Source organism: Herbiconiux sp. FW305-C-125 (genome assembly GCF_058783455.1).
This window is the reverse complement of the sequence record NZ_JBYSYO010000001.1, coordinates 1343394-1399345: the sequence shown is the minus strand read 5'-3', so window position 1 is coordinate 1399345 and position 55952 is coordinate 1343394. Positions and strand designations below refer to the sequence as shown.

Here is a 55952-nt window from a genome sequence, read left to right as displayed (position 1 = left end):
GCAGTTACGCGCCTACGGCAGCAGGCGGGTGGGGCCGCGGAAGAGGTACACGACCTCGCGCAGGTTCGACTGGTGCAGCATCAGCATGAGCACGCGCGAGAGCCCCATGCCGAATCCGCCGTGCGGCGGCACACCGTAGCGGAAGAAATCGAGGTAGAACCCGAGTTCTTCGGGGTCGAGCCCCTTCTCGCGTGCCTGCTCGATGAGCACCTCCACGCGGTGTTCGCGCTGCGCACCGGTCGAGATCTCGACGCCGTTGTAGACGAGGTCGTAGCTGTTGGTGATGGTCTCGTCGGCCGCGTTCCGCATGTGGTAGAACGGCCGGATGCTCGACGCGTAGTCGGTGAGGAAGACGAAGTCGTGGCCGTAGGTCTCCTTGACGTAGGCCGCGATCTGGCGTTCGCCCTCCGGGTCCATGTCGTCGTCCTCGCGCGGCACGACATAGCCGCGAGACGCCACGATCTCCTTGGCCTCGGCGAGCGGGATGCGCGGGAACGGCGTCGTCGGCACCTCGATGTCGACGCCGAACAGCTCCTTGATCTCTTCGCCGTGCTTCTCCTTCACCGCGGTGAAGCCGGCGACCATGAGCTCTTCGTGCAGCTGCATGACGTCTTCGTGCGAGGAGATCCAGGAGATCTCGGCGTCGACCGAGGTGAACTCGGTGGCGTGCCGGCTCGTGAACGACGGGTCGGCGCGGAACGCGGGCCCCACCTCGAACACCTTGCCGAACCCGGCCGGCTGCGCCATCTGTTTGAAGAACTGCGGGCTCTGCGAGAGATAGGCCTTGGTGTCGAAGTACTCCACCTCGAACAGCTCGGCGCGTGATTCGCTCGCCGACGCCATGAGCTTCGGGGTGTGGATCTCGATGAAGTCGTGCTCGACCCAGTAGGTGCGCCAGGCGTGCTCGAGGGTGGTCTGCACCCGGAAGATGAGGTTCTGCTCGGGGCGGCGCAGGTCGAGGAAGCGCCAGTCCATGCGCTTGTCGATGCCGGAGTCGGCCGCGATCGGCGTCTCGGGGATGGCGGCCGTCTCGACCACGAGCGTCGCGACCTTCACCTCGATGCCGCCGAGTTTCACGCGCTCGTCGTGCTTGAGCTCGCCGGTGACGGTGATGAAGGAGCCCTGGGCGAGCGCGGAGATGCTGGCGGCGGTCTCCGCCGTCTCGTCGTTCACTGGGTTGACCAGCTGAACGGCGCCCGACTCGTCGCGCAGCACCACGAACTGCACGCGCTTCTGATCCCGCACCGTCTCGACCCAGCCGGAGACGGCGACGGGCCCATCGGACAGGGCGGCGAGGTTCTTGACGAGGGTGCGTTCGGTGCGTTCGGTCACGGGAGACGAGTCTACTCGCGGGGTGCGGTGCCGGTCAGACCGGCCCGGCCTCAGGACTTGCGGGTGGGGACGCGGCGGTAGCCGTCGACGCGCATGGCGGCGATGGTGGCGACGATTCCGGCGGTGGCGACGGCGGCGAATACGGAGAGCGTGATGATGGTCATGAGTGAGCCTTTCTGCATCCATTCCACCGCGCTCGACCGTTTAGCACAATCGAGTAGTTCTACACGATTCGTGAAGCCTGACTACCGCAACGGACGGCTCTCGGCATTCTCGCGGCAACGCCGCTCGTAGACTGGGTATCGTGCCCGCCAGCCAGATCCACCTCGTCCGTCACGGCGAGGTCTTCAACCCCGACGAAGTGCTCTACGGGCGGCTGCCGAACTTCGGGCTGTCCGATCTCGGCAAGCGCATGGCGAAGGCCGCGGCCGACGACCTGGTGGCGCGCAACCGCCCCATCACGGCGCTGTACACGTCTCCGCTCCAGCGCGCCCGGGAGTCGGGGCAGCCGATCGCGCACGCCCTCGGCCTGACGCCGGGCATCGAAGAGCGCGTCATCGAGCCCACCAACGCGTTCGAGGGGCGACGGATGCGCGGCCCCGGCGGCGCCCTTCGCGACCCCCGGATGTGGCGCTTCCTCTGGAACCCGTGGCGCCCGGCCTGGGGCGAGCCGTTCAAGGCGGTCTCCGCCCGCATGCTCGCGGCGATGACGGATGCGCAGTCCTCCGTCGACGACGGCGACGTCGTGCTGGTCAGCCACCAGCTCCCGATCTGGATGGCGCACCGCACCATCGTCGGCGAGCCGTTGCCGCACGACCCGCGCAAGCGGCGTTGCGCGCTGTCGAGCATCACGAGCTTCCAGTGGCGCGACGGCCGGTTCGTGGAGGTCGGCTACTCCGACCCCGCGGCGGCGCTCGCCGCATCCGCCACCGATGTGGGGGCGGTGTGATCGGCACCCGTCCCTTGCGCGTCGCGGTCGCGGCGGTGCTCGCCGCCACTGCCCTGGTGCTCGCGGGCTGCAGCAACGACCCGCTGGCGCAGCAGTACCTCGAGGGCAGCAACAAGAACTACATCTCGGGCGACGGCAGCATCACCGAGGTGCCCGTCGCCGACCGCGGGGACGCGGTGAAGTTCTCCAGCACCGACGAGAACGGCGATCCCGTCGATTCCAGCGACTACGCCGGCCAGGTGCTGGTGCTCAACTTCTGGTACGCCGGATGTGCGCCCTGCCGCGCCGAGGCGCCCGCACTCGCCGAGCTGAGTGAGAAGTACGCCGATCAGGGCGCATCCTTCCTCGGGGTCAACGTGCGCGATCAGGTGCCCACCGCGGTCGCGTTCGCCAAGACCTACGGCGTCGACTACCCCTCCGTCGTCGACACCGACGGCGCCATGCAGCTCGCTTTCACGGGCACGGTGGCGCCGAACGCGGTGCCGACCACACTGGTGATCGATCCGGAGGGGCGGGTGGCGGCGCGCATCCTCGGCCAGCTGACCGACCCCACCATCCTCGACACGTTGATCAAATCGAACCTGCCCGGTGGCGACAGCGGGGAGCCGGTCGCGACGCCGACTGCGACCCCGGCAGCCGCCGTCTCCGGCGGATCGAGCTGACCCCGTGGGCAACCCCTTCGCCGAGGTGGTGCTGAGCGGTCAGCTGCTCCTCGCCATTCCGATCGCGCTGCTGGCGGGTCTGGTCTCGTTCGCCTCGCCGTGCGTGCTGCCGCTCGTGCCCGGCTACCTCGCCTACGTCGGCGGCATCTCCGAGGTGGGTGCGGCCGGCACTGCGGCCCGCAAGTCGGCGCGGCGGCGGATGCTTCTCGGCATCGCTCTGTTCATCCTCGGCTTCTCCGCGGTGTTCCTCGCCTACTCGGCCGTGTTCGGTGCGCTCGGCACCTGGCTCGTGGTGTGGCAGGACTGGATCACCCGCATCATGGGCGTCGTCGTGATCGCGCTCGGGCTCGTGTTCATCGGCCAGTTCAGCTTCCTGCAGCGCACCTTCAAGCCCGCGTGGCGTCCGGCGACGGGACTTGCGGGTGCGCCCATCCTCGGCATCGTGTTCGGTCTCGGCTGGACCCCGTGCATCGGCCCGACCCTCGGCGCGATCCAGGCGCTCAGCCTCACCAGCGGCTCGGCGTGGAGCGGCGTGCTGCTCGGCCTCTTCTACTGCATCGGCCTCGGCCTGCCCTTCCTGCTGGTGGCTCTGGGGCTCAACTGGGTGACCAGTTCGGTGGCGTTCCTCAAGCGTCACATCCGCGCGATCAACATCATCGGCGGTGTGCTGCTGGTGGCCATCGGCATCCTCATGGTCTCGGGCCTCTGGACGATCTGGATCTACGAGATGCAGGCGGTGATCAACGGCTTTGTCGCGCCCATCTGATCACTACGAGTCGCCGGATGCGGGGGGCGGTTCGCCCGACGACGCCGGTTCCGACGGGGTCACCCTCCCGCGCCTCGGGCCCGTCGGCTGGCTGCGCTGGTTCTGGCGCCAGCTCACCAGCATGCGCACCGCGCTCTTCCTGCTGCTCCTGCTCGCGCTCGCCGCGGTGCCCGGATCGCTCGTGCCGCAGCGCGCCGCCGACCCCAACGGCGTCACGCAGTACTTCGTCGACAACCCCGATCTGGCGCCGTTCCTCGACAAGCTGCAGGTCTTCGACGTGTACACCTCGGTGTGGTTCTCGTCGATCTACCTGCTGCTGTTCATCTCGCTGATCGGCTGCGTGATCCCGCGCACCAAGCACCACTTCGAGGCCCTGCGCGCCAAGCCGCCGCGCACGCCGGCGCGGCTCTCGCGGCTGGCGGGCTTCACCACGCGCGACCTGGCGGCGTCGTCGGCTGACGGCGGGTCGGCATCCGTCACGCCGGCCTCGGTGATCGAGTCGGCGCGGGCGCTGCTGAAGCGGCAGCGGTATCGCACGGTCGTGTTCACGAGCGTCGACCGGCGCACCGGAGGCGACGTCGTGTCGGTGTCGGCCGAGCGCGGCTACCTGCGCGAGACCGGCAATCTGGTCTTCCACTCGGCGCTCGTCGGCATCCTCATCACCGTCGGGTTCGGCGGCGGCTTCGGCTACAACGGCAACCGCGTGGTGGTGGAGGGGCAGACCTTCGTGAACACGCTGCTCGCCTACGACACCTTCAATCCGGGCCGGTTCTTCACCGACAGCGCGCTCTCGCCCTACGCCATCACGCTCGACTCGTTCTCGGCGAGCTACGAGACGCAGTCACTCAAGGCGTTCGGCCAGCCGCTCGACTACACGGCGGCCGTGACGACGACGGATGCGTCGGGCACGACCTCGTCGGCCGACATCAAGGTGAACAGTCCGCTGAAGATCGGCGGCACCGACGTCTACCTCCTCGGCAACGGCTATGCGCCGACGATCACGATCCGCAACCCGGCGGGCGACGTGGTGTTCACCGACTCGGTGCCGTTCCTGCCGCAGGACTCCTCGCTCACCTCGCTCGGCGTCGTCAAGGTGCCCGACGGGCTGCCGGAGCAGGTGGGGTTGATCGGGTTCTTCTATCCCACGCAGGCGCAGGCGCAGTCGGGGGTGTACTACTCCTCCTTCCCGGAGCTGCAGTACCCGGTGCTCACGCTCAACGTGTACGAGGGCGACCTGGGGCTCGACGGCGGGGTGCCCGCGTCCGTCTACACCCTCGACACCGACACCATGACGCAGCTCACCGGCGGTGACACCGGGGTGGATTCGATCGAGCTGAAGCCGGGGGAGACGACCGAGTTGCCGAACGGACTCGGCACGGTGTCGCTCGACGACGTGAAGCGGTTCGCCTCGTTCGAGGTGCACCACGACCCGACCCAGGGGTGGGTGTTGCTGTTCGCGGTGCTCGTGCTCGGCGGGTTGTTGACCTCGCTGTTCGTGCCGCGCCGGCGGGTGTGGGTGAAGGCGGCCGCGCGAGCCGACGGAACCGTGCACGTGGAGTACGCGGGGCTCGCTCGCGGCGACGATCCGCGGCTGGCCGAGGCGGTGGCGGCGCTCGCGAACCGGCATGCGGACGGCTTCTCCTCCACATCCTCTTCGCCCGATTCGCCGTCCACAACTGCGCCGGCACCCGAGACCCCGACCGACCCGAAGGCTTAGGCTCTACCTGTGACAACGCAAACCCTCGACGAGATCTCCGTCATCCTCATCTACTCGGCCATGGCCGTGTATGCGCTGGCCTTCGTGGCATTCGCGCTCGACCTGGCCCGGCGGTCGTCGACCGTGCGCAAGGCGACCGAGGCCGCGGAGGGCGATGTCGCTGCGGTGCCGGCGGCGGTGGGAGCGGAGTCGGGGCGCGTGGGGATGCTCGAGGCGGCAGCTGCCGGGTCGGCAGCTTCTTCGGCGCGCTCGGGGTCCGGTTCGGAGTCGGGGGCCGCGGGCGGGTCGAGTCTCGTCTCGCTCGCCGGGGTCGATGCGGCGGGCAAGCGGTCGATGGCGTTGCGCCTCGGCGTCTCGTTCACCATCCTGGCGTGGGTCATCCAGCTCGGCGGGGTCATCCTCCGTGGCATCGCGGCGTCGCGGGTGCCGTGGGCCAACATGTACGAGTTCTCCATCACCGGGACGCTCCTCATCGTGGCGGTGTTCCTGGTGCTGCTCATCCGCGAAGACCTCCGCTTCCTCGGCACCTTCGTCACCGGTCTCGTGCTGGTACTGCTCGGCATCTCGACGGTCAACTACTACGTGAGCGTCTCGCCGCTGCCGCCGGCGCTGCAGTCGGCGTGGCTCGTCATCCACGTGCTGGTCGCCATCCTCGGCACCGCGTTCTTCGCCCTCGGCGGTGCGCTGTCGATCATCCAGCTGCTGCAGACGAAGGGCGACTCGGTGTCGCGCATCGCGACGGCGCTGCGGCTGCGCTTCCTGCAGACCCTGCCCGACTCCGACACCCTCGAGCGCCTGGCCTACCGGGTCAACATCGTGGGCTTCGTGCTCTGGACCTTCACGCTGATCGCGGGCGCCATCTGGGCCGAGCGGGCCTGGGGGCGCTACTGGGGCTGGGACACCAAAGAGGTGTGGACCTTCATCATCTGGGTCATCTACGCCGGCTACATCCACGCCCGGGCCACCCGCGGCTGGCGCGGCTCCCGCTCGGCGTGGCTCGCCATCGTCGGCTTCTCGGCCGTGCTGTTCAACTTCGGTGTGGTGAACATCTTCTTCAAGGGCCTGCACTCCTACTCGGGCCTGTAGGCCGCGCGCCCGGGGGCGGATGCCGCTGGGCGGCGGAGTGGCTACGGGCGCTGCTCGGCTGCGAGGAGGGACCAGCAGCGGGTGACCCGCTCGCGCCACCAGAGCTCACGGTCGGGCGACGCACGGTGCAGGGCGAGCAGAGACGGGTCGACCTCCGGGCGCCTCACGGGGATCAGGCCGCCGTGCGGCACGAGGCTTTCGGTGGCGGGCACGACGTCGCCCGTGAAGAGGTCGACCGTGGCGAGCCCGCAATCGTACTCGAGGGTGGGCAGCGCGGCGGCGAGGTGCGCGCCCATCGCGATGCCGACGGAGCTCTCGAGCGCCGACGACACCACGGCGGGCAGGCCGGCTTCGCGCACGATGCGGAGCGCCCGCGTCACGCCGCCGAGCGGTTGCGCCTTCACCACCAGGAGGTCCGCGGCGCCCGCGCGCGCCACCGCCAGCGGGTCGCTCGCCTTCCGCACGCTCTCGTCGGCGGCGATCGGGATGCCGAGGTAGGCCACCCGCTCGCGGATCTCGGCGAGCTCCGGCACCGTCGCGCACGGCTGCTCCACGTACTCGAGGTCGAACTCGCCGAGGCGGTGGATGGCGTGCTCGGCCTCGTCGACGTTCCAGGCGGCATTCGCATCGATCCGGATGCGTCCCTCCGGCCCGAGCACTTCTCGGGCCGCGCGCACGCGGGCCACGTCGTCGTCGAGGGTCTGGCCGCGTTCGGCGACCTTGACCTTGACGGTGCGGCAGCCGTCGTAGTGGCTCAGCACGCGGCCCACCTCGTCCGCGGGGACCGCGGGCAGGGTCGCATTCACCATGATCTCGGTGCGGTGAGCGGCGGGCAGAGCCGCCCAGCCGAAGTCGATCGCGCCGCGGAGCCAGGTGGCGGCCTCGGCGTCGTCGTACTCGGGGAAGGGGGAGAACTCCGTCCAGCCCTCCAGGCCTTCGATCACCGCCAACTCACGGAGGGTTTGCCCGCGGAAGCGGGTGTGCAGCGGGATCGCCACCACGTGCATCCGTTCGAGCAGATCGTCGAGGTCGGGAAGCGGCACCGCATCATCCATCACTCCACAAGTCTCGACCTCAGCGGAGTTCTCCACAATTTCCGGCCCACCCGAACCGCCCCGGTGGCACCGCGTAACCTTGCAGCATGACCGATCGCACCACCGTCTCCGACATCTTCGACCCCGCCGAATGGGTCGTCGCGCCCGGCTCCGAGGGCTTCACCGACATCACCTATCACCTCGACCGGGAGGGCCGGGTGGCGCGCATCGCCTTCGACCGGCCGGAGGTGCGCAACGCCTTCCGCCCCAAGACGGTCGACGAGCTCTACGCGGCGCTCGACGACGCGCGGCAGAACCCGCGGGTGGGGGTGGTGCTGCTCACCGGCAACGGTCCGAGTCCCCGCGACGGTGGCTGGGCGTTCTGCAGTGGCGGCGACCAGCGCATCCGGGGGCGCGACGGCTACAAGTACTCCACCGACCAGACAGCGAAGGGCATCGACACCGCGCGCGCCGGGCGCCTGCACATCCTCGAGGTGCAGCGGCTCATCCGCTTCATGTCGAAGGTGGTGATCGCGGTGGTGCCCGGCTGGGCGGCGGGTGGCGGGCACTCGTTGCACGTGGTGTGCGACCTCACCATCGCGAGCGAGGAGCACGGCCGGTTCAAGCAGACCGATGCCGATGTGGGATCGTTCGACGGCGGGTACGGCAGTGCCTACCTCGCGCGTCAGGTCGGGCAGAAGGTGGCGCGGGAGATCTTCTTCCTGGCCGAGGAGTACAGTGCACGGCGAGCGTACGAGATGGGCGCGGTGAACGCGGTCGTGCCGCACGAGGAGCTCGAGCGTGAGGCGCTGCGCTGGGCCAGGGTCATTCTGGGCAAGTCGCCGACGGCCATCCGCATGCTGAAGTACGCGTTCAACGCCGTCGACGACGGGCTGGTGGGGCAGCAGGTCTTCGCTGGTGAGGCGACGCGCCTGGCCTACGCGAGCGACGAAGCGGTCGAGGGTCGCGACTCCTTCCTCGAGAAGCGCGCACCCGACTGGTCCGCCTTCCCCTACCACTACTGATGGTCGCCGTCGCAGCCGATGTCGTCCGCGCGGCGCTCGTCGAGGAGTCAGGAGTGGAGTCGTGACGCGGGTGCTCGAGGTGCTCTACGGGGCGGATGCGGCGGAGCTCAGCGCCGCGCTCCGTCGCGCCCTGAGCAACGACGGTGCAGCGATCCTTCCGCGTGAGGCGGGCAGCGACCGTCGGTCGTCCGGCGGGGAAGCCCCGCTCGGCGATCCGCAAGGGGACGGGGGTGCGACCTTGCCCACCGACGTGCCGAAGGCTGTCGCATTGGTGGTCGAGACGTCGGGCTCGTCGGGAGCGCCCAAACGCGTCGCGTTGAGCACGGACGCGTTGCTCGCCTCGGCGGCGGCCGTCGAGTCCGAACTCGGCGGGCCGGGGCAGTGGCTGCTGGCGCTGCCGACGCACTACGTCGCGGGGGCACAGGTGCTGGTGCGCTCGATCGTCGCCGGAACCGAGTCCGTCGTGCATCCGCCCGGTCGCTTCTCGGCGCACACCTTCGCCGCGCTCGCCGACCAGCTCGACGCGCCGCTCCGGTTCACCTCCCTCGTACCGGCCCAGCTCGCGCGGCTCGCGACGGTCGCCGAGCGCGACCGGGGCATCCGCCGCTCCGTCTCCCGGCTCGACAGCATCCTCATCGGCGGCCAGGCGCTGCCGGCGGCGCTGTACGAGCGCGCCATCGACCTCGGGCTACGGGTCGTGCGCACCTACGGCGCCAGCGAGACCGCCGGCGGCTGCGTCTACGACGGCCGCCCGATCGGCCAGACGGTGGCCCGCATCAGCGATGGCGAGATCGAGCTCGCCGGCCCCACCCTCGCCGAGGGCTACCTCGGCGACGAGGAGCTCACCGCACGCACCTTCCGCTTCGACGAGGGCGTGCGCTGGTACCGCACCGCCGACAGTGGCAGCATCGTCGACGGTCTGCTGCGGGTCACGGGCCGGGTCGACAACGTCATCATCTCCGGCGGGGTGAAGGTGTCGCTCGACCGGGTCGAGCGGGTGGTGCAGACGCTGCCCGGCTTCGAGCAGGCGGTGGTCGTCGCCCAGACCGACGAGCGGTGGGGTCAGTCGAGCGTGGTGGTGACCGATGCGGCGGTGCCGGCGAACGCGCTCGACCAGGTGCGCGGCGCCGTCATCGACGCCGCGGGGCGCGCTGCGGCACCCGTCGCGGTGCGCCGCGTCGAGCGGCTACCACGACTGTCGTCCGGCAAACCCGACCGGGTCGCGATCGCCAGGTCGCTCCAAGGCCCCGCTGACTAGAATCGGCCCCGATGTCCAGAACCAAGAAGCGCCCCTCGGGTCATCCCGCGCGCGTCAACGCCGTCCGTAGCAGCACGCCCGCCGCCCGTCCGGCCGGCCCACGATCGGCGGCCGGCGCCTGGATCGCGGGTGCGCGACTTCGCACACTTCCCCTCGCGATCGCACCGGTCGCTCTCGGCACCGGCGCCGCGATGGTCGACACGGTCGACATCTCCAAGCTGCTCGTGCTGCTGTGTCTGCTCGTCGCCGTGTTCCTGCAGATCGGTGTCAACTACGCCAACGACTATTCCGACGGCGTTCGCGGCACCGACGACTTCCGGGTCGGGCCACCGCGACTCACCGGCTCCGGCCTCGTGCCTGCCAAGCGCGTGCTCGCCGTGGCGCTCGTGTTCTTCGGCCTTGCCGCCGTCGCGGGCCTCGCCATCACCGTCATCACCGGGCACTACTGGCTGCTCGCCATCGGCGCGGCCGCCATCGCGGCGGGCTGGTTCTACACCGGCGGCAAGCATCCGTACGGCTACTACGGCCTCGGCGAGGTGTTCGTCTTCGTGTTCTTCGGGCTGGTTGCCACAGCCGGCACCACGTTCATCCTGGCGGGCGACATCAACGACGAGGCGTGGTTGGCGGGGATCGCCGCCGGCTCGATCGCCTGCGCGGTGCTGATGGCCAACAACATCCGCGACATCGAGCAGGACAAGCTCGTGAAGAAGCGCACCTTGGCCGTGCTGATCGGCCGCACCGCCTCCCGCGTCGTCTACGTGGTGTGGCTCGTGATCGCGTATGCGATCCTCTGGTTCTTCTCGCTGCTGTTCCCGCTCGCGCCGCTGGTGTTCTTCACGCTGCTGCTCACGGGGCCCGCCGTCATCATCATGCTCACCGCCAAGAAGCCGCGCGAGTTCGTGACCGTGCTGCAGCTGACGAGCTTCGCCGGTCTGCTCTACGGCATCGGGCTGGGGCTCGCCTTCGGCTACTAGCGGCGCGCCGCAGTGGAGCGGCGCGCCTCAGAAGTTGATCATGTGGCCCGTGAGCCCGTGGAACCCTTCCTGCAGCGCCTCCGAGAGCGTCGGATGCGTGTGCACGTTGCGCGCGAGCTCGGTGGCGGTGAGGTCCCACTTCTGCGCGAGGGTCAGTTCGGGCAGCAGCTCAGAGACATCCGGCCCGATCATGTGCGCACCCAGCAACTCGCCGTACTGCGAGTCGGCCACGAGCTTCACGAAGCCCACCGGCTCGCCCAGACCGTGTGCCTTGCCGTTCGCCTGGAACGGGAACGACACCACCTTGATGTCATGGCCCTCATCGCGCGCCTGCTGCTCGGTCAGTCCGAACGACGCGACCTGCGGCTGGCAGAAGGTGGCGCGCGGCATCATCCGGTAGTCGCCCAGCGCCTGCGTCTCGGCGCCCGCGATGGTCTCGGCCGCGACCACGCCCTGCGCCTCGGCGACGTGCGCGAGCTGAAGCTTCGCGGTGACATCCCCGATGGCGTAGATGTGCGGAACGTTGGTGCGCATGAACTCGTCGATCGCGATGGCGCCGCGCTCGGTGAGGGCGACACCGGTCTTCTCCAGGCCGTAGCCCTCCACCCGCGGCGCGAAGCCGATCGACATGAGCACCTTGTCGGCCTCGATCGAGCCCTGCGAGCCGTCCTTGGCGGTGTAGGTCACCGTCACCGACGACCCGTTGTCGACCACCGTCTCCACCTTGGTGGAGGTGAGGATGTCGATGCCGAGCTTCTTGTACTGCTTCGCGATCTCCTTCGACACATCCGCGTCTTCATTGGGCAACGCGCGATCGAGGAACTCGATGATGGTCACATCGACGCCGTAGTTCTTGAGCACGTAACCGAACTCCATGCCGATGGCACCGGCGCCGACGATCACGATGGAGCGCGGCAGGTCGCGGGTCATGATCTGCGTCTCGTACGTCACGACGTTGTCCGAGAGCTGCACGCCGGGGAGCAGGCGCACGGTCGAACCGGTGGCGATGATGGCGTCGTCGAAGGTGATGGTCTCCCGGTGACCGCCGGCCAGCTCGACATCGAGGGTGTGCGCATCCGTGAACACGCCGTGGCCGTCGAACTCGGTGATCTTGTTCTTCTTCATCAGGAAGTGCACGCCCTTGACGCGGCCGTCGGCGACCTGGCGGCTGCGGTCGAACGCGGCGCCGAAGTCGAAGGCCACATCGCCCGAGATGCCGAACTGCGCGGCCTGGTGCGTGAAGATGTGGGCGAGTTCGGCGTTGCGCAGCAGCGCCTTCGACGGGATGCAGCCCACGTTCAGGCACACACCGCCCCAGTACTGCCGCTCGACGACCGCCACCGACTTGCCGAGCTGCGCTGCGCGGATGGCGGCGACGTAGCCGCCGGGGCCGGCTCCGAGCACGACGACGTCGAAGTGTGCGGGCATGATCTCTCCTTGTGTCACGGGAACGGGTGGATGGAAAGCCTTCAGGGGCGCGGCTCGTCGGCGGCGCCGTCGGCGCCCGTCTGGCGCTGTCCGGCGTGGTCGACGGCATCGTCTTCGACACTCTCGTCCTCGCTGGCGACGCTGGGCCGGCCGGCCGAACGCCCACGATTGGCGCGCGCTTCGTACAGTGTTCGCGACGCCTCGTCGCGGGGCTTCCGGAGGAAGATGATCGAGATGCACAACGAGATCAGCGCCGCGATGACGGCAGCCAGCCACGGCGTGATCTGCAGCAGCAGCAACACCACCAGGACGACCGCGAACAGCCCCAATCGGATGAGGGTGTACACGAGCCAGGTGCGTCCGGGATTCACGTCTTCGAGTCTACGGCGCGCAGCCTGACCGCCTCCCGCCAAGGCGTTCGCCGCGGGCGGATCCGAGCCGCGGAACGGGTCAGGATGCGGTGGGGAAACACGCAGTGCACTCCCGGATCCCGGGGGTACAGTTACTCCATGGCTCGCCTGCTCCTTGCTCTCGTCATCATCGTGGTGGCGTTCACGGTGTATGCGCTCGTCGACTGTCTCATGTTGCCGAAGTCGCGGGTGCGAGCTCTTCCCCGCGTGGCCTGGTTCTTCATCATCCTGCTCTTCACGCCCATCGGCGGAATCCTGTGGCTGCTCATCGGTCGCGGCCGGCGCGTCACCTCGCCGCCGGTGCGGGCGATCGGTCCCGACGACGACCCCGACTTCCTCGGCACGATGCGGCCCATCCGCGACCCGAACGAAGACGAGCGCATCCGCGAACTGGAGAAGCGCCTCGCCGAGACCGACGACGAGCAGGACAACGGCAGATCCGAGCGGTGAGGGCAGCACCGTGACGGCCAGCGCGGCCGCGACGTTCGCCACCCGCCTCGTGCGAACGTTCGCCGACCTCGGGGTGGAGCACGCCGTGCTGTCGCCGGGTTCGAGATCGCAGGCGCTCGCGCTCGCGCTCGCCGAGCTCGAGCAGCAGGGCCGCATGATGCTGCACGTGCGCATCGACGAGCGGGACGCCGCGTTCACCGCCTTGGGCATCGCCCGCGAGAGCGGCCGGCCGGCGCTGGTCGTGACCACCTCGGGCACCGCCGCCGCCAACCTCCTGCCGGCCGTCGTCGAGGCCTCCCACTCGGGCGTGCCGATGATCGTGCTGACGGCCGACCGCCCGGCCGCCCTCCGCGGCACCGGCTCGAATCAGACCACGTGGCAGCCCGGACTGTTCGGGCGCTTCGTACAGGCGGAACGAGACGTTCCCGCTCCGCTGCCGGACGCGATCCCGGATGAGCGGGAGCTGGCCGTGTTCGCCGTCGCCGCCGCGGTCGGCGCACCGCGTGGCAGCATCGGGTCTCCCGGACTCCAGGCCGGCCCGGTGCACATCAACCTGCAGTTCGTCGAGCCGCTCTCGGGAGCGCTGGAGGACGACGCGCCGCAGCCGCAGGGCGAGACCTCGAGCGCGGCCGGTGCCATGGCAGAGCCCCGCGCATCCGCTGCCCTGCAGCTCGAGCGGGGTCCGCGCACCGTCGTGATCGCCGGGGCGGATGCGGGCGAGGCCGCCAACGAGTTCGCCCTGCACGCGGGGTGGCCGCTCATCGCCGAGGTCTCGAGCGGCGCCCGGTTCGGGCCGAACCTCGTCGCTGCGTACCGGGAGTTGCTCGGGCATCCGGAGTTCGGCGGGCGCGTGGAGCGGGCGGTGGTGTTCGGGCATCCGACGCTCAGCCGCCAGGTGCCGGCGCTGCTGGCGCGCGACGACGTGACCGTCGTGGTGGTGCGCGGGCCCGGCGAGCCGGTGCTGCCGCGTGCCGACGCGGTCGTGGCGGATGCGGTGACCGCCGACCCCGAAGATCGATCCGACCGCGCAGCTCGCGCCTGGACGGGCCAGTGGGTGTTCGCGAGCCGCGAGCTGCTCGAGCAGGCGGGCGCCGACGACGACGTGGCCGCGCCTCTGGTGGAGCGGGGCGCCGCGGGCGACTACGAGGGACAACGCGCGTTCGCGCGCGCCGAACTCGCGGCGTTGCGGGCGCCGATCACCCGACGGGCGCTGGCGCTCGCGGTGTGGCGGGCCAGCTGGCCGCACGATCGGCTGGTGCTCGGGGCGTCGCGGCTCATCCGCGAGCTCGACGCGGTCGCACCGGGCAAGCGGATGCGCGTGCACGCCAACCGGGGCCTCGCGGGCATCGACGGCACGGTGTCGACGGCGATCGGCATCGCTCTGGCCAGCCAGAGCGCGGTACGGTCGGCGGTCGGCGGCGCGGCGTCGGGTGCCGGCGTCTCCGGGCGGGAGCGTGCGGGCACGACCCGGGTGCTGCTCGGCGACCTCACGCTGCTGCACGATGTGGGCGGTCTGCTGCTCGGTGCGGGGGAGGTGCGGCCGCGCATCCAGCTCATCGTCGGCAACGACGGTGGTGGCACGATCTTCGATTCGCTCGAAGTGGCGGCGACGGCCCCGCCGGCCGCGTTCGATCGCGTGCTGTTCACGCCGCAGCAGACCGATCTGGCGGCGCTCGCCGCGGCGTACGGCTGGGAGCACCGTCGCGTGACCGGCCGCGGCGACCTCGACTCGGCGCTTGCTTCGCCGCCGGCCGGGCCGAGCGTGCTCGAAGTGCCGTTGGAGCGCTGAGGGCGCATCCGCTCCTGCACATTCGCCGTCCCTGGTCTGGGTGCTCACAATTCCGTCGGGAACGGCGGGATGTCGGCGGCGCGAACTAGGCTCGTCACGTGACCCAGACATCCGCCTCCATCGCACTCGACACCCTCAGCCGGGTCTTCGGGTACGACTCGTTCCGCGGAGACCAGGCGGAGGTCATCGACCACGTCATCGGCGGCGGCGATGCCGTCGTGCTGATGCCGACGGGCGCCGGCAAGTCGCTGTGCTACCAGGTGCCGTCGCTGGTGCGCTCGGGCACGGGCGTTGTCATCTCGCCGCTGATCGCGCTCATGCACGATCAGGTGGAGGCCATGAAAGCCGTGGGCGTGCGCGCGGCCTTCCTCAACTCCACCCAAGACGCGGGCGAGCGGGCACAGGTGGAGCGCGCCTACCTCGACGGCGAGCTCGACCTGCTCTACGTCGCACCCGAGCGGCTCTCCGCCGAGAGCACGAAGCGTTTTCTCGAGAACGGCGAGATCGCGCTGTTCGCGATCGACGAGGCGCACTGTGTGTCGCAGTGGGGGCATGACTTCCGGCCCGACTACCTAGCCCTGGCCGAGCTCGCCGAGCGCTGGCCGACAGTGCCGCGCATCGCGCTCACCGCCACCGCCACCGAGGCCACCCACAAAGAGATCACCGAGCGGCTCTCGCTCCGCGATGCGCGGCATTTCGTGGCGAGCTTCGACCGGCCGAACATCCAGTACCGCATCGACCCGAAGGGGGAGGTGCGCCGGCAGCTGCTGTCGTTCATCCGCTCCGAGCACGAGGGCGAGGCGGGCATCGTCTACGCGCTCTCCCGCAACACGGTGGAGAAGACCGCGCAGTTCCTCGCCGAGAACGGCGTCGACGCCATGCCGTATCACGCGGGGCTGGATGCCCGGGTGCGGGCTCGCACGCAGGCGCGGTTCCTGCGCGACGAGGGGGTGGTGATCGTGGCCACCATCGCGTTCGGCATGGGGATCGACAAGCCCGACGTGCGGTTCGTGGCCCACATCGACCTGCCAAAGTCGGTCGAGGGGTACTACCAGGAGACCGGTCGCGCGGGGCGCGACGGTTTGCCGTCGACGGCGTGGATGGCCTACGGGTTGAACGACGTGGTGCAGCAGCGGCGCATGATCGACGAGTCGCCGGGTGATCTGGCGCATCGGCGGCGTCTGTCGGCGCATCTGGATGCGATGCTCGCCCTCTGCGAGACGGTCAGTTGCCGCCGGGTGAACCTGCTGGGCTACTTCGGGCAGAAGAGCGAGCCGTGCGGCAACTGCGACACCTGCATCACCCCGCCCGAGGCGTGGGACGGCACCATCGCAGCCCAGAAACTGCTCTCGACGGTGGTGCGCCTCGACCGCGAGCGCAACCAGCGCTTCGGGGCGGGGCACCTCGTCGACATCCTGCGCGGCAAGCGCACCGACCGGGTGGCGCAGTGGCGGCACGACGAGCTCACCACCTGGGGCATCGGCACCGAGCTCAGCGAGCAGCAGTGGCGCGGGGTCGTGCGGCAGCTGCTCGCGCAGGGGCTGCTCGCGGTGAACGACGACGGGTACGGCACGCTCGTCATCACTCCTGAGAGCGGTTCGGTGCTGTCGGGGGAGCGGACGGTGCAGCTGCGGCGGGAGCCCGAGCGGGTTGCGTCGAGTCGCAGCGGGGGCGGCAGTGGCGGCAGCGGGTCCCGGGGCAGTCGTGGCTCGACCGCGAAGGCCGAGCTCTCGAGCGACGACGCGGAGCTGTTCGAGCAGCTGCGGGCGTGGCGGGCCGCCACGGCCAAGGAGCAGGGCGTGCCTGCGTACGTGGTGTTCCACGACGCGACGCTCGCGACGGTCGCGGCGCTGCGGCCGACGAGCATCGCCCAGCTCGAGGGCATCTCGGGCATCGGCGAGCGGAAGCGGGAGGCCTACGGCCCGGGACTCATCGCCACGATCGTGGCGGGGCAGTACACGCCGGGTGCTGCGCCCGACGGCGAAGCGGGTGCCGGGTCGTCATCGTCCCGAGCGTCCGGCGGCGCGACGGCCGGTTCGTTCGGCTCGCGCACCGGGGGCACCGCGTCGTCGTCTTCGGGCCGGCGGACCGGCGGCGCGTCCGCTTCGCGTTCCACGGTCCCCTCCTTCGACGGCGTCGACGCCCCCTTCCACGACGACGAGGCGCCGCCCCCCGACGACTACCCGCCGTTCGACGACTTCCCACCCGACGACCCGTACGGCCCCTGACCCGACGCCCCGCCGGGAGCCACGGCGACCCAGCCGCCCGGCCTCCCGCCGGTTACCACCGCCCTGGCGAGCGCGCTCAGGCGTGCGGCCCTCCCGGCGGGCGCCACCGCCCTGGCGGGCGTGACCAGGCGTGCGGCCCTCCCGGCGGGCGCCACCGTCCTGGCGGGCGCCACCGTGCTGGTCGGTGCCACACTCTTGGTCCGCGCCACTCCACTGGACGGCGGCACTGTCCTGCTCCGCGGCACCGCCCCGGTGGGCGCCACTGTTCCGCCGGCACCCCCTCCTGGCCGGCGCCACCCTCTTGGCCGGTGGCGCTGCGTGCCGGTCAGCCCCGTTCGCGCCGGCCGGCCGGGCAACCCGGCTGGCGGGCTCCCCGGCCACATCGTCCGACGGCAGGCTCTCCCGACGTCCGACGGCAGGCTCTCCCGACGGCACGCTCGTCCTGCGGCCTCTCCTCCGGCGGCCCTCTGCCGTAGCTGCTCCCACGGGGGCGCCCTGGCGTAGGGGGGCGCTCAGGCGGGGTCGATGTTCGCGATGAGGATGCGGATGTCGCCGATCGCGAGGCCGGCGGCGGTGAGGTGGGCGGCGACGACGTCGTAGGCGGCGCGTGCGCTGGCCGCCGCCGGAACCGAATCCGTGATGCCGAGGGTCGCCTCGACGTGCACGCGGCCATCCCGCTCCGTCACCACCACGGGCTCATCGCCCGCAGCGACCGCAGCCGCTGCCGCAGGAGTGCCCAGGGCACTCTCCGCAGGCGGTGCCGCAGCGGCGGGCCCGGCTGTCCCCACCGGCGGCCGGGTGGCTCCGAGGCTCGGGAGAGCCGCCTCGCGCAGCCCGCCGACGAGGCCGGCGACCCCACCGACCGCGGCGTCGACGACCGTCCGCAGCGCCGGCCGAGCCGGGTACACCGCGACCACCCCGGGCAGGGCCGACAGCGCCTCGCGGAGTTCCCGCGGCAGATCTTCGGCGATCATCGTTCGTCCTCCGCCCGCTCGGTGTGCACATCCGTGACGGTGATGTCGATCGCCGCGACGTCGAGATCGGTGTGTCGGGCCAGGGAATCGGCGATCGCCGCCCGCAGCCGCGCCGTCGTCTCCGGGATGCTCGCACCCCAGCCGACAGTGGCGTCGACCGTGACGGTGATCGGCGTGCCCGGGGTGGTGACGTCGCCCTCGAGGCGGCAGCGCCCGATGATGAGCCCGTCGATCGTGTCGCCCGCGGCCCGGATGAGGCCGCGAACCGACCCCTCGGTGATCCCGAGGTCGGCCGCCGCGTCCGGGTGCGCGATCGGGATGGTGCGTCCGGCCCGGGCTTCGCGGCTGATGTTGCGAACGATGCCGGCCACCCAGCTCTCCTCCGGCTCGGGCTCGCTCGTGGCCTGCGTCTCCAGCAAGGAGCCGGCGAGCCGGCGCAGCCGCTGCAGCGACGCCAGCGCCAGCTGGCAACCGGGCGACGAATCGATGCTCGGATCGGCCGGGCTACGGCCGCTGTCGAGGTAGGCGGAGAGCTCCTCGATCGTGTGGCCGTCGAGGTCTTCGGGTTCCCAGGACGTGGGTGGGGGGTCGTGGGGGATGCTCATCGCCATGCCTCCATCTCACGGATCAGGTTCTTACGTGCCCGGGCGATCAGCCCACGCACGGTGCTCGAGGGCAGGTCGAGCTCCTGCGCGATCTCGAGGTAGCTGTACTCGCCGATCTCTCGCAGCACCCAGCAGCGCCGTTGATCGTCCGGCAGCGCGGCGAGCGCCGCATTCAGCGCCTGGTCGAGCGACATCGCTTCGGCCTGAGCGAGGGGTGATTGTTCCTCCGGGGCAGGCTGGTCGTGGTCGGTGATGTCAGCGGTCTCCCGACGCCGCCGGATCTGGTCGAGCGCACGATTGGACACGATCCGCATCAGCCAGCTCTTCACCACGTCGAGGTCGGCGAGCTCCGGCAGCTTCCGCCAAGCCGTGATGAACGCCTCTTGCACGACATCGTCGACATCGCTCGACGAACCGAGGATGCGGTAGGCGTACGCGCGCATCAGCCGCCCGTACCGGCGCACCAGCACTTCGAACGCCCGGACGTCGCCGTCGGCGGCGCGCCCGGCGAGGATGCGGTCGGCGGCGTCGCTCAGATCGCGCCCGCTCCGCTCCTCGGTCATGCCCCCATCCAACACCACGCCGAAGAATGCTCCAGAAAAAAACTTCTGGGACGAGTGTGACGAATCACCCCGTGGCGACGTCCTATAGACAACGAAGCACAATCAAGCCCCGAACCCAGGGGCTCCGATCGAGGAGAGAAACCATGGCGAACACCACCACCCCCAGCACCGCGACGGCCACCGCCGCCTCGACCCCCACCAACGTGCAGACCACGCTCGGCAAGACCGTCATCAACGACGGCGTCGTCGCGAAGGTGGCGGGCATCGCCGCCCGTGAGGCGCGCGGCGTCTACGCACTCGGCGGCGGCGCAGCTCGCGCGTTCGGTGCCATCCGTGAGGCCGTGGCCGGCACCGACCAGTCCCAGGGCATCAGTGTGGAGGTCGGCGAGACGCAGGTCGCCGTCGACGTCACGATCGTGGCCGAGTACCCGCTGGCATTGCAGGACGTGGCCGACGGCGTGCGCTCGAACATCATCCGCGCCGTCGAGTCGATCGTGGGCCTGGAAGTCACCGAGGTGAACGTGACCGTCAACGACGTGCACCTGCCCTCCGACGACGCCGAGCCGGCTGAGGCTCGAGTCCAGTGACCGCCTCGGCCACCCGCACGGGCATGCTGATCGGCGCCGTGCTCGCACTGACCTGGATCGTGCTCGGCTTCTGGGCGTTCTTCTTCGTCGCGATCGCCATCGCGATCGGAGCGCTCGTCGGCCGCATCATCGAGGGCAAGCTCAGCCTCGCGGCGCTCACCGACGTGATTCGCGGAAAGCGCGTCTCATCATGACCGCCGCCGCGATGAGTTCTGTCGCGGCAGGCCCCTGCATCCGTTCCGAGCGGGGCCGCACCCGAATCAGCGCGAAGGCGCTGAACCGCGTGGTCGCCGCCGTCACCGCCGACACCTTCGGCGTGCCGGCGTCGGCCATCGGGGTCGACCTGGCCGACGAGAACGGGATGCTCGTGCTCACCGTGAGCACACCCATCCGCGTGCCGTCGCTCGACCGCATCCGCACCGACCCCGGCGCGGTCGAGCGGGCCGGCGGCACCGTGCTCGGGCGCGCAGCCCGCGCCCACGACGTCATCCGCGATCGCGTCTCCGGACTCACCGGCTCGGCGATCTCCCGGGTCGTCGTACGGCTGAAGGCCGCTGACATCCAGAAGGAGGAGAGGGTTCGATGAGTACCACAACCTCTGCGCCGGCGCCGAGCACCGCAGCGGCGGCGGACGGCATCACGCCGACGCCCGGCTCCGCTCGGCTCTACCGCCGGATCGTGCGCCGCGAGACCCATGCGTCCCGCTCCGGCCTCGCGATCACGCTCGCCCTGCTGCTCGTGATCGTGTTCGCCTGGATCGGCACCGAGATCGTGCTCGCGCTCCTGGGCGCCCCGGCGCTGCTGGCGGCACCGGCCGACATGTTCGGCTCCACCCTCCACCTCGTCGACGCACCCACGTGGATCGTGGCGACCGCGGGCATCCTCGTGGCGCTGCTCGGTCTGGTGCTGATCGTGCTCGCGCTCAGCCCGGGCCGGCGAGCCCGTCATGTGCTCGCCTCCGACCGCGCGGCCGTGGTGGTCGACAACGAGGTGGTCGCCTCGGCCTTGGCCAGGCACGCGGCCCTGGCGGCCGACGTCGATCCCGACAACACCTCGGTCGCCGTTTCGCACCGCTCCGCCGTGGTGAGTCTCGTGCCCACCTCGGGCATCCCCGTCGACCGCAGCGCGGTGCAGCAGACCGTCGACGAACGGCTGGCCGACTGGGCGCTCACCCCGGCACTCCGGGGCCGGGTGCGCGTCGCCCCGAACGGAAGGATCGGCGCATGAACAGCTCCAATCGCGCGGCCAACCGCACCCTCGTCTTCGTGCTCGGCCTGCTGCTCCTCGTCATCGGCGTGGCCGCGGCTGCCGCTGTGCTGGTGCAACCGGTGCGCGACGCCTGGCAGAACGCCATCGACCCGACCCGCAACTGGGTGAGCGGATGGCTGCAGCAGACCCCGCTCGGCGACACCGGCGTGAGCTGGCTCATGCCGGCGGTGCTCGTGCTGCTCGTTCTGGCTGTGGTCGTGCTCATCGCCTTCGCGACCCGGCACGGCCGCGGACACATCCGCATCGCGGTGACCGACGACGCCTCCGCCCACGGCACCACCGTCGTCGAGTCGGGGGTCGCCGAGCAGGCGCTCCAGGACGTGCTGAGTGCGCGCCCCGAGTTCGTCGCCTCCCATGTCTCGCTCTACCGGGTGAAGCGCACCCCCGTGCTGAAGATCTCGGTGACCTGCCGGCGCGGCTTCGCCCCGAACGACGCGGCAGCGCTGGTGGAGGGTGCTCTGCACTCCCTCGACGCGCTGCTGGGGCGGGAGCTGCCCGCCTTCATCCAGATCGGCGGCGGCTTCCGGGCCCGCCTCACCTCCACCACCCGCCTGCAGTGAGGCGAACCCACAGACCGGCATCCGCCCTGCGGATGTCTCCCCGAAAAAACACGAACACCCCAACAGAAAGGAGCTCGTCATGAGCGCAGCAGACAAGATCAAGAACGCGGCCGAGGACCTCGCCGGCAAGGCGAAGGAGGCCGTCGGCAACCTCACCGACAACGACAAGCTCGTGGCCGAGGGCAAGGCCGACCAGGCCAAGGCCGACGTGAAGAAGGCCGGCGAGAACGTGAAGGACGCCTTCAAGGAGTAGTCACGCTCTCGTGAGAGCGCGGGCCCGCCACCGATCCCGAGGGTGGCGGGCCCGCTTTCGCGTGCTCGCGCCGATTCTGGTGCGGCGCGGATGCCCGGTGCTAGGCCCCGCCGCGATCGGCGAGCAGCCCGCGCATGTAGTCGATCTCGCCGGTCTGGGCGAAGGTGATCGATTTCGCCAGGGCCACCACGAGCGGATTGCTGGTGCGCGCGATGGCCGCCTCCGCCATCTCCACCCCACCCTGATGGTGCGCGATCATGAGCTGCAGGAACAGCCGTTCGGCCTCGACCCCGGTCAGCTGCGAGAGCCGCTCGATGTCTTGGGCCGACGCCATGCCGGGCATCGGATCGCCCGGCTTCATGTCGCCGCCGTCGATCGAACCGGCGGATGCGCCACCGTGGTCGTGCTCGCCGGAACCCGCACCCGAGAGGGTGGGTTGCAGCATCCAGGTCATCGCCGGCTCGGACGACGCCTGGGGCAGGTTCCACGCGTTGAGCCAGGCGTACATCTGGCCGGATTGCTGTGCCTGCGAGGTGGCGATGTCGTAGGCCAGCTGCCGGATCTCGGGGTCGTCGGTCTGCTCACGCACGATCATGGCCATCTGCACGGCCTGATCATGGTGCTGCTGCATGTCGCGCGCGAAGCCGGCCTCGACGCTGGTGTCGGACGGGGTGGCGGTGCGCGGGGCGGCCAGCCAACCGGCCGCGAACGCGACCACTCCGAGGAGCACGGCGGCCACCACGGCCGCGACGACGACCCGCCCGCGCGGGCGGTGCGGGGTCGCAGCGGCTACCGGCCCGGAACCGCCGTCCGCGCCGGTGCCACCGACCGCTCCGCCGTCGGTCACGCGACCTTGCCGGGGCCGTCCACGCCGCCGGTGCACGGCGCGCCCGGCTCGGGGGCGTCGGCCGACTTCCAGAACTTCGTCACGAACTGCTCGAGCCGCGGGTCGTCGACCCCGTCGAGGAACACCTGGTTGCCCCACGCCGAGGCGACCACCGGTGCGCTCAACCCGTCGAAGGGCGAGAGCACCGCGTAGGTGTCGGGGAGGTGCGATCGCAGGGTCTCGACCCCGGCGGCATCGACCTGGGCCGGGTCGTAGGTGACCCAGATCGCGCCGTGCTCGAGGTCGTGCACCGCGTTCTCGTTGGGCACCGGCTCGGAATAGACGCCGCAGTTCAGCCAGACGCCGTTGTGGTCGCCGCCGGCCGGCGGGGTCTGCGGGTAGTCGACCGTGCCGGTCACGTGGTTGGCGGTGAGCCCGGGGTAGGTCTCGAGCCCCTCGATGGCGATCGTCGCCGGGTCGGCCTTCGGGGCGGAGCTCGTGACCACGAAGGTGACGAGAAGCGCCACCGCCGCCGCGGCGGCCACTCCACCGGTGATCCAGCCGATCATTCGGTTGCGGCGCTGCCGCTTCTGCTGAGCGACCATCTCGGCGACCTTGGCCGCCCGCCGGGCATCGCGTTCCTGCTTCACGGTCAGCTTCTTGGCCTGTTCTCGCGCCTTCGGCGGAACGGAGGAGGATGCGTTCGAGGGGCGCGGGGGATCGGAACGGGGAGTCACGGCTCTCATTTCGATGGCGGCGAGCAAGGGAGTTGAAGCTACAACTATCTCCACGATGCCTGGTAGATCCATGTGTGCGCAACGACCGGCTCCATAACCGGAACGGAATACATCGCGTGTGAGGATCGGTGGATGTTCAAATCGGTCGCCCGCGCGGTCGCCCGTCCCATCTCGCGGGTGGTCTACCGGCCGACGGTGAGCGGCCGCGAGAACGTGCCGCGCACCGGGTCGGTGTTGTTCGCGAGCAACCACCTGAGCTTCATCGACAGCGTGGTCATCACGATCGTCGCTCCGCGCGACGTACGGTTCCTGGCCAAGGCCGAGTACTTCACGGGCACGGGCACCAAGGGCGCGGTCTCGCGCGCGTTCTTCGAGTCGATCGGCGCGATCCCGGTCGACCGCGAGAGCAACACGGCGGCGCAGGACTCCCTCGAACGTGGCCGGGAGGTGCTCGAGGCGGATGGCGCGTTCGCCATCTACCCGGAGGGTACGCGCTCGCGGGACGGCCGGCTCTACCGCGGCCGCACCGGGGTGGCCTGGCTCAGCCTCACCACGCGGTGCCCGATCGTGCCCGTGGGCCTGGCGGGAACCCAGGACCTGTTGCCGGTGGATGCACGGCTGCCGCGCATCCGGCCCGTCACCGTGCGATTCGGTGCACCCATCGACTCGGCCGCGTACGGCGAGGCGTCATCGGCGCGCGCCCGGCGCCGGCTCACCGACGACGTGATGGCGGCCATCGGCGGCCTCTCGGGCCAGGAGCTCGCCGGTGTCTACAACGAGCCGCCCGCCGCGAACGTGGTCGAGCGGATGCGCCGCGCTCTCCACCGCAACGACCCCGTCTGACCCCCTGCCCCACACCCGGTCACCACGGCACGCGAGCGGCCGGGCCGGGCACGAAGGCGACGTCGGAGGGGGTGAGCGGGTGACCTGCGCCGTCGAGGAACGTGACCGACACCGGTTCCCGCCGGGCCGCGTCGACCACCCGGGCACTCTGCCCGCCCGAGTACGGATGGTAGGTGTCACCCCACTGCGCCAAGGCGCCGATCACGAGCGCCAGCCCCTGCCCGCTCTCGGTGAGGTGGTAGCTCGAGCGCTCGCGCGAGCCGGGCTCGCGGTAGGCGCGCTTCTCGAGCACCCCGGCGTCGACGAGCTTGGTCAGCCGGGCGGCGAGGATGTCGCTGGGCGCGCCGAGCGACTCCTTGAACTCCGAGAACCGCGTGCGCCCGCGCAGGGCGTCGCGCACGATGAGGAGCGACCACTTCTCGCCCACGATGTCGAGCGCGCGCACGATCTGGCAGCGTGCCTCGTTCTCGGCGCCGGCCTGGGCATCCTTCAGCTGTGCCATGCGCACCAGGCTACGTCGAAAGCGTCTAAATTGGAAATTCCAATTCAGTTGGAGTAGGGTCGCCCGCATGACGAAACTGCGGAGGCTCTCCCGGCGCGGCACCTTCTGGTCGGCATCGGCGGTGCTCGCGCTGTGCCTCTGGGCGAGCGGGGCGCCGAGCGTGCTCTACCCGGTGTACGCGGCCGAGTGGCACCTGCCCGCCGTCGTCACCACCTCGGTCTTCGGCACCTACCCGCTCGCGCTGCTGGTGGTGCTGCTCCTGTTCGGCGGGCTCTCCGACACCATCGGCCGGCGGCGCGCCATGCTCCTCGGTGTCGCACTCATCGCGGTGGCGGCCCTTGCCTTCGCGTTCGCGCCGAACGTGGGCTGGCTCTACCTCGGCCGCCTGCTGCAGGGCATCGGCACCGGTTTCGCGCTCGGCGCGGCGAGCGCGGCGCTGGTCGAGAACAACACCTCGGCCAACCCGCGGATCGCGAGCACGCTCACCACCGCGTCGACGGCGACGGGCCTCACGCTCGCCCTCGTCGTCTCGGGCGTGCTCGCCGAGTACGCGCCGCTGCCGCTCGTGCTGAGCTTCGCGGTGCTCTTCGCGCTCGCGGCGGTGGCGTTCGCCGCGGTCTGGTTCACCCCCGCCGACACCGCCGGGCTCGGTCGCCCCAGCTGGCGGCCGAAGCGGCTGCGGTTGCCGAGCGGCATCCTGCTCCCCTTCGTCGCGGCCACGGCGTCGGTGTCGCTCGCCTACAGTGTGGGCGCCGTCTTCCTCTCCCTCGGCGCCCAGATGGCCAGGGACTTCACCGGGACCACCAACCTCCTGGTGGTGGGGGCCCTGCTCGGCATCTCCTCGATCGCGATCGGCGTGACGGCCCTCTTCCTCGGCCGGGTCCCGGCGCACCTCAGCATCGGGCTGGGCGGGGTGATCTCCCTCGCCGGCCTCGGCCTCATGGCCGGCGCAGCGGCCGCCGGCTCGATCGGCCTCTTCCTCGCCTGGTGCGTCGTCGGCGGCGTGGGGTACTCGTTCGCCTTCACCGGTGGCCTGGGCCTCGTGAACCGCGCCGCGCCCGCGCAGCACCGGGGCGGCACGCTGTCGCTGCTCTACCTCTTCTCGTATCTGCTGCAGGCGGCCACCGCGATCGGTGCGGGCGCCCTGGCCACCGCGCTGGGGCTCGGGCCGGCGGTCGACCTGCTCGCACCGCTCCTGGCAGTGCTGGCGGCGGGGACGGTGACGCTCGCGGTGCTCGATCGGGCGGCCGGCCGCCGCCGCGCATCCGCTTTGTCGAGCTCGGCAGTGCAAAGCCGCGCCTGACTGTAGGGTCTCCACAGTCGACCTGCCGGTGCCTCCGCGCGCTGTTGTAGGCGGTTGACGGCGGATTGTCGGCGCTCGTCGCTACGGTTTTAGCGTAGTGATCGGCTCGGCACGCCCGGGGCGTGCCACGACGACGAGGACGACGATGACACACACGGTCGACAGCACGAACACCGATTCCACTCCCCGCTCGGCGCCCCAGGGCGACGAGGTGGAGGCGATCGACAGCGAGCTCGACGCCTCCGCGCGCATCACCAAGAAGCCGGGTGGCGGGGCGGATGCGCGACGCGCCACCACGAACGACGTGGTGGTCGCCCGCACCGACGTGGAGTGGCTCGGCCGCTACCTCCTCGGCACCTGGGCCGACGTGCGCATCGGCGCCCGCGCCCTCACCGCGAAGCCCGAGATGCAGCGCATCGAGGGCCAGTCGCTCGAGGAGCACCGCGAACGCGTGTTCGGGCAGCTGAAGCTGCTGGTCGAGAACGGTCAGGTGCACCGCGCCTTCCCCGAGTCGATCGGCGGGGCCGACGACCACGGCGGCAACATCGCGGGCTTCGAGGAGCTCGTGCTCGCCGATCCGTCGCTGCAGATCAAGTCGGGCGTGCAATGGGGGCTGTTCGGGGCGGCGGTGCTGCACCTCGGCACCGACTACCACCACCAGACCTTCCTCCCCGCCATCATGAGCCTCGACGTACCCGGCGCCTTCGCGATGACCGAGACGGGTCACGGGTCGGATGTCGCGGCCATCGGCACCACGGCGACCTACGACGACCAGGCGCACGAGTTCGTCATCCACACCCCGTTCCGCGGTGCGTGGAAGGACTACCTCGGCAACGCGGCGGTGCACGGCACCGCCGCCGTGCTCTTCGCGCAGCTCATCACGAAGAACGTCAACCACGGCGTGCACGCCTTCTACGTTCCGCTGCGGGACGCCGTGACCGGCGAGTTCCTGCCGGGCGTCGGCGGTGAGGACGACGGGCTCAAGGGTGGGCTGAACGGAATCGACAACGGGCGCCTGCACTTCGATCACGTGCGCATCCCGCGCGAGAACCTGCTGAACCGCTACGGCGACGTGGCCGAAGACGGCACCTACTCCAGCCCGATCGCGAGCCCCGGCCGCCGCTTCTTCACCATGCTCGGCACCCTGGTGCAGGGCCGCGTCTCGCTCGACGGCGCATCGACCGCAGCGGCGAAGGTGGCGCTCACCATCGCCATCACCTACGGCAACGAGCGCCGCCAGTTCACCGCGGGCAGCGACACCGACGAGGAGGTGCTGCTCGACTACCAGCTGCACCAGAAGCGGCTCATGCCGAAGCTCGCCACCACCTATGCGGCGAGCTTCGCGCACGAGCAGTTGCTCACGAAGTTCGATCAGGTGTTCTCGGGCGAAGCCGACAGCGACGACGACCGCCAAGACCTCGAGACCCTCGCGGCCGCGCTCAAACCGCTCAGCACCTGGCACGCCCTCGAGACCCTGCAGGAGGCGCGCGAGGCCTGCGGCGGCGCCGGATTCCTGGCCGAGAACCGGCTGGTGGGGCTGCGTGCCGACCTCGACATCTACGCCACCTTCGAGGGCGACAACCACGTGCTGCTGCAGCTCGTGGCGAAGCGCCTGCTGAGCGACTACTCCCGCCGCTTCGCCAAGGCCGACTTCGGTGTGCTCGCCCGCTACGTGGTGGAGCAGGCGGCCGACAAGACGATGAACGGGTCGGGGCTGCGCTCGCTCGCGCAGACCGTGGCCGACTTCGGCTCGACCGCGCGCTCCGTCGGGCAGCTGCGCGACGCATCCGCTCAGCGTCAGCTGCTCACCGACCGGGTGGAGACCATGGTGGGCGAGGTGGCGGCGAAGCTCCGGCCGGCGGCGAAGCTGTCGAAGAAGGGCGCCGCCGACCTGTTCAACCTGCACCAGTCCGAGATCATCGAGGCCGCTCGGGCGCACGCCGAGCTGCTGCAGTGGGAGGCGTTCACCGAGGCCGTCGACGGCCCGACCGGACAGGCGTCGGGGATGGATGACGGCACCCGCGTCGTGCTCACCTGGCTCCGCGATCTGTTCGGGCTCGGCCTGGTCGAGAAGCACCTCGCCTGGTATCTCATGAACGGGCGGCTCTCGCCGTCGCGCGCGCGAGCTGTCGGCCTCTACACCGAGCGGCTGTCGGCGCGGCTGCGGCCGCACGCCCAAGACCTCGTGAGCGCCTTCGGGTACGGGCCGGAGCACGTGCGCGCCGCCATCGCGACCGGTGCCGAGCGCGAGCGCCAGACCGAGGCCCGCGAGTACTACCGCGCGGCCCGGGCCGCCGGCACCCTCCCCGCCCCGGAGAAGAAGCCCGCCCGCACCCGGTGACCCCTCCGATCGACGGGTCGCGAAGAGGTGGGGTGGGGATGGCGCGGGAAATGAGTAGTGGGTGCTCAGGTGGAGGCGGGCCGGCGGATGGGAGGCTGGCACCACGCCACGACCGGGAGGATGCGATGACTGCGTACGAGGAGCTCGGCGGACACGCCGTGATGAGGACGGCCGTCGCGGTGTTCTACAACCGCGTGGTGGCCGACCCACTGCTCGCGCCCTACTTCGAAGGCGTCTCGCTCGCCCGGCTGCGCGGCCACCAGATCGCGTTCCTCTCCGGGGTGCTCGGGGGGCCCCACATGTTCACGGGACGAGACCTGGCGACCGCCCACGCCGGCTTCTCGATCACCGAGGAGGCGTTCGACGCGATGGCGGAACATCTCGAGTTCGCTCTCGTCGACGTGGGCGCGCCTGACGCCGTGACCGCCGACGTGCTCAGCACCGTCGCCGGACTACGGAACGCCATCGTGCAGCCTGCCGCTACCCCGTCGTCGCGGGCGGGGTGAGCGGTGACGACCCGGGCGCACCGATGAGGTCACGGCGGCCAGAGATCCCGAGCTTGCCGTAGCTGGACTGCAGGTGGTTGTCGACCGTCCGGATCGACAGGAACAGGCGCGTCGCGATCTCCTGACTGCTGAGACCGAGCCGAGCGAGGTCGACCACCTCGCGCTCCCGCCGGGTGAGCACGTCAGGAGCCGAGTCGCGGATGCCGCGGGTGTCGGCACCCGGGCAGAGAGCCGCCAGCTCCAGGGCCCGCTCCTGCAGCGCCGCCGCGTCGTGCGCCCGCCCCGCTTCCCGTGCCGCCCGGCTCGCCGCTGCGAACGCCTCGGCCGCGGACAGCGTGGCACCGAGCAGCAACCAGCGCTCGCCAGCCGCGGCGAGGGCGCTCGCCGACGGCTCGGCCACGGCGCGGGCGTGGGCCGCCCGCGCAGCGAAGAGCGGACTGTCGCTCGCCGCACCGAGTTCGTCGATCCGGTCGGCAATGAGCCGGAGGGTGGCCGTGAGCGTCGTCGCCGGGATGACGGTCGCGCCTGAACCGATGCGTGCCGCCTGGAAGAGCAGTGTGGTCGCGAGGTAGAGCGCGCCCGAATCGACGTGATGCTCGGCCTCGGCGCGCAGGCGCTCGATCGCGACCGCCGGCTGACCCTGGAGCGCGGTGAGTTGCGCCTCGGCGAGCCTCACGTGGAAGTTTCCCTCCGGGGCGTCGGTGTGCAGGGTGCGCAGGATCGCCTCCGCGGCATCCGTCTCGCGGGCTGCGATCTGGGCGAGCGCCAGGGTGCCGAGCGCCACGCGGTGCAGGTTCCTCGGCCCCTTCACGCGGGCGCCGGCGATCGCGTCGCCGAGCCAGCGGCGGGCCGACGAGACCTGCCCGATCTGCAGCAGCACATGGCCGAGGAGAAGCTCGGCGTAGCGGGTGGAGACCTCGTCGTCGAACTGCACCGACTCCGACAGGGCCTCCAGCGCCAGCGCCCGCGCCTCGTCGAACGACCCGCCGACGAGGGCGGCCGAGGCCGCGGTGAACAGCGCGAACGCCCGGTCGCGGGCCACCGGCTCGTCGCCGAGCAGCCGCTCGACCTCCGCGCGGGACTCCGACCATCGACCCACGCCGGCCAACGGCATCGCCGCTGCCATGGCCACCATCTCGCGCAGTTCGGCCGGAAGGCCAGGGGTGTTCACCAGCGGTTCGATCTCGGTCAGCGCCTCGCCGGTGCGCTCGACCGTGAACAACATCATCGAGCGGGTGATCGCGAGCAGAGCGGCGTGACCCGGGAAACGGTCCTCGGCCGCCGAGAGCAGCTCGAGCGCCGCCACGATGCCACCCGGCTGATCGTGCCGGATGAGCGCGAGGGTGCTGGCGATGCGCACCGAGAGCAGGTCGGATGCCGGAGCCGTGTGATCGAAGGCCGACCCGGCCTCCGCGGCCGCACGCGCGCCTGCCGCATCGCCGAGGCGACGGAGCGCGTCGGCGAGGATGAGGTGGGGGAGTCCGCCGGGGGCTCCGGCGTCGATCCCGGCCTGCGCGAGCTTCGCTGCGAGCGCGTGGTCGTGGGTGAGCTGAGCGAGCCGGGCGCCGGCGACGAGCACCTCGGGCGAGGTCGGCTGGCCCGCATCCAGGCGCCACACGGCCACGCGGAACGCGCCGTCGGGCGTCGTGTCCGAGTCCGCCGCGATGTCGGCCTGCTCGATCAGGATGTCCTCGACGCGCAACATCGACATGGTTGCCCGGATGACGCCCACGTAGTGCGGCTGGGCGAGCTCGACGAGCATCCGTCCGCCCGCTTCGCGCACCGACACGAGGCCGGCGCGTTCGAGCTCGGTGACGCCGGTTCGGGCGTCGGGGGCGCGGAGTTCGCGCACCGGGAGCGGCTGGCACACGGCCAGGCGCTCGATCACGTCGAGCTGAGCCGGGGTGAGCGAACGGAACCGCCGGGCGATCACGTCGCCGAGGGCAGGAGTGCCGACCGGCTCCCCGATGAGCTGCCAGACGCCCGACTCGTCGACCAGGGTGCCCGCCTGCAGCGCTCCGGCACACAGTTCGCGCAGGAAGAGCGGGTTGCCCCCGGCGGCCCGGTGCAGTTCCTCGACGGTTCGGCGGGCGACCGAACCGCCGAGCGCGTGGGTGAGCAGCGACTCGCTCGCGGTGCTGTCGAGCGGCGGCACATCGATGCGCACGGCCGCGCTCTCACTCCACAGGGCGAGCAGCGCATCCGGAATGGGTGCGCCGTCACCGATCGTGACGAGGAGTTTGATGACGCCGGAATGCACGAGCTGGGCGAGCAACGCGACCGAGAGGTCGTCGAAGGCCTGCAGGTCGTCGACGACGGCGAGGATGCGTCCGGTGCCGCCGATCGCGCGGATGCGTGCTGTCACCGCGGTCAAGAGGCTCAGCGGGTCGGCGGCCAGGGTCGTGAGGTCGATCGCGGGGGCGGCGGGGCCTGAACCGGCGGAGCCTGGACCGGCGGGACCGGACGACGCGAACAGGGGCGACAGGCCGCCGAGCGGAAGGGCCGTGACACTCGTGCGCCCCGACAGGCGCAGGACCGACCACGCGGAGGCGCTCAGACGCGCCGCGCATTCGGCTGCCAGCCGCGACTTCCCGACCCCGGTCGGGCCGAGCAGCACCGCGGCGAGGGTCGGCGTGGCCTCGATCGTGGCAGTGATCCGCTCGAGCAGTGCATCGCGGCCCTGGAACCGCCACTCGCCCTCGGTGACGGGCCCTGGTCCCGTCGTGCCGGTCGTCATTGCGATACGTCTCCCCGGGCTGGTGCGCGATCGTCATCGGCCCCCACCGGCGGATGATCTCTGAGCATAGCGAACGCGGAAGGCCGGATGAGCACTCTCGCGGAGCGAAGTAGGTAGCGACTACTCAAGACCTCACGCCGAGCGGTGGGCAGAGTATCCACGGCGCACAGGTGCGCCCATCGACTCCCTGTTGTCCTGACGAAAGAGCTGACCATGTTCCAGATTCCCCGCGCGGCGCGCCGCGCCGCACTCCGGCCGGCCGGAAGGGTGCGGCGGATGCCCGTGCTCGCCGCCGTGACCGTGACCGCCCTGGTGGCACTGAGCGCCCAGGGCGCCGCCGTCGCGTCTGCCGACGAGGTGGCAGAAGCGGCGGGTGCCACCGAGGTGACCCAGGCGACCGAGGCCACCGAAGCGACTGACCCCACGCAGGCGACGGAGGCTTCGGGGCCGGCGGATGCGGCCGGGGCGCCGGGTGCCGCTGGGGCGGCCGACCCCACGCAGGCGACGGAGGCATCCGGGCCGGCGGATGCGGCCGGGGCGCCGGGTGCCGCTGGGGCGGCCGATCCCACGCAGGCGACGGAGGCCTCCGGGCCGGCGGATGCGGCGGGGGCGCCGAGTGCCGCTGGGGCGGCCGATCCCACGCAGGCGACCGAGGCCTCCGGGCCGGCTGACGCAGCAGGCGGTCCCGGTGGGGGCCCTGCCGATCCCACTCAGGCGACGGAGGCGTCGGGGCCGGCGGATGCGGCGGGGGCACCGGGAGCCGCCGGGTCCGGCGATCCCACCCAGGCAACAGAGGCACCCGGGCCGTCGGACGCTCCCGGCACAGGTGCCCCGGCATCCGGTGCCCCGGGCGCCTCGGGAGCCCCGGCCGGCGCGACCGACCCCAGCCAGGCGACCGAGGCTCCCGGCCCCGCCGGCGGACCGGTGTCGGGCACGCCTGCTGACGGCCTGCCGGGCGAACCGGCGGCCCTCGTGAACACCCCTCCGCTCGGCGTGGCCGACCACTACATGACGACCGTCGGCACCGTGCTGAAGGTCGCCGCCCCGGGCGTGGTCGGCAACGACATCGACCCCGACGGCGACACCCTCCGCCCCGACAGCTGGGGCACCACGGGTTCGACCGGCGGCGGCCACGTCTCCGTGAGCTGGGACGGCTCGCTCGTCTACACGCCGGCCGCCGGCTTCGTCGGCACCGACACCTGGAGCTACTGGGTCTCCGACGGCACGGCGACGTCGGCGACCTCGGTGCCGGTCACGTTCACGGTCGTCGACACCACCGATGTCGCCCCGGTCGCCCAGGACGACGACTACTCCACCCCGGCCGACACCGCCCTCGTGGTGTCCGGCTCCGGTGTGCTGGCCAACGACACCGACAGCGACGGCGACCCGATCGCGATCACGTCGGCGCTGGCGTCGGCCGGCGCCATCGGCAGCGCGAAGGGGGGCTCCGTCGACTGGCTGACGACCGGTGGCTTCACCTACCTGCCGGCGCCCGGGTTCGTCGGCTACGACACGGTCACGTACCGGGTCACCGACGGCGTGCTCGAGGGCAACCTGGGCACGGTGACGATCAAGGTCGGCGACTGGGCGAACCTTCCGCCGGTCGCGGCCGACGACCACTACGCGACGCCGGTGAACCGAGTGCTCACCGTGGACGCCGCGCACGGACTGCTGGCCAACGACTCCGATGCGACCGACCCGATCGCCGTGCTGGTGCCGCTCATCCTCGACACGGGGCGCGCCTCGGTCTACCTGAACAGCGATGGCAGCTTCAGCTACGCCTCGCACGACACCAGCACCATCGGGCCGGACACCTTCACCTACCGGGTGACCGACGGCACCGTCAACCTGCCGGTGACCGCAACGGTGACGATCGATGTCGGGCCGATCGCCAACGCCGATCCGATCGCCGCGAACGACAACTACACCACGGCGAAGAACACCGGCCTGGGCGTGGGCGGTGCCGACGGGCTGCTCGCCAACGACAGCGACCCCGACGGCGACACCCTCGTCATCCAGCAGGCTCAGCCCGACGCGCCGACCTGGGCCGGCGGCATCGTGAATGTCGGAGAGGACGGCTCGTTCAGTTACACCCCGCCGGCCGGTTTCGTCGGGGCGGACGCCTTCAGCTACACGACCGTCGACGTCTTCGGCGGCACGGCAACCGGCACAGCCACCATCACGGTCACCGACCCCGACGTCGTGGCGAACACCATGCCCGTCGCCACCGACGACCACTACGCCACCACCACCGACACGGTGCTCGTCGTGACCGGGGCGAACGGGATGCTGACGAACGACTTCGACGCCGACGGTGACCCGCTCAGCGCCATCATCCCGGCCATCCCGTACGGCAGCTCGACGGTCGCGGGCGGCACCGTCACCGGCACCCCCGACGGCGGATTCACCTACACGCCCCCGGCGGGCTTCGTGGGCGACGACGAGTTCGTGTACGAGGTGATGGATCAGGGGCTCGAGAGCTACGACGTCGGCACGGTGCGCATCACGGTGACGGCCGACGACGCGTCGGTGCCCGCTCAGCCGGGAACGGGTCAGCCGGGGGCTCCGGATGCCGGTGCGGCCGACGGTTCCGACGGCGCCTCCGGCGGCTACGCTCCCGTGGTGGACCCGGCGAGCGCCGGCGCATCCGGAGGGCTCGCTCTCACCGGCGCCGCCCCTGACGCAGCCCTGGCGTTCTCGCTCCTGCTGCTGCTCGCCGGTGCCGCCGGCACCGTGGTGGCGGCGATGGCCCACCGCCGCAGCCGCCGTTCCTGAGCCCGGGCCGGCTCCCTCACCCCACCACCACCGAAAGGACACCACGATGTTCGGCAAGAAGAAGAACTGGCAGAAGGCCTCGGGCACGGTGCTCGCCCGCACCATCGAGAGCGTCGACAGCGACGGATCGATGATCACCTACGACTACGCGGTCGAGGTGCACCCGGCCGAGGGCGCGGCGTTCCGCGCGATGCTGAAAGATCCGCGGCTGCTCACCGACTTCCTGCAGCCGACCGTCGGCAAGACGGTGGGGGTGGAGTTCGAGCCCGCGTCGGGCGCCGTGCGGTTCGACAAGAGCGATCCGCAGCTGAGCTTCAAGGCGTGGGAACGAGCCCAGCAGGAGGCGGTGCGGCGTTCGCTCGGGGGGTGACGGCGGGCGGAGCACCCACGGGTGGTACTGCGGTACGAGAGAACGGGTGAACACGACGGCACCGGCGGGGGATGGGCTCGCCGGTGCCGATCCGTAGCGTGTGAGATGCGCAGAGAGCGCAGACACACGAGAGCGGGAGAACGATGATCGAGGCCACATCCTTGACCAAACGCTACGGAGCGAAGACGGCGGTCGATTCGCTCGACTTCGCCGTGCGGCCCGGTCAGGTGACCGGATTCCTCGGCCCCAACGGCGCCGGCAAGTCGACCACCATGCGCATGATCGTGGGCCTCGACCGGCCCACCGAGGGCCGCGTGACGGTGAACGGCCGCCGCTACGCCGAGCACAAGGCGCCGCTGCGCGAAGTGGGTGCGCTGCTCGACGCGAAGGCCGTGCACACCGGCCGCAGCGCGCGCAACCACCTGCGCGCGATCGCGGCGACCCACGGCATCCCGCGCCGCCGCGTCGACGAGGTGATCGACCTCACAGGCCTCCACTCGGTGGCCGGCAAGCGGGTGGGCGGGTTCTCGCTCGGCATGGGCCAGCGGCTCGGGCTCGCGGCGGCGCTTCTCGGCGACCCGGCCACGCTCATCCTGGACGAGCCGGTGAACGGTCTCGACCCGGAGGGCGTGCTCTGGGTGCGCGGCTTCGTGCGGCAATTCGCCGCGCAGGGCCGCACCGTGCTGCTCTCCAGCCACCTGATGAGCGAGATGGCGCTCACCGCCGACCACATCATCGTGATCGGCAAGGGCCGCGTGATCGCGAATGCGACCGTGGCCGAGATCGTCGGCTCCACGCAGACCTTCGTGCGGGTGCGGAGCCCCCGCATCGACGAGGTGGCCCGCCGGCTCACCCAGCCCGACGTCACCGTCACGAGCACCGACGCCGACACCATCGAGGTGCGGGGCCTCCCGGCCGACGTGATCGGCGACGCCGCCCTCTCCATCGGGGTCGCACTGCACGAGCTCACCACCGTGCAGGGCTCGCTCGAGGAGGCGTACATGAACCTCACCCGCGACGAAGTGGAGTACCGCACCACGGTCACTCCGGAAGCTGCCGCAGCGCAGGGGGTGGCCCGATGAGCGCCGCCACCGCCACCGCGCCCGCCGTGCGGGCGTCGCACCAGCCGGTTCCGGATGTGCGGCTGCGCTTCACGGGCATCCTGCGGTCGGAGTGGATCAAGCTCACGACCCTCCGCTCCACGATCTGGGTCTACGCCATCCTCGTGGTGGTGCAGATCGGCATGGGCGTGGTGCTCGTGCTCGCCACCGACAGCCTCAACGGCGGCCCCGGCGGCCCGGGTGCCGGTGCCGACCCCAACCAGGCGGCGGTGCTGCCCGCTACCCTCGGCATCATGCTCGGCCAGCTCGTGATCTCGGTGCTCGGTGTGCTCGTGATCAGCGGCGAGTACGGCACCGGTCAGATCCGGTCGAGCCTCACCGCGGTGCCCAAGCGGCTGCCGGTGCTCTGGGCCAAGGCGATCGTGTTCGCCGTCACCAGTTTCGTCGTGGGGCTCGTGGCCGTGTTCGCGGCCTACGCCGTCACCTGGCCGATGCTGGATGCGCGGGGCATCACCTCCGACATCACCGACCCCGAGCTCTGGGGCCGGCTGGTGGGCGGCGCGGGCTATCTCGCGCTGATCGGATTGCTCGCCTACTTCCTCGGCGCGGTGCTGCGGCACACGGCAGGTGGGATCGCGGCGGCGCTCGGCCTCCTCCTCGTGGTGCCGACCGTGCTCTCGTTCATCACGGCGGACTGGGTGACCGTGATCGGTCAGTGGCTGCCCGGCGTGGTGGGCCAGTCGCTCTTCTTCGGCAGCGACATCTTCGAGCCGTGGCAGGCGGTGCTCGTTATGCTCGGGTGGATCGCGGTCGTCGCCATCCCGGCAGCGATCCTCATCAAACGGAGGGACGCCTGACAGTGGCGACACCCGGCCCCGTCGGGGGATTCGGCAGCCTTTCCTCGGCGCCGGCGGCTCAGCCGTCCGGCGCCGAGGACTTGCGGCTGCCCAAACCGCCGGGGTTCATCCGCTCGTACTTCAACCGGCACCCCTGGCTCCTCGACGGCCTGATCGCGGGCGGCTACGCGGTGCCGTCGGGCATCGTGGCCGTGGTGGTGTTCATCGCCTCCCTGTTCGGCGCGACACCGTTCCCCTTCCAGGACGGCGGCTTGCGGAGCACGCCGGCGTTCGGCATCCTGCTGCTCTATGTCGCGGCGGCCGTCGCCGTGGCGCTGCTGTTCCGCCGCTACGTCCCGGTCATCACCGCGACGATCTGCGCCGCCTCGTTGCTCGTGATGGGCACCGCCTCGCAGCAGCTCGACGCCATCCCGATGATGTTCGCGCTCTACGCCCTCGCCGTCTACCGCTCGGCGCGCTCGGCCTGGATCTGGACCGCCATCGCCTCGGGCACCGGCGTGCTCGCCACCACCCTGCACGACCCGACCGACCTGGCCGGCATCATCGGGTACGGCGTGCTCTTCGCCATGACCATGGTGATCGCCACCCTCGTCGGCATCACCTTCGGCAACCGGCGCCGCTACATCCTGGCCCTGCTCGAGCGCGCGCGGCAGCTGGCACGCGAGCGTGACCAGCAGGCCCAGCTCTCGGCCGCCGCCGAGCGGGCGCGCATCGCGCGGGAGATGCACGACATCGTCGCCCACAGTCTCACCGTGATCGTGGCGCTCTCCGACGGCGCCGAGGCGAGCATCGAGCGCTCGCCCGAGACGGCGCGCGAGGCGATCCGGCAGACGGCCAGCACGGCGCGGCGCGCGCTCACCGACATGCGGCTCTCGCTCGGGGTGCTGACCGAGCCGCCCACCGGCTCCGACTCGGTCGCCGGTTCTGGTGGTGACGGCGCGTCGACAGCCCCGGCCCCGCTGTTGCCGCAGCCGGGCCTCGCCGACCTCCCGGAACTGTTCGCTTCGTATCGGGCGGCGGCCCTTCCCGTACGGGTGACCGCCAGTGGCACGGCCCCGGCCGATCCGCTCGTGCAGCTGACCGTGTACCGGGTGGTGCAGGAGGCCTTGACCAACGCCCTGCGCTACGCCGTGCAGCCCACCGCGGTCGACGTGGTGCTCGCCTACGAGGCCGGCGGCATCAGCATCGAGGTGAAGGACGACGGGCTCGACCCCACCCGCGGTGCCGCCTCGCTCGGCTCGGGCCGGGGCCTGATCGGGCTGCGCGAGCGGGTGGCCGTCTACGGCGGCACCGTGACCGCCGGCCCCGCGGGCGCGCGCGGCTGGCGTGTGCGTGCGTCGTTGCCCGTCGCGGCCGTCGCGGCCCGACCTGAAGGAGAGACATCATGACCGACCCCGCCCCGCGCATCCGGCTGCTGCTCGTCGACGACCAGCAGCTCATCCGGATGGGCATGCGCATGGTGCTCGAGGCCCAACCCGACTTCGAGGTGGTGGGCGAGGCGGGTGACGGGCGCGCGGCGATCGAGGCGGTGGAGCGGCTGCGGCCCGAGGTCGTGCTGATGGACGTACGGATGCCCGGCCTCGACGGCATCGAGGCGACCCGCGCGATCGTGGCGGCGCATCCGGCCAGCCGCATCATCATCCTCACCACCTTCGACCTCGACGAGTACGCCTTCGCCGGCCTGAACGCGGGGGCGAGCGGATTCCTGCTGAAGGATGCCCAGCCCGCCGAACTGGCCGCCGCCATCCGTGCGGTGGCGAGCGGTGACGCCGCCGTCTCGCCGCGGGTGACCCGCAAGCTGCTCGAGCTCTTCGGGCCGCAGCTGCCGGCCGCGGCACCCGGCGGCGGGCCCGCGGTGCCTGGTGCATCGGCGGCGGGAGCGGGTGGCGCATCCGCTGTTCCCGACCCGGTCGCCGAACGGCTCGCCGCCCTCACCGAGCGCGAGCACGAGGTGCTCGTGGCGATGGCCGAGGGGCTCACGAACTCCGAGATCGCGGCGCGCTTCTACCTCTCGGAGTCGACCGTGAAGACCCACGTGGGCCGCGTGCTGATGAAGCTCGAGCTGCGCGACCGCGTGCAGGCGGTGATCTTCGCCTACTCGGCCGGCCTCGTCTGAGGCTCCACCGCCACTCCCAGACGCTGTGGTCCCCTTTTGTGGTACCATTTTTCATGGGAGTCATTTGGCCGGCCAGCGCTGGCAAGCACGGGATTCCTCGCGAGGATGCGGTGTACGCCATCGCCCACGCGGTCGGTACGGAGCGGTTGTCTGGTCGGCCCGGAGAGGTACTGACTGTGTACGTCGGTCACCCTCACGGCCAGACGGATCGATACATCGAAGTGATAGTGGCACAGGTGCCGCCGCGGGATCTGATCATCTTCCACGTGATGGAGTTGAGCGATCTCTATCGGCACCTGGTTACGAATGAGGATGAGTGCGATGACTGACTACGACGAATTGGCCGCACGTGCGGAACGCGGAGACTTCACCGCTATCGCAGGGACGGCAGTGACCGGCGACGCGGCGGCAGAAGCCGGTCGTCGTCTGCTGATGGAATCGACGGGCACAGCCTCGATCGAAGAAGCGACACGTGTCGCCCTCGGCAGGCCTCGTCTGTCGTCCGAGGCCGGCCCCACCTCGATCTGGAAGGTGCGCGCCCCGGAGGCGCTCGATGCGCGAGTGTCGCGCATGGCCGACCATCGCGGCGTCACGAAGTCGCTGGTGATCCGCGAGGCGGTGGAGGAGTACCTGCGCGCTCACGGCTGACGCCGAGGCGACCGGACGACGGGGCTGCGGGCGACGGGGGCGCAACCGCCCTAGGCTCGGCTCATGCGCAGTTTCTACCCCGAGATCGAACCCTACGAGACCGGGATGCTCGAGGTCGGTGACGGCCAGAGCCTCTACTGGGAGGAATCGGGCAACCGCGAGGGTAAGCCGGTCGTGTTCCTGCACGGCGGCCCGGGCGGCGGCACCTCGCCGCAGCATCGCCGGCTGTTCGACCCCGCGAAGTATCGCATCGTGCTGTTCGACCAGCGCGGCTGCGGCAAGAGCGTGCCACACGCGAGCGCACCCGACGCCGACCTCAGCAGCAACACCACCTGGAACCTCGTCGCCGACATCGAGCGGCTCCGCGAGGCGCGCGGCATCGAGCGCTGGCAGGTGTTCGGCGGCTCGTGGGGCAGCACGCTCGCCCTCGCCTACGCCGAGACCCACCCGGAGCGGGTGACCGAACTGGTGCTGCGCGGCATCTTCATGCTGCGGCGCAGCGAACTGGACTGGTTCTACGAGGGCGGAGCCGCCGCCATCCTGCCCGACCGCTGGGAGGCCTTCCTGGCCCCCGTGCCCGAGGACGAGCGGCGCCACCTCATCGCGGCCTACCACCGGCTCCTCAACGACCCCGACCCGGCGGTGCACGGCCCGGCCGGCGTGGCGTGGTCGACCTGGGAGGCCTCGGCCATCACGCTGCTGCCGCGGGAGGACGTGATCGCCACCTTCGCCGAGCCGAGCTACGCCCTCGCCTTCGCCCGCATCGAGAATCACTTCTTCGTCAACCAGGGCTGGTTCGAGCCCGATCAGCTCCTCCGCGACGCGTCCCGCCTCCGCGACATCCCGGGCGTGATCGTGCACGGCCGCTACGACCTCTGCACCCCCGCCTACAACGCCTGGGACCTCCACCAGGCCTGGCCGGAGGCCGAACTCCAACTCATCCCGGACGCCGGACACGCCTTCGACGAGCCCGGCATCCTCGACGCGCTCATCACGGCCACCGACGGCTTCGCCGACCGCTGAGGCGGAGTGGTGCGCGCACTGCCGATCGCTGCGACCGCGCTGCTCGTGCCGATCGTGTTGCTCGGGGCGAGCGGATGCGCGGGGCCCGGGCCCGCCGGAGCGCCGACCTCCGCGCCCGCGGCCGCGCCCACTGTGGCGGCGGTGACCGGCCTGCCGGCCGACGCGGTGGTCGACTACCAGTTGGGCGGCGGCTACGAACCCGACCCGCGGGTGACCGTCGTGGCGCGCGACAGCACCGACGAGCCGGCGCCCGGCATCTACTCCATCTGCTACGTCAACGGCTTCCAGACCCAGCCCGGCGCCGAATGGCCTGACGAGCTGCTGCTGCACGACACATCCGGCGGTCTGCTCGTCGACCCGGGCTGGCCCGACGAGCACCTCTTCGATCTCAGCACTGCCGACAACCGGGAAACGGTTGCCCGGCTGCTCGAGCCCACGATCGAGGGCTGCGCGGCCGACGGCTTCCAGGCCGTCGAGTTCGACAACCTCGACTCGTACACCCGCTCGCACGGGGCGTTCACCCTCGACGACGCGGCCGACTTCGCGACCCGGCTCGTCGCATCCGCCCACGCCGCCGGACTCGCGGCCGGACAGAAGAACTCGAGTGAGCTGGGCGCCCGGGGCCGTGACGAGATCGGGTTCGACTTCGCGGTGGCCGAGGAGTGCCACACCTTCGACGAGTGCGGCGCCTACACCGAGGTGTACGGCGACCAGGTCGTCGACATCGAGTACACCGACGATCTGCGGGGCGACTTCGCGTCGGTCTGCGCCGACCCCGACACCCCGCACGCCACGGTGCTCCGTGACCGGGAGCTGACCCCGGCGGGTGAACCCGACCACGTCGCCGAGCACTGCTGACCCCCGCTCTTCACGTCGCGTTCACCTGACCTTCGGCGGCCGTGCCGACGAGCGGCCTCCTCGACGGCGGAGGATGTACAGAAGCCTCGGGCGATGGGGCCATCCGCGCGCGGGCCGAGGCCTGGGCCGCGGAGCCGAATGGGGACAGGACGGGACGGGGCGTTCGGGTGGTCAGGATCGATCGACGGCCGGTGGTGACGCTCGGCGAGACCATGGTGCTGTTCGACTGGAACGGCACGGTCGTGGTCGACGCCGATCGGGCGAGGGCCGCGCTCAACGTCGTGCTGGCCAGGCGCGGCCTGCCGACGCTCGGCGAGGCGGAGTTCTCGCTGCGGTTCCGGCTGCCGCTCGCACAGCTCTTCGGGCGGCTCGGCCTTCCCGAGGCCGATCACGAGGCCGCCGAGGAGGAGTGGAACACCGAGCTCGCCGCCACGCAGACGCGGTTGCGTGAGGGCGCGGCGGAGTGTCTCACCACCCTCGCCCGGGCCGGGGCGTGGCTCGGCGTGGTGTCGGCCGCATCCGCCGCTGCCGTGCGCTTCGACCAGCGTGCGCTGGCCGTGCCGGCGGTCTGGAACTGCGTCGACGCCTCGGTGGGCGACAAGCTCGAGCTGCTGCTGCGGCACCGCCCGCAGCGCCCGATCGCGTTCTACGTGGGTGACAGCGCGGACGACCTGCGGTGCGCGTCGGCGGCCGGGTACACGGCCGTGGGCGTGACGGATGCCGACAGCAGCCTGGGCGCGCTCCGTGCGGCGGGCGCGGCCCACGTCATCGACCGGCTTGACGAACTGCTCGCGATCGTGGCCTGACCAGGCTCGGGCGCGGCCTAGCTGACGGTGCCGTAGCCCGCGCTCGACATGAGGGCGAAGATGAGCGAGAACATCCACACGAAGAGCGCGATGGCGATGATGATCGACACCGCGGTGATGGCGATCGTGACCCACATCGGCGCGATTCCGCGCCCGGAGCGGCGGCGCACCACTACCGAACGGCCGATGGGGTAGACGGCGCTGAGGAACGCCCAGGCCCAGTGGAACGGCCGCGCGTAGCCGGTGCGCACGAGCCACCGGTGATCGAAGTACGCCAGCACCACCATGGCGGCGTAGAGCGCCAGGCTCACGAGGTTGACGACGCCCTGCACGACGAGGCCGGACATCGAATAGCCGCCGTAGAGCTGCCCGCCGTACGGATCGGTCACCGACGACCGCAACTGCTGCTCGAGGCTCGGCAGCAGCAGCGGGATGAGCAGGAGCGAGACGAGGGGGAGGAGCGTGATGATCCAGATGAACGGGCCGTACGCCGGCGTGCCCGGGGGCACGGTGGGGAGTGCGGTCGCCGCCGCCGGGTAGGCGTAGGCGGGAGCGGACGGGGCTGCCGGTGCGTACTCGCCGTAGGCGGGGGCCGTGGGCGGCGCGGCGGGCGCGGCGGCTGCGGGCGGTGCCTGCAGGTGGTCCGTCCACCCCGTGCCGTTCCACCACCGCTGCTGCGGAGACCCGGCCGGATCGGGGTACCAGCCCGCGGGTGTGGTCGGACTTCCGTCGGCGTTGCTCATGGCTCTCCTTCGCACTTCGTGCGGCAAGCCTAGAGCACCCGTACGACGCCCTGGTGCCGACGGGGCAGGGTATTCTCGATGGGGGAAATCGACGGGACACTCATGGCCACTGGCATCCGCAACACCCCCGTGCTCGACGATTCGGTGCGGGTCGTCGACGGGATCGTGCGCATCCTCGACCGGCGGGTCTTCCCCGAGAGCGTCACCTGGGTCGCGGCGGGCGACGCCGAAGAGGTGGCGGCCGCCATCGCGGGCATGGTCACCCAGAGCTCCGGCCCGCTCTACGCGGCGTACGCCGGGCTCGAGGTCACGGCCGGCCAGGTCGCCGGGCTCGACGTCGACGCGGCGCGCGAGCGGATGCGCGTGGCCGGCGCCGCCCTCGAATCAGCCCGCCCCACGAACAACCACCCGCGCGAGGCGGTGGCTCACGTGCTCGAGGCCGTGGCCGCGGCCTCGACGACCGCCGAGCTGGTCGACGCCGCGGTCGCAGCCGCCCGCGAGGGCGCTCAGCGCTACCGCGACCGGAGCCACGCGCTCGGCGCGGCGACGGTGGAGCTGCTGCCCGACGGCGCACGCATCCTGACCCACTGCTGGATGGACACCTACCTCATCGAGCTCGTGCGCGCCGCGCGCGAAGCAGGCAAGAGCTTCGAGTGGGTGGCCACCGAGACCCGGCCCTACCTGCAGGGGGCGCGGCTCACCGCGCACACCCTGGCCGAGTTCGGCGAGCGGGTCACCCTCATCACCGACGGGATGGGCGCGGGCGCGCTGGCGCCGGGCTCCTCGATCGGGCCGATCGATGCCCTGGTGACGGCCGCCGACCGCGTGTCGCTCGACGGCAGCGTGGTGAACAAGGTCGGCACGCTCGGGCTCGCCGTCGCCGCCTCGGCCTTCGACGTGCCGTTCTATGCGCTGGTGCAGGCCCCCGACCCCGAGGCGCCCACTGCCGCCGACATCGTGGTGGAGGAGCGCGACCCCGCCGAGGTGCTGCAGACGCTGGGGCGGCGCACCGCGTCGCAGCTCGTCACGAACGCCTGGTACCCCGCGTTCGACGTCACCCCGCCCCGCTTCGTGACCCGCATCGTGACCGACCGCGGGGCGTTCGCGCCCGAGCGGGTGGGCGAGTACTGGGCATGACCACGGCCCGCGACTACGCCCTGCTCGTCACGGGCGACGACGTCACCGCCTACCTCGCCGAACGCGGTCTGCTCGGCCGGCTCGCCGCATCCGCCGATCAGGTCACGGTCGAGGAGGTGACCGCGGGCAACATGAACCGCGTCTTCGTGGCGCGTGGCCCGCTCGGCAGCCTCGCCGTGAAGCAGGCGCCGCCGTGGGTGCAGGTGGTGGGGCCGGAGTGGCCGGTCGACCCGTCGCGCATCGCGTCGGAGGCCCGCACCTACGAGCGGCTGGCGGCGCGGGTGCCGGAGTCGATCCCGGCGATCGTGGAGTTCGATGCGGCGCGCTTCGTGCTCGTGATGGAAGACCTGTCCGACCTCGACGTGCTGCGTGACGCGCTGGTGACGGAGGTGGAGCAGGCTGCGGCCCGTGGTGGCAGCGACGGTGACGGCGACGCCACCACCGACGCGGTGCCGGGGCTCGACTTCGTGGCACTCGGCCGGGTCGTGGGCCGCTTCGTGGGGTCGCTCGCGGCAGCCACCTCGGTGCAGGCGCTCGGCCGGGCGGAGCACGAGCAGCTGGTCGAGGTGGCGGCGAACCCGGAGCTCTGCCGCATGACCCTCGACGTGGTGCTCGACGAGCCCTACCGCGAGCACGACCACAACCACTGGCACCCCGCACTCGACGAGCGGGTGCGCGCACTCTACGTCGACACGGCCGTGCAGACGGCGGTGGCGGGCATCCGTGATGTCTTCGAGAACCGGCACGAGGCCCTCCTGCACGGCGACCTGCACACCGGCTCGGTCATGGTGGGCCGACGCGATGGCGCGCAGGTGGTGAAGGTGTTCGACCCCGAGTTCAGCTTCGTCGGCCCGATCGGGCTCGATCTCGGGCTGTTCTGGGCGAACCTCGAGCTCGCGGCGATCGCGGCGGCGGAGGCCGGGCAGTCCGGGCTCGCCGCGGCCAGACGGTCGGCCATTCCGGCGAGCTGGGCGGCGTTCGCGGCCGAGTGGCCGGCCGGCGCCGAGGCCTCGCTCGCCGGCATCCAGCAGGATGCGTGGCGGTTCGCCGGCGTCGAGCAGATGCGGCGGGCGGTCGGGTTCTCGCACGCGGCCGACATCGAATCGCTGCCCGAACCTGCCCGCGCCGCCGCCTCGGTGCGCCTGTTCGACGCCGCCCGCCACCACATCCTCACGGGAACGGCGCTGCCGGCGCCCTCCGCCGAGACCGAAACCAGTCCGTCAGCCACCCCGCCCGTCACCTCCAGGAGCGCACCGTGACCGAATCACTCACCCCCGAGCCGCACCCGACGCCCGATCCGCTCACCGTCGCCGCCCGCGCGCTGGTGGTCGACATCGAGGGCACCACGAGCGCGGCCGGGTTCATCCTGGGTGACCTCTACGACTACGCCCGCCCCCGGCTGGCGGCCTGGATCGACGACCACGCCGCCGACCCCGCCATCGCCGAGGCCCGCAGGCAGGTGATCGCCGACGCCGACCTGCCGGGGGATGCGACCACCGACGCGATCGTCGCCGTGCTGCACGAATGGATGGAACGCGACGTCAAGGCCACGCCGCTCAAGACCATCCAGGGCCAGATCTGGGCCGAGGGCTTCGAGAAGGCCGAGATCTCGTCGCACTTCTTCGACGACGTCATCCCGAAGCTGCGCGCCTGGCACGAGCACGGGGTGGCGCTCGCGGTGTTCTCGTCGGGCTCGGTCGCCTCGCAGGTGCCGTGGTTCCAGCACTCGCCCGACGGCGACCTCACCCAGCTCATCTCCGGCTTCTTCGATATGGTCAGCGCCGGCCCGAAGAAGGAAGCCGCCTCCTACGACACCATCGCCGGAGCTCTCGGCTTCGCCCCCGCCGAGCTGGTGTTCTTCACCGACAACCCCGGCGAGGTGGCCGCCGCGCGCGCCGCCGGCTGGCAGGTCGTCGCGTTCTCGCGCGCGGGGGAGCCGTTCTTCGAAGCGGACTTCGACGGCGCGATGGTCGTGGCGTCGTTCGACGACGTCGAGATCGTGCTGCCGTGAGCGCTGCGGCCGCCGGGCCCGCGCACGTGTTCGGCGCGGGCGTGGTCGACGAGGCAGCGCTCGGTGCCGCGGGCGCCGCCCTGGCCGCCGAGTCGGCGCGGTTCGCCGCCCGGGGCTGGATGCCGGGCACGGCGGGCAATCTGTCGGTGACCCTGGCGCGCGATCCGCTGCGGGTCGCGGTCACCGCATCCGGTCTCGACAAGGGCGAACTCACCGCCACCGACATCGTGCTGGTCGACGAGCGCGGCCACGGGGTGACGGATGCGACCGGCACCGACCTCACACGCACGCTCGGCCTGGCCACGCGGCCGTCGGCCGAGGCGGGGCTGCACGCCCGCATCGCCGCGGTCACCGGGGCGGGGGCGGGCATCCACGTGCATGCGCTGGCGGCGGTGCGCGCCGGGCACCGCTGGCCCGCCGGGGTCGAACTGCGCGACCTCGAGATGCTGAAAGGCATCGGGCACAGCGCGCACGGCGAGCGGGTGGTGATCCCGGTGGTGCAGAACCACCAGGACATGCGGGTGCTGGGCGACGACTTCGAGCGGGTCTACCGGCGGCCGGCCGACTCGATTGCCGAGGTTCCGGCCCTCATCGTCGCCGATCACGGCATCTACGCCTGGGGGGCCGACCTGCGTCAGGCGCGCTGGCATCTCGAACTCACCGAGGCACTGCTGCAGATCGCGCTCAGTCGGGCCTGACCGCCCCGAGCGTCGCGAACCCGCTCAGCGTCGCGAACGCGCTCAGCGTCGCGTGCCGAGATCGCGGGCGGTGGCGACCGCGATCGCATCCTCGCGGGTGCGCACGCCGAGCTTGCGGTAGAGGCTCCGCAGCTGGGACTTCACGGTGTTGGGCGACACGCTCAGGGCTTCCGCGATCTCGGCCACCGAGCCGTTGCGCAGCAGTTCGCCGAGCACCACCTGCTCACGTTCGGTGAGGGCGGGGAGCGGCTGCTGGTCGGGGATGACGGCGCGCAGCCCCGCTCGCCGGGCGACCGCCTGCAATTCGGGCCGCTCCGGCCGTCGGGCGAACTCCTGGATGGCCGCGAGGTCACCGGCGGTGACCAGCACGAGCGGGAAGGCGAGGTCGTGCTCGGCCAGCATCATGAGCGTGGCATCGCCGATCTCGCGCGCTTCGGCGTGGCGGCCGGCCCGCAGCAGCGCCGCGAGTCGGATCACCTCCACCTCGGCGCTCAGCCGGATCGAGAGCGGCTCCCGGGCCGCCAGCACCGAGAGGCGGAGCGCTCCGGTGTGGTCGCCGCGGGTGAGGGCGATGCGGGCCTGGCCGACGAGAGCGGCGGCGCTGCGGCGCGGTGCCCCGGCGAGGGTGCGCGCCGCGGCATCCGAGTCGCCGGCGGCCAGCTGCAGCACGGAACGGGTGAGCGCGAGGCGTTGGAGTGTCTGGGAGCTCGCCGCCGACCGCCGGCGGTGCGCGCGGATGCTCGCATCCAGTCGGGCCAGTGCGGGCACCGGGCTGCCGCGCAGCACCGCGATCATGGCGTCGACGTGGTCGATCAGCGGCCAGTGCTCGATGGTCTCCCGGTGCCGGTCGAGGGTGCGGATGTGCCGCTCCGCCGCATCCGCGTCGCCGTGCTCAAGGGCGATCATGGCCTCGGCGATCTGGTAGAGACTGCCGGCGTAGCCGTCGATCCAGCGCGGCGGCCACGCGCGTGAGCGGGCTTCGCGGCACACGGTCTCGGCCGCGGCGACGTCGCCCGTGATCGCGAGCGTGCCGGCGAGCAGGGCGAGGGCGGTCAGCGCCGAGGGCCGCTGCAGCGCGTCACCGGCGGCCACACCGGCGCGGAAGCAGGTGAGCGCCTCGTCGGTGCGCCCGGTGTAGAGGAAGGTGGTGCCGATGTGTGCCCACAGCACGGGTTCGAGGCGGCCGAGTTCGTCGCGCTCGGCCGGCGCCATGTGCTGCAGGATGTCGAAGGCATCCAGCGCCGCCTCGTCGGCGCCCGTGAACCGGCCGATCACCCGCAGCGACGCGCTCTCCATCGTGCGCAGCAGCGCCCGGTCGGGAGCGCTGGCACCTGCGCGCTGGGCCCGTGCGGAGAGGATGGCGAGCCCGAACAGCTGCACCGCCCGAGCCCGGTGGAGACCCGACGCGTTGAAGTTGAGCGCCAGCAGCATGGTGATGAGCGGATGGCGGCGCAGCGTGAGCAACGACGTCGTGGCGAACAGTTCGCGGGTCTGCGCCGCGTGGCTGGCCAGCAGTTGCAGCCAGGACTGCCGTACCACGTCGCTGGCGAAGCCGAGATCGTCGAGCTCGACCGCGATGGCCAGCGCCGTGAACGGCCGGTCGTTGGCCAGCGACCAGCCGGCGACCTTCCGCACCAGCGCGTCGACCTCGCCGGGTTCGGTGCGGCGGAGATCCCGGCGGAAGAGCTCGCGCACGAGCGTGGTGTAGGCGAATCGGCGCTCGGCACCGTGCCCCGTCCACATGCCGAGCCCGTCGGCCTCGGCCTGGTCGAGCACGTCGGCGGCGGCCTCCTCGCCGGACAGGTCGGCGGCGAGCTCGACTGTGAGCACCTCCGCCACCGAGGTGCGCAGCAGGAAACGGCGCAGGCGCGCCAGACCGTCGTCACCAGGGCGGACGCGGAGCGAGTAGTACGACTCGATGGCGGCCAGGGCGGCCTCGGGCGGGGCATCCGGCCGGTCGCCGTCGCTTCCGGCGAGTACCATCGCCCGCACCCCGAGGGCGAGGCCGCCGGTGAGTTCGGCGATCCGTGCGGGATCGGGCCGGGCGCCGCCGCCGGGGCGCGCATCCGCCGTGCGGTCGACGAGCGAGTCGATCTCGGCCACCGTGAAGGCGAGCTCGGCGGCGTCGATCAGCTCGGCGTCGAGGGTGAGGGCGACGCCGGGGGCCGTCAACGGGGACGACCGCCGGGCGGCGGCCACGAGCCGCAGCGTCGGCGTGCGCGCGAGGAACTGGATCAGCGCGGTCAGTGTGTCGTCGTCGAGCCGGTCGCCGTCGTCGACGACGAACTGCACGGGCCGGGCCGGTGGCAGGGCCGAGGCGAGCAGTTCCCACGGCTCACCGCTCGCGTCGAGCGCCGCCTCGAGCGAGGCCTGGCCGGGGCCGGGCGGCGTGCCCACGCCCGCGTCGGCGTCGGTGAGCCGGCCTGCGGCCGAGAGGGCCAGCACGGCCGAGCGGACGAAGGCCGAGGCATCCGTGCCCTCCCGGTCGACCGTGATCCAGATGCCGCTGACGGATGCCCGGGGCGCCCACTGGGCGAGCAGCACCGTCTTGCCCGATCCGGCCGGCCCGCGTACCACGTGCAGCGGCGCGTCGCTCGAGAGGCGCTGCAGCAGGCGCTCGCGGAGCACCGCCTGGCGCGGGAGGCGCGGTGCGCCCACGACCCCGCCGGGCTGCGGTGGCCGCAGTGGCGCGGCGCCAACCTCTTCGGCCCCGGCGGTTCGGGGGTCGGTCGCGCCGCGCTCGGTGGCTCGGGGCTCGGTCACTCCGGGCTCCTCTGCGCGGGCTTCGCCGCCGCCGTGGTGGTGGCCGGCGCCGGGCCGCGCGGCCGCAGCCGCGCCACGCCGGCGCGCGTGAGCGCCCGCTCGGCGAGTACCGCGACCGCAGCCATCGCGAGATACGCGCCGACCCGTCCGGCGAGAGTGAGCGCCACCACCTCGCCGCTCAGCACCCGCGGGTCGATGACCGTCAGCGAGATCGCGAAGATGACCACGCCGCCGACCGCGGCTGCCGCGAACCAGGCGAGTGCGCGGCCCGTGCGCCAGAATCCGCCGAGGGCGAGCACCGCCTCGATGGCCGCGGCGGGGAGGCAGAGCGCCGGGATCGTCAGGAGGCCGAGCGAGGTGAAGGGAACCGCGAGCAGCGCGGCGACGAAGGCGGTGAGCAGCACCGAGCCGGGCCGGCGCACCCAGCGGCCGGCGATGAGGGGGCCGAGGATGTGCACCGATCCGAGCAGCGAATAGACCACCGGTGACGCCAGCGCCGCGGTGAGCAGCACCGGCCCGAGCAGCACGATCACGATCGCCGACGCCGCGCCGATCACCGCGCTGTGCAGCAGCGCACGCGTGGTCGACGGCGCGCGCCCCTGATTCCGCTGCCCCGCCCGCATGCTGCGACGTTATCAAACAAGGCGGCGGGAGACGCATCGTCGCAGCCCGCACCGCCTGCGAACGGGCATCCGCCCCCGTCGTTCAGGCCAGGCGCTTGGCGAGCACCGCGGCCTCGTGCCGATGGCCGACGGTCTCGTAGCCGACGACCACGACGAACGGCGAAAGGGTGATGAGCACGAGGCACACGCCGAGCGACGCCCCCCAGGTCGCGGCCAGCACCGCGAGAGCGAGCAGCGCCACCGTTCCCGCGATCAAGCCGATATGGAACGGGTCGACCTCCTGCACCAGGTAGTCGTAGATCGCGAAGATCGCAAGGCACAGGATGAGCACGGGGATGGCGACCGCGAGCACGGCGACCACCGAGCCGATCTGCGCTTCGCCCTCGATGACGTAGGCGGCCACGTGCAGCCCGGCGCCGGTCGCCGCGATCGCCGCGAACACGATGATGTGGCCGTAGCCGAACACGAACGCCTTCGATCGGTAGCGCTCCAGGATGCGACCCGCCGGCACGATGAAATACGACCACCAGAGGCCGAAGGTGAGGCCGATGCCGGCGGTGACGAGGAGGCCGGCCTCGAGGGTCCAGTCGTGGTGCTCCACCACTGCGGAGACCGCGGTCACCGTGCCGAACACGCCCTCGCCGAGCGCGATGATGGTGAGTAGACCATAGCGCTCGGCGATGTGGTGCGGGTGCCAGGGTGTGCCCGGCGTGCCCGTTCGGCGTTCGGCCACGTACGGCCCCACGATCTCCACGGCGAACAGCAGCAGGGCGATCGGGATGGTGGCAGCCACGGTCATGTGGGCGATCGCGAGCGCGACCCAGCCGAGTTGGGCGGCCGCGATGAAGACCACGTAGGTGAGGGCGGTGCGCCGGCGGCTCGCATCCTGCCGGGCCGCGCGCAGCCATTGCGCCACCATCGCGACCCGCATGACGACGTAGCCGCCGACCAGGATCCCGTTGTCGAAGTACGGGCCCTCGACCAGCGAGTGGAACACGGGCGGGATGCCGAGCGCCACGATGACGACGCCGATCATCTGCACCATCGTGGTGATGCGGTAGAACCAGTCGTCGGTGTCGTAGGCCGAGGCGAACCAGGAGAAGTTGATCCAGGCCCAGCAGACCGCGAACATGCAGAACGCGAAACCGCCGACCGCCGCGCCGAACTCGGCGTCGGCGACGTAGTGCGCGAGTTGCCCGCCGGCCTGGCTGAAGGCCACGACGAAGGCGAGGTCGAAGAGCAGCTCGAGCGGCGTGGCGGCGCGGTGCGCTTCGCGGGGGTCGCGGCCGGTCATGCGCCGGAGGCGGCTGCCGAGCGTGTTGGCGGCGGCTGCGCCCGCTCGCGGTGCGGCCTGGTCGCCGGACATCAGGCCCCCGGGTGCACGCCGAAGGTCTCGGCGAGCAGCCGTCGGGTGAGCTGCCCGTCGACCGGCACGGGCAGGCCGTCGAGCTCGCGCACCGGGGCCAGCAGCCGGCCGCTGGACACGAGCCACGCCGCATCGGCGGATCGGAGGTCGGCGGAGGTGAGTACGGCTTCTGCGGTGTCGAAGCCGAGCGCCGCGAGGGTGCCGAACACCGCCGCCTGAGTGGTGCCGGCGAGGATGCCTAAATCGGTGCGCGGGGTGCGGAAGCGGTCGCCGTGGCGCACGATCACGTTCGACGTCGGGCCCTCGAGCACCACGTCGTCGGAGCTCACGAAGATCACGTCGTCGGCGTCGCGGCGGGCGGCTTCGCGCAGGGCGGCCTTGTTGAGCGCGTAGGAGAGCGTCTTCGCGCCCTGCAGGAGCCAGGGCGCGGTCTGCGCGATGTCGTGCCGGTAGCCGCGGTCGAGCGTGACGACGCGGATGCCCGTGCTGCGCGCCGTGGCGTGGTCGTCGCCCGTCAGCACCTCCACCCAGCCGGTCGGCACCCCGGTGCCCTCGACGCCGCGACTGTAGAAGAGTTTCACGAGCAGCTCGGCTGCGGGTGCGTGGGCGTCGACGCCGCGTCGCGCGGCCGCGGCGAACGCGGCGGTGTCGGGCCGGGGGAGGTCGAGCAGTGCGGCGGAGTGCTCGAGCCGGGCGAGGTGCGGTTCGAGGGCGATGAATCGGCCGTCGATCACGGCGATGGATTCGAAGATGCCGTCGCCCCGGGTGACCGCGAGATCGGCGGCCGCCACTCGCGCCTCCGCGAGCGGCACGGGCGCGCCACCGGGTACGGCCGAGCCGGCCGCGCCGGCCGCGCGCGCCGCTGCGGTTGCGCCCGCCGCTGCGGCTCCGGTGGTCGCTGCGGCTCCGGTGATCGGTGCGCTCGCGGTGTCGGTCGCGTCCGCTGCGCCGGTGCCCGCCGCCGCGGCCGTGCCTTCGTCGAGCACGATGACCAGGTCGCCCATCCGGCCGTCCGTCGCCTCCGTCGTTCGCGTTGTGCCCGGCGCATCCACCGTGCCTGTCGCGCCCTCCGTGCCTGTCGTGTCCGTCACGCGCCGACCTCCCCGCTCTGCCCCACCAGTCTCCCCGACAGGGTGCCTTACCGCATCGCCCGGCACGCGCGCGGCCCTCGCCCGCGCCTTGATCGCGTCGATGACCTCGGACTTCGCATCGGCGTAGTCGTTCATGTCGTCCCACGGCTGCGCGAGCAGGGCCCGCTTGGTGTTCTCGTAGAGCGCTCGGTCGGCGGCGTCCTCGCGCAGACGGTCGCGCAGCAGCCGGTACTCTTCCACGGCCGGGTCGGCACGCTCGTAGAGATGCACGTGCACGTCGCGGGCGGGCGTGCGCACCAGACGGTGGCCGGGTTCGCGCACGCGCAGCTCGTAGCCGGCGGCGAGGAGTGCGTCGAGGTAGTCCTCCTCGGCGGTGATGTCGGCGACCGTCACCGCGATGTCGACGATCGGCTTGGCCGCGAGCCCCGGCACGGCGGTCGAACCGATGTGCTCCACCGTCAGCGCGGCCGCCCCGAGCGCGGCCCGGATGCGTGCATCGTGCTCGCCGAACTCCGCCGCCCAGCCCGGATCGTACTCCCGCAGTCCCACCGTCAGCGCCTCCGCGCCCCCGACGATGTCGACCGTCGCGATGTCGGCCCGCCGTCTTCCGTCGTTCTCACTCACCGCACCATCCTGCCAGCCCACCGGATGCGCGGCAGAAGCCGTGGGCTCGCTTCAGGACGAGCGTGCGGCGGCGCGGAGGTGTACGCCGGCCTCGGCGGTGAGGGCGTCGACCGAGGAGATGCCGTGACGGGTCAGTGCGAGGGCCCGCGCTCCCCGGAGCACGCCGCGCGCCGCCCGCTCGCGGAGCTCCGGCGGAAGCGACTCGATGTCGCTCGCCTTCGCGAAGCCGACGATGCGCCGGATCGCCTTCGCCGCCGCGAAGACCGCCGCATCGTCACGGATGCCCGCCAGAAGCTCCTCGAGCACCGGCTCCGTCCACACGCGCGGGTCGATCCGCCCCGGCCACAGCGCGCGGTACTCCGCCTCGAACGCCGCCCACAGCCGGCCCGGCAGGGTGAGCAGCAGCTCGGCTCGGTCGGGCTCACCGAGCACGAACGCACGCGCCGCGGCCAGCAGGAAGTTGCCCCAGAGCGCACCCAGATCGAACCCCGTGGGCCCCACGAACCCGAACTCGCTGTCGAACGCGCGCACCGAAGCCCCGATGCCCGAGGCCGTCCTCGCCGCATCCGCGGTAGCCGCATCCGCGCCCGCCGCATCCGCCCCACCGGGCGCCGCGGCCCGCACGAACACCGACCCGGTGTGCAGGTCGCCGTGGATGAGCGACTGCGCCGTGGTCATGAACCGCAGCTTCGCGAGCCCCATCTCGCGCACCAGCGCGGCATCCGCCCGCAGCTCCGCCACGTCGGCGACGTTGCCCGGCAGCACCACGTTGTGCGGATGCTCGACATACGGTTCGGTGAACACGAGGTCTTCGGTGATCTGCTGCAGCTCGGGGTTCACCGCCCGCGCCACGAGACGCTTGTGCTCCAGCGGATCGAGCCCGAGCGGCGAGGTCGCGAACGCGGTGCGCGCGATGTACACGCCGAGTTCCTCGGCCGCGTAGTCGTGCACCCGCCCGGCGTTCAGCTCGGTGCGCCACACCCGGTGGTCGCTCAGGTCTTCGATGGCGAGCACGAAGTTCGCGGCGTCGAAGTCGTAGAACGCCGGCACGTGCTCGGGGTCGGCCAGCACGTGCGCCCCGAGCACCGTCGCCTCGCGTGCCGAGCGCTCCCGTGTCATGGGCCACGACGGGTCGGTGCGCACGTGCGGCAGCGACTGCTTCAGCACGAGCGAGGCACCGGATGCGTCGTGCACGATGAACACCAGGTTGAGGTTGCCGTCGCCCACCTCGCGTACGGACGCGATGCTGGCGGCGTCGATCCGGTCGGCGAGGGCCGGTCGTGACGCCAGGTAGGCCGCGACGGACTCGGCGCGCAGCTGCGAGAAGTCGGCGGCGGTCATCACGAGGCCGACGTCGTCGATCCGGCGGTGACGACGGTGCGCCGCCGCGAGAAGGTGAAGCTGAACAGCAGCGCGACGAGCAGCACGATGCCCTTGCCGAAGTCCTGCGCGTAGTACGGCAGGCCCAGCATGGTGAAGCCCGTCACCATCACCGCGATCAGCACCGCGCCGAGCGCCGTGCCCCACGCGTTCGGCCGCCCGATGCCGAGCACCGAGACGCCTACCAGCGCGACCGCGACCGCATCCAGCAGCAGCGAATTGCCCGCACTCACGTCGCCCTGGCCGATGCGTGCGGCCAGCAGCAGCCCGGCGACCGAGGCGAGCAGCCCGCAGCCCATGTACGCGGCGGTGCGGTACCACTGCACGCGGATGCCCGAGAGCCGCGCCGCCTCGGAGTTCGTACCCACGGCGAACAGCGCCCGACCCCAGCGGGTGCGCTCGAGCAGGAACCAGAGCAGCACGGTGACGACGAGGAAGATGATGACCGGCACCGGGATCGGCCCCACCGATCCGCGGTCGAGCCAGAGGAAGTCGGCGGTGAACTTGCCGGGCGCCGTGGTGCCGTTCGAGAGGGTCATCTGCGACGAGATCGACTTGCCGTCGACGATGATGAGCTTGAGGCCTACGATCACGAACATCGTGGTGAGGGTGGCCAGCAGGTCGGGGATGCGCGCCACCACGATGAGGAAGGCGTTGAGCGCTCCGATCAGGAGGCCGCAGACGAGCACCACCGACACCGCGACGCCGCCCACCTGGTTGGCGATCACCATCGTCCACGCCGCGATCGACACCGCGAAGCCGGCTGACGCGCCCACCGAGAGGTCGATGCCGCCGACGGTCATCGCGAGCATCACGCCGAGCCCGGCGATGGCCGTGGGTGCGATGAACTTCAGCATGCCGAAGATGTTGTCGACCGTGCGGAAGCTCGGCTCGGTGACGACGAAGAACAGGATGAGGGCGACCGTCACCGCCACGAAGCCCCACTTCACGACGAAGGCGGCCGCGCGCTCGCCCCCGGAGGTCTTCGTGGAGGCGACGCTAGGGCTCGACATGGGAGGGCCTTTCGGGGGAGGGCTCGGCGGGTGCGGGCGCGGGTGCGGGTGCGGGTGCGGGTGCGGACCCGGATGCCGGGGGACTGGGGGGAGCCGACGCGGCAGGGCTCACGGATGCCCGGTGCGACTGACCGAGGAATGCCCCGATCACCGTCGACCGGTCGACCTCGTCGGCGTAGCGGTCGAGCTCTACCTCGCCGCCGACGAGCACCACGATGCGGTCGGCCACCTCGAAGATCTCGTCGACGTCACTCGAGAGCACCACCGCGGCCGCG

At 71.6% G+C, this 55952-nt stretch carries 54 protein-coding genes (1 of these 54 only partly in view); 35 read left to right on the top strand and 19 right to left on the bottom strand.

Annotation, left to right across the window (positions count from 1 at the left end):
- Positions 1-12: 12 nt before the first annotated feature.
- Positions 13-1332, bottom strand: coding sequence for an aspartate--tRNA(Asn) ligase (aspS, locus tag AC3WLB_RS07160; RefSeq protein WP_492504555.1), 1320 nt, complete (start codon positions 1330-1332; stop codon positions 13-15).
- Positions 1333-1636: 304 nt separating this feature from the next.
- On the opposite strand from aspS, the gene AC3WLB_RS07155 reads away from it, so the two are divergent.
- From AC3WLB_RS07155 to ccsB, 5 genes are read left to right on the top strand one after another with little or no spacing between them, the layout of a single operon-like run.
- Entirely contained in the window at positions 1637-2281 is a 645-nt protein-coding gene (locus AC3WLB_RS07155; protein ID WP_492504553.1) for a histidine phosphatase family protein, read from the top strand.
- A complete protein-coding gene (locus AC3WLB_RS07150; protein WP_492504551.1) occupies positions 2278-2943 on the top strand; it encodes a TlpA disulfide reductase family protein in 666 nt (221 codons plus the stop codon). Before AC3WLB_RS07155 ends, AC3WLB_RS07150 begins: the two co-directional genes overlap by 4 nt.
- 4 nt (positions 2944-2947) lie before the next feature.
- The gene (locus AC3WLB_RS07145; RefSeq protein ID WP_022896902.1) at positions 2948-3709 is read left to right on the top strand and encodes a cytochrome c biogenesis protein CcdA; all 762 of its coding nucleotides are present in this window, start codon (positions 2948-2950) and stop codon (positions 3707-3709) included.
- Positions 3693-5426 (top strand): cytochrome c biogenesis protein ResB, encoded by a 1734-nt coding sequence (resB, locus tag AC3WLB_RS07140; RefSeq protein ID WP_022896901.1) that lies wholly within the window; start codon positions 3693-3695, stop codon positions 5424-5426. Before AC3WLB_RS07145 ends, resB begins: the two co-directional genes overlap by 17 nt.
- A 9-nt stretch (positions 5427-5435) precedes the next feature.
- A complete protein-coding gene (ccsB, locus tag AC3WLB_RS07135) occupies positions 5436-6512 on the top strand; it encodes a c-type cytochrome biogenesis protein CcsB (RefSeq protein ID WP_022896900.1) in 1077 nt (358 codons plus the stop codon).
- Between the two features lie 41 nt (positions 6513-6553).
- Here the strand turns inward: ccsB and AC3WLB_RS07130 are convergent, their stop codons facing one another.
- Complete coding sequence (locus tag AC3WLB_RS07130) at positions 6554-7567, bottom strand: o-succinylbenzoate synthase (RefSeq protein ID WP_492504685.1); 1014 nt, start codon at positions 7565-7567, stop codon at positions 6554-6556.
- 86 nt (positions 7568-7653) lie between these two features.
- Between AC3WLB_RS07130 and AC3WLB_RS07125 the strand changes: the two genes are divergently transcribed.
- From AC3WLB_RS07125 to AC3WLB_RS07115, 3 genes are all read left to right on the top strand, one after another.
- The gene (locus tag AC3WLB_RS07125; RefSeq protein ID WP_492504548.1) at positions 7654-8571 is read left to right on the top strand and encodes a 1,4-dihydroxy-2-naphthoyl-CoA synthase; all 918 of its coding nucleotides are present in this window, start codon (positions 7654-7656) and stop codon (positions 8569-8571) included.
- A gap of 61 nt (positions 8572-8632) precedes the next feature.
- Entirely contained in the window at positions 8633-9829 is a 1197-nt protein-coding gene (locus AC3WLB_RS07120; protein ID WP_492504546.1) for an AMP-binding protein, read from the top strand.
- An 11-nt stretch (positions 9830-9840) separates the two neighbouring features.
- Positions 9841-10803: a 1,4-dihydroxy-2-naphthoate polyprenyltransferase gene (locus tag AC3WLB_RS07115; protein WP_022896896.1), complete on the top strand. Its 963-nt coding sequence runs from the start codon at positions 9841-9843 to the stop codon at positions 10801-10803.
- A 27-nt stretch (positions 10804-10830) separates the two neighbouring features.
- Here the strand turns inward: AC3WLB_RS07115 and lpdA are convergent, their stop codons facing one another.
- Positions 10831-12231, bottom strand: a complete 1401-nt coding sequence (gene lpdA / locus AC3WLB_RS07110; RefSeq protein ID WP_492504544.1) for a dihydrolipoyl dehydrogenase — start codon at positions 12229-12231, stop codon at positions 10831-10833.
- Between the two features lie 41 nt (positions 12232-12272).
- Positions 12273-12602, bottom strand: a complete 330-nt coding sequence (locus tag AC3WLB_RS07105; RefSeq protein ID WP_492504542.1) for a DUF4229 domain-containing protein — start codon at positions 12600-12602, stop codon at positions 12273-12275.
- Between the two features lie 138 nt (positions 12603-12740).
- Here AC3WLB_RS07105 and AC3WLB_RS07100 point away from each other — a divergent pair, with 138 nt between their 5' ends.
- The 3 genes from AC3WLB_RS07100 (at position 12741) to recQ (ending at position 17108) form a co-directional block, all read left to right on the top strand.
- Positions 12741-13091 carry a PLD nuclease N-terminal domain-containing protein gene (locus AC3WLB_RS07100; protein WP_492504540.1) on the top strand — a complete coding sequence of 117 codons (351 nt, stop codon included), beginning with the start codon at positions 12741-12743 and terminating at the stop codon, positions 13089-13091.
- 10 nt (positions 13092-13101) lie between these two features.
- The gene (gene menD, locus AC3WLB_RS07095) at positions 13102-14880 is read left to right on the top strand and encodes a 2-succinyl-5-enolpyruvyl-6-hydroxy-3-cyclohexene-1-carboxylic-acid synthase (protein ID WP_492504538.1); all 1779 of its coding nucleotides are present in this window, start codon (positions 13102-13104) and stop codon (positions 14878-14880) included.
- A gap of 98 nt (positions 14881-14978) precedes the next feature.
- Positions 14979-17108, top strand: coding sequence for a DNA helicase RecQ (recQ, locus tag AC3WLB_RS07090; protein WP_492504536.1), 2130 nt, complete (start codon positions 14979-14981; stop codon positions 17106-17108).
- Between the two features lie 512 nt (positions 17109-17620).
- Here recQ and AC3WLB_RS07085 read toward each other — a convergent pair.
- The 3 genes from AC3WLB_RS07085 to AC3WLB_RS07075 are packed head-to-tail and all read right to left on the bottom strand — an operon-like array spanning position 17621 to position 19250.
- Positions 17621-18082 (bottom strand): hypothetical protein, encoded by a 462-nt coding sequence (locus tag AC3WLB_RS07085; protein WP_492504534.1) that lies wholly within the window; start codon positions 18080-18082, stop codon positions 17621-17623.
- A complete protein-coding gene (locus AC3WLB_RS07080; protein WP_035882891.1) occupies positions 18079-18687 on the bottom strand; it encodes an Asp23/Gls24 family envelope stress response protein in 609 nt (202 codons plus the stop codon). The genes AC3WLB_RS07085 and AC3WLB_RS07080 overlap by 4 nt, the downstream gene beginning before the upstream one ends.
- Positions 18684-19250 carry an RNA polymerase sigma factor gene (locus AC3WLB_RS07075; protein ID WP_492504532.1) on the bottom strand — a complete coding sequence of 189 codons (567 nt, stop codon included), beginning with the start codon at positions 19248-19250 and terminating at the stop codon, positions 18684-18686. The genes AC3WLB_RS07080 and AC3WLB_RS07075 overlap by 4 nt, the downstream gene beginning before the upstream one ends.
- Before the next feature lie 143 nt (positions 19251-19393).
- On the opposite strand from AC3WLB_RS07075, the gene AC3WLB_RS07070 reads away from it, so the two are divergent.
- The 6 genes from AC3WLB_RS07070 to AC3WLB_RS07045 all read left to right on the top strand — a co-directional run bounded on the left by AC3WLB_RS07070 (position 19394) and on the right by AC3WLB_RS07045 (position 21919).
- Entirely contained in the window at positions 19394-19837 is a 444-nt protein-coding gene (locus AC3WLB_RS07070; protein WP_022896888.1) for an Asp23/Gls24 family envelope stress response protein, read from the top strand.
- Positions 19834-20031 carry a DUF2273 domain-containing protein gene (locus AC3WLB_RS07065; RefSeq protein ID WP_022896887.1) on the top strand — a complete coding sequence of 66 codons (198 nt, stop codon included), beginning with the start codon at positions 19834-19836 and terminating at the stop codon, positions 20029-20031. Before AC3WLB_RS07070 ends, AC3WLB_RS07065 begins: the two co-directional genes overlap by 4 nt.
- Positions 20028-20423 carry a hypothetical protein gene (locus AC3WLB_RS07060; RefSeq protein WP_492504529.1) on the top strand — a complete coding sequence of 132 codons (396 nt, stop codon included), beginning with the start codon at positions 20028-20030 and terminating at the stop codon, positions 20421-20423. The genes AC3WLB_RS07065 and AC3WLB_RS07060 overlap by 4 nt, the downstream gene beginning before the upstream one ends.
- Positions 20420-21064, top strand: coding sequence for a hypothetical protein (locus AC3WLB_RS07055; protein ID WP_492504527.1), 645 nt, complete (start codon positions 20420-20422; stop codon positions 21062-21064). The genes AC3WLB_RS07060 and AC3WLB_RS07055 overlap by 4 nt, the downstream gene beginning before the upstream one ends.
- Positions 21061-21666, top strand: coding sequence for a hypothetical protein (locus tag AC3WLB_RS07050; protein WP_492504525.1), 606 nt, complete (start codon positions 21061-21063; stop codon positions 21664-21666). Before AC3WLB_RS07055 ends, AC3WLB_RS07050 begins: the two co-directional genes overlap by 4 nt.
- A gap of 79 nt (positions 21667-21745) precedes the next feature.
- Entirely contained in the window at positions 21746-21919 is a 174-nt protein-coding gene (locus AC3WLB_RS07045; RefSeq protein ID WP_022896883.1) for a CsbD family protein, read from the top strand.
- 100 nt (positions 21920-22019) lie between these two features.
- On the opposite strand, the gene AC3WLB_RS07040 is transcribed toward AC3WLB_RS07045, so the two are convergent.
- Together AC3WLB_RS07040 and AC3WLB_RS07035 are read right to left on the bottom strand one after the other, a co-directional pair.
- The gene (locus tag AC3WLB_RS07040) at positions 22020-22766 is read right to left on the bottom strand and encodes a DUF305 domain-containing protein (protein ID WP_492504523.1); all 747 of its coding nucleotides are present in this window, start codon (positions 22764-22766) and stop codon (positions 22020-22022) included.
- A complete protein-coding gene (locus AC3WLB_RS07035) occupies positions 22763-23395 on the bottom strand; it encodes a thioredoxin-like domain-containing protein (protein ID WP_492504521.1) in 633 nt (210 codons plus the stop codon). Before AC3WLB_RS07035 ends, AC3WLB_RS07040 begins: the two co-directional genes overlap by 4 nt.
- Before the next feature lie 219 nt (positions 23396-23614).
- Between AC3WLB_RS07035 and AC3WLB_RS07030 the strand changes: the two genes are divergently transcribed.
- Positions 23615-24325, top strand: a complete 711-nt coding sequence (locus AC3WLB_RS07030; protein ID WP_492504519.1) for a lysophospholipid acyltransferase family protein — start codon at positions 23615-23617, stop codon at positions 24323-24325.
- A 19-nt stretch (positions 24326-24344) separates the two neighbouring features.
- Here AC3WLB_RS07030 and AC3WLB_RS07025 read toward each other — a convergent pair whose 3' ends face one another.
- Positions 24345-24827 (bottom strand): winged helix-turn-helix transcriptional regulator, encoded by a 483-nt coding sequence (locus tag AC3WLB_RS07025; protein WP_022896879.1) that lies wholly within the window; start codon positions 24825-24827, stop codon positions 24345-24347.
- 67 nt (positions 24828-24894) lie between these two features.
- Here AC3WLB_RS07025 and AC3WLB_RS07020 point away from each other — a divergent pair, with 67 nt between their 5' ends.
- The 3 genes from AC3WLB_RS07020 (at position 24895) to AC3WLB_RS07010 (ending at position 28977) form a co-directional block, all read left to right on the top strand.
- On the top strand, positions 24895-26130 hold the full coding sequence (locus tag AC3WLB_RS07020; RefSeq protein WP_492504516.1) for an MFS transporter: 1236 nt from the start codon (positions 24895-24897) through the stop codon (positions 26128-26130).
- A gap of 145 nt (positions 26131-26275) precedes the next feature.
- On the top strand, positions 26276-28471 hold the full coding sequence (locus AC3WLB_RS07015) for an acyl-CoA dehydrogenase family protein (RefSeq protein ID WP_492504515.1): 2196 nt from the start codon (positions 26276-26278) through the stop codon (positions 28469-28471).
- A 125-nt stretch (positions 28472-28596) separates the two neighbouring features.
- Positions 28597-28977, top strand: a complete 381-nt coding sequence (locus AC3WLB_RS07010) for a group I truncated hemoglobin (RefSeq protein ID WP_022897310.1) — start codon at positions 28597-28599, stop codon at positions 28975-28977.
- Here AC3WLB_RS07010 and AC3WLB_RS07005 read toward each other — a convergent pair.
- A complete protein-coding gene (locus AC3WLB_RS07005) occupies positions 28952-31714 on the bottom strand; it encodes an AAA family ATPase (RefSeq protein WP_492504512.1) in 2763 nt (920 codons plus the stop codon). The two genes, AC3WLB_RS07010 and AC3WLB_RS07005, sit on opposite strands and share 26 nt — an antisense overlap.
- Positions 31715-31927: 213 nt before the next feature.
- Between AC3WLB_RS07005 and AC3WLB_RS07000 the strand changes: the two genes are divergently transcribed.
- From AC3WLB_RS07000 to AC3WLB_RS06955, 10 genes are all read left to right on the top strand, one after another.
- Positions 31928-34489, top strand: a complete 2562-nt coding sequence (locus AC3WLB_RS07000; RefSeq protein WP_492504510.1) for a cadherin-like domain-containing protein — start codon at positions 31928-31930, stop codon at positions 34487-34489.
- A 46-nt stretch (positions 34490-34535) separates the two neighbouring features.
- On the top strand, positions 34536-34859 hold the full coding sequence (locus tag AC3WLB_RS06995; protein WP_492504508.1) for a hypothetical protein: 324 nt from the start codon (positions 34536-34538) through the stop codon (positions 34857-34859).
- Positions 34860-35002: 143 nt separating this feature from the next.
- The gene (locus tag AC3WLB_RS06990; protein WP_492504506.1) at positions 35003-35941 is read left to right on the top strand and encodes an ABC transporter ATP-binding protein; all 939 of its coding nucleotides are present in this window, start codon (positions 35003-35005) and stop codon (positions 35939-35941) included.
- On the top strand, positions 35938-36777 hold the full coding sequence (locus AC3WLB_RS06985) for an ABC transporter permease (protein WP_492504504.1): 840 nt from the start codon (positions 35938-35940) through the stop codon (positions 36775-36777). The genes AC3WLB_RS06990 and AC3WLB_RS06985 overlap by 4 nt, the downstream gene beginning before the upstream one ends.
- A 2-nt stretch (positions 36778-36779) precedes the next feature.
- Positions 36780-38165, top strand: coding sequence for a sensor histidine kinase (locus tag AC3WLB_RS06980; protein WP_492504502.1), 1386 nt, complete (start codon positions 36780-36782; stop codon positions 38163-38165).
- Positions 38162-38893, top strand: a complete 732-nt coding sequence (locus AC3WLB_RS06975; RefSeq protein WP_492504500.1) for a response regulator — start codon at positions 38162-38164, stop codon at positions 38891-38893. Before AC3WLB_RS06980 ends, AC3WLB_RS06975 begins: the two co-directional genes overlap by 4 nt.
- 321 nt (positions 38894-39214) lie before the next feature.
- A complete protein-coding gene (locus tag AC3WLB_RS06970; protein WP_022898436.1) occupies positions 39215-39541 on the top strand; it encodes a ribbon-helix-helix domain-containing protein in 327 nt (108 codons plus the stop codon).
- A 63-nt stretch (positions 39542-39604) separates the two neighbouring features.
- On the top strand, positions 39605-40564 hold the full coding sequence (gene pip, locus AC3WLB_RS06965; RefSeq protein ID WP_492504498.1) for a prolyl aminopeptidase: 960 nt from the start codon (positions 39605-39607) through the stop codon (positions 40562-40564).
- Positions 40565-40573: 9 nt separating this feature from the next.
- On the top strand, positions 40574-41422 hold the full coding sequence (locus AC3WLB_RS06960; RefSeq protein ID WP_492504496.1) for an endo alpha-1,4 polygalactosaminidase: 849 nt from the start codon (positions 40574-40576) through the stop codon (positions 41420-41422).
- A 167-nt stretch (positions 41423-41589) separates the two neighbouring features.
- Positions 41590-42228 carry an HAD family hydrolase gene (locus AC3WLB_RS06955; RefSeq protein WP_492504494.1) on the top strand — a complete coding sequence of 213 codons (639 nt, stop codon included), beginning with the start codon at positions 41590-41592 and terminating at the stop codon, positions 42226-42228.
- Between the two features lie 17 nt (positions 42229-42245).
- On the opposite strand, the gene AC3WLB_RS06950 is transcribed toward AC3WLB_RS06955, so the two are convergent.
- A complete protein-coding gene (locus AC3WLB_RS06950) occupies positions 42246-42971 on the bottom strand; it encodes a DUF2510 domain-containing protein (protein ID WP_492504492.1) in 726 nt (241 codons plus the stop codon).
- 102 nt (positions 42972-43073) lie between these two features.
- Between AC3WLB_RS06950 and AC3WLB_RS06945 the strand changes: the two genes are divergently transcribed.
- From AC3WLB_RS06945 to mtnB, 4 genes are read left to right on the top strand one after another with little or no spacing between them, the layout of a single operon-like run.
- Positions 43074-44108 (top strand): translation initiation factor eIF-2B alpha/beta/delta subunit family protein, encoded by a 1035-nt coding sequence (locus AC3WLB_RS06945; RefSeq protein WP_492504490.1) that lies wholly within the window; start codon positions 43074-43076, stop codon positions 44106-44108.
- Entirely contained in the window at positions 44105-45367 is a 1263-nt protein-coding gene (locus AC3WLB_RS06940) for a phosphotransferase (RefSeq protein ID WP_492504488.1), read from the top strand. Before AC3WLB_RS06945 ends, AC3WLB_RS06940 begins: the two co-directional genes overlap by 4 nt.
- Entirely contained in the window at positions 45364-46119 is a 756-nt protein-coding gene (gene mtnC / locus AC3WLB_RS06935; RefSeq protein WP_492504486.1) for an acireductone synthase, read from the top strand. Before AC3WLB_RS06940 ends, mtnC begins: the two co-directional genes overlap by 4 nt.
- Complete coding sequence (gene mtnB / locus AC3WLB_RS06930; protein ID WP_492504484.1) at positions 46116-46817, top strand: methylthioribulose 1-phosphate dehydratase; 702 nt, start codon at positions 46116-46118, stop codon at positions 46815-46817. Before mtnC ends, mtnB begins: the two co-directional genes overlap by 4 nt.
- 42 nt (positions 46818-46859) lie before the next feature.
- On the opposite strand, the gene AC3WLB_RS06925 is transcribed toward mtnB, so the two are convergent.
- The 7 genes from AC3WLB_RS06925 to AC3WLB_RS06895 form a co-directional block, all read right to left on the bottom strand.
- A complete protein-coding gene (locus AC3WLB_RS06925) occupies positions 46860-49580 on the bottom strand; it encodes a helix-turn-helix transcriptional regulator (protein WP_492504483.1) in 2721 nt (906 codons plus the stop codon).
- Positions 49577-50203: an ECF transporter S component gene (locus AC3WLB_RS06920; protein ID WP_492504481.1), complete on the bottom strand. Its 627-nt coding sequence runs from the start codon at positions 50201-50203 to the stop codon at positions 49577-49579. The genes AC3WLB_RS06925 and AC3WLB_RS06920 overlap by 4 nt, the downstream gene beginning before the upstream one ends.
- A gap of 82 nt (positions 50204-50285) precedes the next feature.
- On the bottom strand, positions 50286-51569 hold the full coding sequence (locus AC3WLB_RS06915) for a low temperature requirement protein A (protein WP_492504479.1): 1284 nt from the start codon (positions 51567-51569) through the stop codon (positions 50286-50288).
- On the bottom strand, positions 51569-53284 hold the full coding sequence (locus AC3WLB_RS06910; protein ID WP_492504477.1) for an aminodeoxychorismate lyase: 1716 nt from the start codon (positions 53282-53284) through the stop codon (positions 51569-51571). The genes AC3WLB_RS06915 and AC3WLB_RS06910 overlap by 1 nt, the downstream gene beginning before the upstream one ends.
- Before the next feature lie 51 nt (positions 53285-53335).
- Positions 53336-54625, bottom strand: coding sequence for an S-methyl-5-thioribose kinase (locus AC3WLB_RS06905; RefSeq protein WP_492504475.1), 1290 nt, complete (start codon positions 54623-54625; stop codon positions 53336-53338).
- Complete coding sequence (locus AC3WLB_RS06900; protein ID WP_492504473.1) at positions 54625-55677, bottom strand: ABC transporter permease; 1053 nt, start codon at positions 55675-55677, stop codon at positions 54625-54627. Before AC3WLB_RS06900 ends, AC3WLB_RS06905 begins: the two co-directional genes overlap by 1 nt.
- Positions 55664-55952: the 3' portion of a sugar ABC transporter ATP-binding protein gene (locus tag AC3WLB_RS06895; protein ID WP_492504471.1), read on the bottom strand. 1388 nt of this gene lie beyond the right edge of the window; the window shows 289 of its 1677 coding nt (coding positions 1389-1677); the start codon falls outside the window, past its right edge; its stop codon occupies positions 55664-55666. Before AC3WLB_RS06895 ends, AC3WLB_RS06900 begins: the two co-directional genes overlap by 14 nt.

Bases quoted from the DNA above. Each gene is read 5' to 3' on its own strand.
- AC3WLB_RS07015 (WP_492504515.1), top strand. From the start codon at position 26,276: ATGACACACACGGTCGACAGCACGAACACCGATTCCACTCCCCGCTCG.
- AC3WLB_RS07130 (WP_492504685.1), bottom strand. From the start codon at position 7,567: ATGGATGATGCGGTGCCGCTTCCCGACCTCGACGATCTGCTCGAACGG.
- AC3WLB_RS06920 (WP_492504481.1), bottom strand. From the start codon at position 50,203: ATGCGGGCGGGGCAGCGGAATCAGGGGCGCGCGCCGTCGACCACGCGT.
- AC3WLB_RS06940 (WP_492504488.1), top strand. From the start codon at position 44,105: ATGACCACGGCCCGCGACTACGCCCTGCTCGTCACGGGCGACGACGTC.
- AC3WLB_RS07055 (WP_492504527.1), top strand. From the start codon at position 20,420: ATGAGTACCACAACCTCTGCGCCGGCGCCGAGCACCGCAGCGGCGGCG.
- AC3WLB_RS06985 (WP_492504504.1), top strand. From the start codon at position 35,938: ATGAGCGCCGCCACCGCCACCGCGCCCGCCGTGCGGGCGTCGCACCAG.
- AC3WLB_RS06950 (WP_492504492.1), bottom strand. From the start codon at position 42,971: ATGAGCAACGCCGACGGAAGTCCGACCACACCCGCGGGCTGGTACCCC.
- AC3WLB_RS07005 (WP_492504512.1), bottom strand. From the start codon at position 31,714: ATGACGACCGGCACGACGGGACCAGGGCCCGTCACCGAGGGCGAGTGG.
- AC3WLB_RS06970 (WP_022898436.1), top strand. From the start codon at position 39,215: ATGACTGACTACGACGAATTGGCCGCACGTGCGGAACGCGGAGACTTC.
- lpdA (WP_492504544.1), bottom strand. From the start codon at position 12,231: ATGCCCGCACACTTCGACGTCGTCGTGCTCGGAGCCGGCCCCGGCGGC.
- AC3WLB_RS07070 (WP_022896888.1), top strand. From the start codon at position 19,394: ATGGCGAACACCACCACCCCCAGCACCGCGACGGCCACCGCCGCCTCG.
- AC3WLB_RS07125 (WP_492504548.1), top strand. From the start codon at position 7,654: ATGACCGATCGCACCACCGTCTCCGACATCTTCGACCCCGCCGAATGG.
- AC3WLB_RS06905 (WP_492504475.1), bottom strand. From the start codon at position 54,625: ATGACCGCCGCCGACTTCTCGCAGCTGCGCGCCGAGTCCGTCGCGGCC.
- AC3WLB_RS06900 (WP_492504473.1), bottom strand. From the start codon at position 55,677: ATGTCGAGCCCTAGCGTCGCCTCCACGAAGACCTCCGGGGGCGAGCGC.
- AC3WLB_RS07030 (WP_492504519.1), top strand. From the start codon at position 23,615: ATGTTCAAATCGGTCGCCCGCGCGGTCGCCCGTCCCATCTCGCGGGTG.
- AC3WLB_RS07060 (WP_492504529.1), top strand. From the start codon at position 20,028: ATGACCGCCGCCGCGATGAGTTCTGTCGCGGCAGGCCCCTGCATCCGT.
- AC3WLB_RS07045 (WP_022896883.1), top strand. From the start codon at position 21,746: ATGAGCGCAGCAGACAAGATCAAGAACGCGGCCGAGGACCTCGCCGGC.
- AC3WLB_RS07080 (WP_035882891.1), bottom strand. From the start codon at position 18,687: ATGAGCATCCCCCACGACCCCCCACCCACGTCCTGGGAACCCGAAGAC.
- AC3WLB_RS07115 (WP_022896896.1), top strand. From the start codon at position 9,841: ATGTCCAGAACCAAGAAGCGCCCCTCGGGTCATCCCGCGCGCGTCAAC.
- AC3WLB_RS07050 (WP_492504525.1), top strand. From the start codon at position 21,061: ATGAACAGCTCCAATCGCGCGGCCAACCGCACCCTCGTCTTCGTGCTC.
- AC3WLB_RS07000 (WP_492504510.1), top strand. From the start codon at position 31,928: ATGTTCCAGATTCCCCGCGCGGCGCGCCGCGCCGCACTCCGGCCGGCC.
- pip (WP_492504498.1), top strand. From the start codon at position 39,605: ATGCGCAGTTTCTACCCCGAGATCGAACCCTACGAGACCGGGATGCTC.
- AC3WLB_RS07100 (WP_492504540.1), top strand. From the start codon at position 12,741: ATGGCTCGCCTGCTCCTTGCTCTCGTCATCATCGTGGTGGCGTTCACG.
- AC3WLB_RS07010 (WP_022897310.1), top strand. From the start codon at position 28,597: ATGACTGCGTACGAGGAGCTCGGCGGACACGCCGTGATGAGGACGGCC.
- AC3WLB_RS07075 (WP_492504532.1), bottom strand. From the start codon at position 19,250: ATGACCGAGGAGCGGAGCGGGCGCGATCTGAGCGACGCCGCCGACCGC.
- AC3WLB_RS06975 (WP_492504500.1), top strand. From the start codon at position 38,162: ATGACCGACCCCGCCCCGCGCATCCGGCTGCTGCTCGTCGACGACCAG.
- AC3WLB_RS07025 (WP_022896879.1), bottom strand. From the start codon at position 24,827: ATGGCACAGCTGAAGGATGCCCAGGCCGGCGCCGAGAACGAGGCACGC.
- AC3WLB_RS06945 (WP_492504490.1), top strand. From the start codon at position 43,074: ATGGCCACTGGCATCCGCAACACCCCCGTGCTCGACGATTCGGTGCGG.
- AC3WLB_RS06990 (WP_492504506.1), top strand. From the start codon at position 35,003: ATGATCGAGGCCACATCCTTGACCAAACGCTACGGAGCGAAGACGGCG.
- AC3WLB_RS07020 (WP_492504516.1), top strand. From the start codon at position 24,895: ATGACGAAACTGCGGAGGCTCTCCCGGCGCGGCACCTTCTGGTCGGCA.
- AC3WLB_RS06915 (WP_492504479.1), bottom strand. From the start codon at position 51,569: ATGTCCGGCGACCAGGCCGCACCGCGAGCGGGCGCAGCCGCCGCCAAC.
- AC3WLB_RS06995 (WP_492504508.1), top strand. From the start codon at position 34,536: ATGTTCGGCAAGAAGAAGAACTGGCAGAAGGCCTCGGGCACGGTGCTC.
- AC3WLB_RS07085 (WP_492504534.1), bottom strand. From the start codon at position 18,082: ATGATCGCCGAAGATCTGCCGCGGGAACTCCGCGAGGCGCTGTCGGCC.